The organism is Streptomyces sp. NPDC018019 (genome assembly GCF_044327805.1).
In the GTDB taxonomy this organism is placed as follows: domain Bacteria; phylum Actinomycetota; class Actinomycetes; order Streptomycetales; family Streptomycetaceae; genus Streptomyces.
On sequence record NZ_JBIRGD010000029.1, the window covers coordinates 1 to 57671 of the forward strand.

Sequence of the window (57671 nt, forward strand, 5' to 3'; positions counted from 1 at the left end):
ACCTTCCGGTCCTCCAGCACTGGCTTGCGGCCGGGTCTGCGACACCCGCCAGGCGGCACCGGCAACAGCGGCTCGACTCTCGACCACAGCTCATCGTCGACCAGCCACGGTCGAGCACTTCTCTTACTCACACCTCAGCAACCGGCACACTCCTCCAGAGGACACGGCTACTTCCGTTGCGTTAGGAGCTCTAAGCCCCCGCGCGGCGCAACCGCTCCTCGATCCCGCCGGCCAGCCTCGCGACGACGGGACCGCCGTCGGCACGCAGTGTCGCCTTCTTGGCGTTGAAGCAGTGCACCCAGGCACCGGCTGCCCACGCCGCCTCGCGGTCGGCAGCGGTCCAGGACAAGCCCCTGGCCGCTTGGTAGGCATCGATGAACCGGGCCGTCTGCGCGATCGTCGCCTCGCCGGGACCGCCGCCCACGACGGCGTGCACGGCGGCGGCCGCACCGGCGATGACGATTTCCGGCAGTGCCACGACGCTGTCCCAGTCGTGCACGGCATGCAGGGCGTCGCCCTTCCACATCACGTTCTGTGCCTCCCAGTCGCAGTGGCCGATGACGGGGGTGCCGAGGTCGTGTCCGGACAGCCGGTTCCGTACCCGGATCGCCGCGGCGTCCAGCCAGTCCGGCCCCGGGTGCTCGTTGAGGTCCTCCGGCTGGTCGTCGGGAAGCGGCCAGATCCTGCCCTGGTCGTGATCCCACCACACCCACGGCGGAGGCGGGTCCAGCCTGCCGATCTCGTGCGCGGCGGGCGCGACCGACACGAACCGGGCCAGTTCGGCGGCCGACCGGGCCGAGGAGCGGGAAGCGACGGCGACCGCCCCGCCGTCTTCGACCAGCGCTTCCATCGTCACGATCCGAGTGCCGACGCGGATCTGCTCACCCAGCGGTTCGGCGCAGGGCAGCCCTGCCCGCCACATCAGCCGGTGGGTCCGGCAGCACCCGGACAGCCGCTCGGCGAACGGACGGATCTTGACCACCACTCGGCGCCGGTCCGCCAGTTCCAGGGCGAGGACCGTGGACAGGTGCGACCAGCGCCACAACTCCGTCCTGGGGCGGCTGCCGAGGCGGCTTTCCACCAGTTCGAAGAGGGACGGGATATCGGGTGCGGCCGTCTCGCCGGACATTGCTTCGGCCCCTATCTTCGGTCGTACGCACTCGGACGGTGCGCGATGGGCGCGGTGTGGGGATGGGGATGAGAAATGCGGGCCGAATTCGCCAGCATCGCTGCCGACGGAGACCGACCCCTCAGAAACTGGGTGGGTGTGACCACCGGCGTCGCCGCCCTGCTCGACGGCGCCGGCTCCTGGGCGGAGCGGTGCACCGACCTTCTCGGGTCCGCGGTACTCGGCCGGCTCGCCGACCGTGCGCTCACCATCGAATCGTGCCTGCCGCGGGCCGCGGCAGACCTCCGTTGCACACGGGAAGGTGTTCCCGACATGTCCGACGGCGCTGCGCACCAGCCTGGTGCCGCAGCGGTCAGAGTCAATGACGACGCGCTGGAGTGGCTGGTCGCCGAGGGCGCGGTGGTGTTGCTGGACCTGCCGAGCGGCCTTGCGGTCTGCGCCCTCGGCAGCGCCGCGGACCACGGGCCGACGGCGGGCGTGCCGGTGTCCGGCCGGGTGGAACTGAGGACGGTACGGCAGGCCGCCATCCTGTCGAGCGGCGCCGCCCGGCTGGTGGCATTCGGCGTCGCGGTCTGGGAGCAGATGATGGACACACTGGCCAAGGACGGACCGCAGGTACTCGTCGACGAGGTGCGTGAGTTCGAGGCGATCGACCCTGAGTGCCGTCGGTGGCCCCGGTCCGGCGCCACCGCCGACGCCACCGCCGTGTACCTGCGCTTCTGATGTCAGTAATGGCCGAACTTGGACATGTCCTCCGACTCGATGTCGATTTCCGCCCAGTCGGCCACGAAGGCCGGCGCGTAGCCGAAGGCGAGCGGCAGCCTCTCGCGCTCTGTGCTCTGTGCTCTGTGCTCTGTGCTCTGTGCTCTTGGGCAGGGTGCCGTGGAAAAGGGCCTCGTTGAGCAGGATGGCGTCCCCCGCCCCGGCCGGCGTGCTGTCGAGCGATGGGAAGTTCTCCTTTGTCAGGGCGGGGCAGACGGAGAATGTTCCGGCGTCCGCACACCATTCGATGAGGCGCAGCGGCTGGTTGATCACCGGCCGCACACAGCCGAGCAGCGCCTCGCTCCGCGCCGGCGCGTCGAACCGCGTGCTGTGCCCGGTGAGGTCGTCGAACCGCTCCTTCAGGTAGAGCTCTTTCGGAAACAGGGGGTCGGTGCGGACGGGCGTGAACGACATGGTCCTCGTTTCCCTCCGGGCCGTGTTCAAAGGGTTTCCAAGGGGTGCTTGAGCCGGATGGCGCAGTCCCTGTGCCGGCTGACGCCGATCAGCGTGACGGTTTCGGCCCGGCCGAGGCGGACCGGGCACCGGAAGCGCAGGGCCTCGACCGGCACGCGTTCCACCAGACGGCCGTCGAGGTAGACGAACAGGACCGCGTCCACGGCGGCGGCCCCGGCCGGCATCCCGCCCCGCCCGGCCCGAACACCCCCCTCGACCAGCAACGAAACGGCGTGCGGCGGCACCCGCCAGGACAGGCTGAACGGCAATGCGAGGTCGAGGCCGGTGGTGCTCGGAGCGGGCGCCGACCCCGCGGCAGGAAGCCGGCCCCGTTGCCAGAGGCCGCGGACGGCCGTGGTGCGGCCCGAGCGGGAGGGGGGCCGCATGGTGCCCCACGGCGTCCGGCTGCTGTCGGTGTCCGGCGGGAACAGAAGGCCGGACTGGGCGAGAAGGAATTTCTTGGCCCGCCGCCCACCGAAGTGCGCCACGCACCCGAACACACCAGGGTCCTTCAGGGCACCACTGATGTAGTTCCACTCGTGGCCCAGGGCCAGGAGCCGTTGCCACAGCGGTCCCCGCTGGCCGAGCAGGGACGACACGACACCCATGTCATCGCTCGGTACGGCATCCAGCTGCCCCGCCCCGGCCGCCGCCACCGCGAACCGCCACAGGCGATCGTAGAGCCCGCCGTCGTCGGCGGGGTTGCTGAAGATCAGGCCGGCTTGCAGGAGCGGGCCGCCGGTGCCGGGGGCGCCGAGCATGGCGGCCACCGGCAGCGGGGCCACCGTGCCGAGTTCCGCGTAGTACTCCATGGTCGACTCGTCGACCACGGCCGCGATGCGCCCGCCCGCGAGCGGACGGTCCAGCGCACCGAGATCCATGGGGCGCAGGAACAGCAGGTCCGCGTCGGCGTGGACGTCGTATCCGTCCCATGGCGGCAGACGGTCCCGCAGTTCGGGTGAGTGGCGCCAGTAGAAGAGGTGGGCGGCGGTGCCCCGGCCGACCGCCCGCGCCACCGCGTCATCGCCGGGGGCCAGCCGTACGACGTCGACGTGCCCCGGACCGAAGTGCCCGCGGGCCAGTGCGGGATCGTCGTTGGCGTCCACCACGACCACGCGGGCGCCGGGGTGGCAGCACAGCAGTGATCGCACGGCCAGGACCACCAGTTCGTCGCTCTGCCGGCCGCGGCTGACGAACCTGAACCGGAACCGCGGTGAGGCCGGCCGCACGTCTGCCCGTGCCGCGGCCGTCATGACAAGGCGAGGGCCCGGCTCCCGGCCCGTCGACGGCCGCTGGACCGCTGGAGATCGAACGTGAGGGTGAGTTTGCGCAGCCACCGGTCGGTACCGTCGTAACGGGGTGCGAACGGATCCCGGCCGTGCACCGCCCGGTAGTTGTCGATGAGCACCAGGTCGCCGGGCCTCAGCCGGACGCGTACGAGTGCTTCTTCCAGCCGATGGCACAGCCGGGAGAACGCCTGCGCGGACGCGTCGTCCCCCGGTGCGGTCGTGGTGTACGCCGGGTCGATCCTCAGATACGTCCGCGAGCCGCCGAAGAGCACGGGCCGCCACACGGGAGCCGGACCGGCGGCCCGGCCCGTCCTCAGGTGCTCGGGGTCGGGGAGGATGGCGAAGCGCGGCCGGCGGAGCAGTTCGTGGTCCGCTGCGCCGAGCTCGGCGAGGGCGCCCGCGGTGGCGACGGTCGTCGCGGTCAGGTCCGGGTTCCGCAGGCAGAGCAGCGCCAGTACGTCACAGCGGTCGTCGTCGAAGGCGTCCTCGACGTGGAAGTCGAGGTGGTGCAGGCTGCTGTGGCCGGTCTGCGCGTGTTCCTGGCCCTCGATCGGCAGCACGTCGTTGAACAGCCTGCCCTCCTGGAGCGTCTGCCAGCAGACCGGATCACCGGCCTGTAGCGCCACCAACGCCAGCCAGAGGTCGTGCGCCGCTGTGGCGGCGCGTCCGCGCACTTTCCAGTGCGGCGGCGTCGGACCGACGTTCTCGTCCAGGCGGGGCCGGCGCACCACCGTGACCGGGCTGCCCAGCCGGGCCCGCAGGCCGGCCAGTGCGTCCACCAGTCGTCCGGGGAGGCTGTCCCGGTGCCCGGCGAGCTTCGCCAGCAGGCCGAGGTCGTCCGTCCTGCTGTACGCGCTCACGAGCCGGTGGACGAGGTCGTCCGCACGGCGTGTCTCCCGCGCGGTGAGCGCGATCTCCTGGATGCCGGGCACTGTGGCGGATCCACACATGTACGTACCCTTCTGCCATCTCGGTCCGTCCCGCCGAGCCGGTGCGGCACGGCCGACTACGCGGTGCCCTCCGCCAGCTCGGTCAGCAGCTTGGCCCACGGGCCGGTCGGGAACCGGCGGTCGACGATCCGCCGATTGCGCCGCAGCACGTCGGCCATGTGGGGCTCCCCGGCCCGGTTCGCCTGCATGGCTGTCACCAACTCGTCTCCCGAGCGGGCCATTCCGGCGGGTCGGGGGTCCACCGGGACGACGGAGAAGTCCTTGCCGTACGTCGGTGCGAAGGCGGCATAGCTCGTGCTCGCGCACGGCAGCCCGGCGACGGCGGCCAGCGCCGGCCCCAGTCCGACCGTCTCGACGTCGTCGGTGTTCGGCGTGAAGACGACCCCGCCACCACTCGCCGCGGCTGTCCGGAGAAGGTCGATCTCGTCCAACCGCCAGCTGCCGGCGCCGTCCCGGACGCTGCACAACGGAACACCGTCCAGGAACCGCACGTCGGGAAGCAGATCGAGGCGCCGTACGGTGCGCAGTACCTCGTCGGCGTAGGAGGGGTCCTCCGCCAGGCTGCCGAACACGAGCAGGTACGGGGCGGGCAGTCCGCGATCGGCGCAGGCCGCCCGGGCCGCCGCCAGCAGTTCGAGGGCGATCTCCACCCCCTTGACCCGGAAGACCCGCACCGGATTGAGCAGGATCGGCCTCCGGGGGTCGAGTTCCAGGCCGTCGAGGAACTGCTCGTGCCGCGGCTCCAGCGGCCCGACGGGCACACGGGGCAGGATGTTGGGCACCACCCGCGGGCGCTCCGGTACCGGGTAGCTCGCCGCCTCCTCCGCGAGCGCCTCGGACACCACCGCCCACCGCACTCCAGGACCGGTTTCGGGCAGCGGGGTGAACTCGTTGGGCCGGTCCGGATACATGCGTGCGCCCGCGTCGTACACCGCACAGCTGCCGAAGAGGTCGTGGTCCCAGAAGAGCACGCCGCCTGCCGGGTGCTCGCGGTGGCGGTCGCGTGCGGCGGCGTGCAGGGCCTTGGTGACGGGCACCGCGTCCGAGAGCGTCATGTTGACCGCGACGGTCCAGTCGACCCGGTTCCGGCGCATCCAGTCCGCGAAGTGGTTGCGGTAATGGGCGGCCAAGCGGTCGATGCGCTCGTGCAGCCGGGCACGCTCGGCGGGGCCCAGTGCCGCGGCATCTGCGACCGACGTCCGGATGGCGGTCCACTCGGCCGCCGCGCGATCGGGGTCCCCGAAGACGGATGGAGCCTGTGGGGTCGGCTCCATCAGCGCGGACGACTCCTGCTCGGCCGGCCCGTACGGGAAGAAGGCGGGTTTGTCGGGCCGCCACGAGTAGCCCAGGTCAGCGGCTACAGGCGTGTCGAGCAGTTGGAGGTCGACACCGAGACCGACCACGTTGCGGAAGATCGTCAGCAGCCCGCTGGCCGGCACTCCGTCCCCGCATACCAGTCCTATGCGCACCTCAACGTCACCGGCCCAGCTGAGTGTTCATGATGGCCTCCACCAACGTGGCCCCGGCTTCGGTGAGGGCCACGCTGCCGGCCCTCCGGTCGATCCGCACCAGGCCGCGGCCGGCGAGCGAGTCGAACAGCGCACCCCACCTGCCGGACAGCAGAGAGCCGGTGGGGAAACGGGAGCGATGGACCTCTTCGAAAAGCGGCTGGCAGGTGGACAGCGCCATCTGCACCGCCCGCACCTCGCGATGCTCCGGGCTCACCGTCGTGACGTTCTCCAGTGGAATCCCGCCCTTCTCGACCAGGCCGAGATACTGCGCCGGAGCAGCCACCGCATTCGCCTCCGCGCTCCCGCACCAGCTGTAGGCGCCCAGGCCGATACCCACCTGCGGAACCTGTTTGTCCTGGTCGAGGTTCAAGGAGCGCCACAGCTCCGGCCCTACGTCGCGCCGGGGGAAATAGGTGGTGGGGTGCTCGTAGTAACCGGCGGCGGCGAGCCGGTCGACGGCTCCCTCCCGCATTTGCAGCTGCTGTCCCAACGACGGCCACCGGTATCCGCGCCGCTCCAGTTGCTCGCGCACCCGCGGGTCCTCCCATGGGGCCGGGGAGACGTGGCCGATGGCCGATTCGACGTCGTGAAAGGACCGCAGGTGCAGCTTGATGGCGACGATGGTGCTGAACCGAGCTTCGATCAGGCGGTCGATGTCGTCGAGGAAACCGGCGACGGTCTGGCCGGGCAGGCCCCAGACGAGATCACCGTCGACCCTGGTGAAACCCAGCCGTTCTGCCGCGGCACGGACCTGGAGCGCCTGGTCGCCGGTGTGCCGGCGGTTGGCGACCCTCAGCAGCCGGTCGTCCAGGGACTGGATGCCGTAGGAGAGCGCGGTGAATTCCGAGCCGCGCAGAGTCGAGAGGATTTCCCCGGTGAGGGAGTCCGGGCTCCCCTCCGCCCGCATCGAGGTCCGCTCATCGAAGGCGAACGTCTCCCGGTAGAAGCTCACCAGCCGCTTGATTTCACCGGCGGGCAGAACGCTCGGCGTTCCGCCGAACAGACAGAACTCGCCGACCGGAGTGGTGCGCAGCGCCGGGACCGCCGCCACCCAGGACCGGGCTTCTTCGATGTTGGCGTCCACCCACCGACGTGCGGTCGCGTCGGCCGTCTCGGGCCGGCTGCTCGTCACGAGTGTCGGAAACTGGCAGAAATGACAGCGGTACCGGCAGAGCGGAATGTCCACCCACAGGTGAAAGGACGGCGCCTCGCGGAGCTCACGGTCCAGATCGCGGAAGAAGTGCTGCGGATCGCTCGCCACGTCCCCCGTGAAGACATGAGTGAAGGCTTCGGCTTGCAGATATCCGAGGAGTTCGTCGTTCCGCTCGTCGGAGAGCAACCGGGACACCCTCGGCGCCGGGTACTCAGGATCGATCGCAGAGAGGCTGTGGAGCGCTTTACTCCGGTCATATAAATGTGCCGTGCTGGTCCCCATGCGTGCGACACTCCGTATCCACTACGCCCGAGCGACAGGGTGAGCGCCAGTCCGGACGGCGCGCAGCCGTCAGAAGGGGCACAAGCAAGGATCGTTTTCTCTTCGGACACCGCCTGACCAGGCTAGGAGAGCTCCCCCGCACGGTCAATACAACATGTGAAGAGGCAATGGTATGGCGTATTCCTTGCGGTGCGGTACGGCGGGACCGGACACCGCTTCCCGGCCACCGGCGCACTCGCGGAATTCAGTGATCACATCACAAGAAGTGGCTCACGCGACGCACGGGACACCGGAAAAGAAATGACGACGCGATCGACGAACCACGATGGCCAAAAATTCTGCTTCAATACCTGGCATGGCATGGCCACCGCGACTCGTCATGACCGATGCGACCGCCGCCGCGCTGACCGACTTCAGTTCGGCCTGGCAGGCAGCAGAGCTGAAGGGCGGCGAGGCCCAGCAGGCGGCCCTTCGCCGCGCCCGCGAAGAAATCCCCGCACTGCACCGGCTGGTGGACGAGGCCGTCACCGCTCTCCGCGCATCGCTCGCCGTGGTCGTCGAGAACTTCCCGCTAGACGCCACTGCGCTGGTCGTCACCGCCGGCGCTCTCGGCAGGGTCGATCCGAGCTACAACGGCCCGGCCCCGGACACCCTCGTGCACGACGTGGTCGACAGCGAAGCCCGCCCCTACCGTGACCCGGACCCGTTCCACACCGACTCCCCCCTGCAGGCACGTCCACACGCCTACCTCGGGCTGCTGTGTGTCCGCCCGAGTCCCGCGGGCGACGGACAGACCGTTCTGGTGAGCGCGGCGGATGTTGCCGCCGAAATCGCCGACCCCGGCCACCTGCGCGCGCTCCAGGACCCCTGCTATCCGTTCGCAGTTCCCCAGGAGCCCGGGAACGCCGAGTCATCGATCACGACCCAGCCGATCCTCACGATGTCCGGCGAAGACGTCACCGTGCGGTACTGCCCCGTGCGGGTCGCCGCGGGCATGGAACTGGCCGGGCACGCCCTGGACGCCGAACACGTCGACGCACTCGGCGCGTTCGAGCGCGCGCTGGAAGCAGAGCACCTGCTCACAGTCTTCCTGCTGCGGGCGGGTGAGCTCCTGTTGCTGGACAACCGGCGCCTGCTGCACGGCCGCACCGACGTCGGGCCGACAGGCACCGGCCGGCACCTCATGCGCGTCAAGGTGCATACCGCGGACGCCTAGGCGCCGGCCGTCGCAAACCGTTGGGCAAAGCGGTGGAGCGCCGGGGCCGCAGGGCTCAGATCACCACACCGCCATCGAGTCCCCCGCCTCCTCCGCCGGCCGCGGGCCGAAGATGCGCCGCTCCGCAGCGCTGATCCGCACATCGTTGATGCCGGCCTCGCGACGCCGCATCAGCCCCTCGCCGGTGAACTCCCACAGTTCGTTGCCATAGCTGCGCCACCACTGGCCCACGGCGTCGTGGAACTCGTACTGGAACCGCACCGCGATCCGGTCGTCCTGGTAGGCCCACAGCTCCTTGCGCAGGGCGTAGTCGAGTTCCCGTGCCCACTTGTCACGGAGGAAGGCGGTGATCTGATCCCGGCCGGTGAGGTATGTGTCCCGGTTCCGCCAGACCGAGTCCTCGGTGTACGCGAGTGCGACATGTCCGGGGTTGCGGGTGTTCCAGGCGTCCTCGGCGGCCCGGACCTTCTTCAGCGCGGCCTGCCGGTCGAACGGCGGGAGCGGGGGGCGTGGTGCCATGGCGGACTCCTCACAGGGGGGACCACACGGAGAACGGGCGTTCTCCGCGCTGTCCGCTACTCTAGAGAACGATCGTTCTCAGTGGAAGCGGAGGCCCTTGTGGAGCTCGGAGAAGCCCGGGTACGGCTGCTGGACGCCGCCGGGGAGCTGTTCTACGCACGGGGCGTCCAGGCCGTCGGCATGGACGAGATCCGCGCCGCGTCCGGGGTGTCGCTGAAGCGGCTGTACCAGGCCTTCCCCTCCAAGCACGAGCTGGTGGAGGCGTACCTGCGGCACCGCGACGAACACTGGCGCGCGGCGCTCGCCGAGTACGTCGACGTGCACGCCGCCACGCCGGAGGACGCGCCGGCCGCCGTCTTCGACTGGCTGCACACCTGGTTCACCGGGCCCGGCTTCCGGGGCTGCGCGTTCATCAACGCGTTCGGCGAGCTGGGTGCCGTGTCCGAGAACGTGGCCCGCGCCGCCCGCGACCACAAGGAAGCCGTGCACGCGTACCTCACCGGTCTCGTACGGAAACTGCCCGCCGACGACCCGGTGACGCTGGCCGGCCAGTTGGCGCTGCTGCTCGACGGCGCGATCACCACGGCCACGATCGGCGGCGACCCGGACGCCGCGCTGCGCGCCCGTGAGGCCGCCGTGACGCTGGTGGCGGCGCAGCCGGGCGGACCCGGGCGCGCCTGAGCGGACCCGTGCGCGGACGGTCCCGACCGGGGCGGTTACGGCACCGTTCGTGGCCTTATGGGTGGCCGTTACACAACCGCCGGATTGCCGCAACAGAAAACAGCCAACATCATGTTCGCGTGGGTCCACCGGCCCATCTCTGCGAACCACCGACTGGAAACACTGTGCTCCTCCCCCGCCCACGGCCGCCGCTCCCCGGACCGGTACGGGCCTGGCTGCCGGCCCTCGCCGGGGCGACGGCGGCCTCGCTGGTGGGCGGCTGCGCCGGGACCGGGGAGGCACGCAGCACCGGGCCGACGCCGGCCGTCTCGGCCCCCGCGCAGTTGTGGCCGGAGCCCCCGCTGCCGCCGCGGCCCGCCGCCGGCAAGGCGAGCGCGGACACCCGGCCCGCGCCGCTGCACGGGGTGCCCGACGTGCCGTCCGGGGACATCCGCAGGGCATCGTGGCTGGAAATCGTCAAGGCGCAGACCGCCGCGGACAGCGCGCACCACGGCGGGCCGCAGTTCGGCCCGAGCACCCTGCGGAAGATCCGCCGGTGCACCGCCGACCAGCAGCGCGACAAGCAGTGCCCCGTACGGGCCCCCCGCTACCGGGACCTCAACGGCGACGGGAAGGACGAGCTGATCGTCGGCATCGAGGAGGGGGCGGACCACCTGCTGGCCGTGTGGGTCTTCACGGTCCGCGACGGCAAGGTGACCCGCATCATGGACGCCGGCGCCCGGCCGCTGTCGGTCCAGGTGTCGGGCCGGGACGTGATCCTGCGGGAACCCAGCGACTCGGCCGGGTACGAGATGCGCACGGTCTACTCCTGGGACGCGCACGAGCAGTCCATGGAGTTGCGGGCGATGGAATTCGACCCGCGGCGCTCCACCGTTCCGGGCCCCACCGTGCCCCCGCGCCCGGAGGCCACGCGATGAGCGCCGGTACGGACCGGCCCCGCGCGCGCCGGCGGCTGCGCCTGCCGTCCTGGACGGCGACACTGCGGTGGAAGGCCGCCCTGTTCATCATGGTCATGTGCTGTTTCCTGGCCACGGTGCTCGGCGTACTGGTCCACGTCCTGGTCAGCCGGCAGACCGAGGACCAGGCCAGGGGCGCGGCGCTGATGCAGCTGGACTCGACCGTCGAGGCGTACGTGGCCGGGGAGCCGCTCGGCCGCAACGCGCGGCTCGACCCGCCGGAACTGCCGCCCGCCCTGCGGGACATGGCACGCCGGGGCGAGCGCGGCACCCAGCTCGGGCAGCGGAACGGCCGCCCGACCATGTGGGCGGTGGCACCGGCCGACGGGAAGGCGCTGGCCGTCGGCCAGGACTACACCCAGCGGGCGGCCGTCATCAGCGGGCTGGACCAGGCCATCATCGGGTCCGCGGCCGTCGCGATCACCCTGACGCTCGTCGTCGGTCTGTACGCCACCAGGGGCGTCACCCGGCGGCTGCACCGCACCGCGCAGGTGGCCCGCCGTATCAGCACCGGTGACCTCGACGCCCGGGTGGACGATCCCCGCGCGCAGCGCCCCGAGTACGCCCGGGACGAGACCGCCGCCGTGGCCGCCGCGCTCGACGCGATGGCCGCGAGCCTCCAGAGCAAGCTGCACAGCGAGCAGCGTTTCACCGCCGACGTCGCCCACGAGCTGCGCACCCCGCTCACCGGTCTGCACGCGGCCGCCGAGCTGCTGCCGCCGGGGCGGCCCACCGAGCTGGTCCAGGAACGCGTCCAGGCCATGCGCCGGCTGACCGAGGACCTGCTGGAGATCTCCCGGCTGGACGCGGAGGTGGAGCGCGCCGACCTCGACGTGCACCGGCTCGGGCCGCTCGCCGAGCGCGCCGTACGGGCCACCGGCCTGGCGGCCGAGGTCCGGGTGGTGCGGGACTGCGAGGTGGAGACCGACCAGCGCCGGCTGGAACGGGTGCTGGGCAACCTCGTCGCCAACGCGCACAAGCACGGCCGCCCGCCGGTGGTGCTGACCGTGGACGGGCCGGCCGTCACGGTGCGCGACCACGGCGACGGGTACCCGAACGAGCTGCTCGCCGAAGGCCCGCAGCGCTTCCGCAGCCGCCCGGGGAACGGCAGGAAGGGCGGCGGGCACGGGCTCGGGCTGACGATCGCCGTCGGGCAGGCCCGCGTACTCGGTACGACCCTGCGCTTCTCGAACGCGCCGGACGGCGGCGCCGTCGCCGAACTCACCGTCGGTCCGCCGGCCACCGGCCGGCGCGGCGCACCCGACGGCACCTCGTCCGCGGACGACGTCTCCGGCGGCCCGGAGCGTCGCGACACCGGCACCTCGTAGAGCGTCCGGCGCACGGCCGACCGGCATGGCAAGCAGCCGGGCTGCCGCGCGGCACCGGGCCATTGTCCGGAGCACCGCGCCTTCCGCCCTCCTGAGCTGTGCGGTCAATACCCGGACAATGGCCGGTCAGCCACCTCCCTTGTCCGTCCCGGAGCAGCGGACCACCATCGGCGCGGATGACGTCTCGCCCCCGCCGGGACCGGGTGCCGCCGCTCGGCGGGCCGTCCCCGGCCGCCACCGCGCGGGGCCCGCACGCGTACGGGTGACGGATGTCGTGCCGCGTCCGACGCACCTCCCCACCCGTACTCCGCGACCAGGAGGTCTGCTCCGCCATGTCCGCATCCTCAGCGCCTTCGGCCCCGCCGCCCGCCTCTGCCACCGCGGCATCCGCGTCCCGGCGGCCCGCTGCCCCGGGCCGACGGCCGCGCCGCCGCCGGGAGTTCTGGCGTTCGCCCGAGGACCAGCCCCGCTGGGCGCGGCCCGCGCTGCTCGGCATCGCCGCGCTGGCGGGCCTGCTGTACGCCTGGAACATCACCAGCAGCGGCCTGGCCCCCTACTACTCGGTCGCCGCCCGCAGCATGACCGAGAGCTGGAAAGCCTTCCTGTTCACGGCCTACGACCCCGCCGCCACCATCACCCTCGACAAGATCGGCGGCTTCCTCTGGCCCCAGGCCCTCTCCGCCCGCCTCTTCGGCTTCCACCCCTGGGCACTGACCCTGCCGCAGTGCATCGAAGGCGTCATCTCCGTCCTCGTCATGTACCGCGTCGTACGACGCTGGCAGGGCCCGGCGGTGGGGCTCCTCGCCGCCGGACTGTTCGTCCTCACCCCGGTCGTCGCGTCCATGTTCGGCCACACGGTTCCGGACGCCGCCCTGATCATGTGCCTGGTGCTGGCGGTGGACCAGTACCAGCGGGCCGTGCAGGGCGGCCGGCTCGGGGCGCTGGTGCTCGCCGGAGTGTGGGTGGGGCTGGGCTTCCAGGCCAAGATGATGCAGGCGTGGATGATCGTGCCCGCACTCGCCGCGGGGTACCTGCTCGCGGCGCCGGTCACCCTCCGCAGGCGGCTCGGCCATCTGCTGACCGCGGGTGTGGCCCTGGGCGCGGTGTCCCTGTCGTGGGTGCTGCTCATGACGTTCACGCCCAAGGACGTCCGCCCGCACATGGGCGGCACCTCGGACGACAACGCCTTCTCCCTGGTCTTCGACTACAACGGTTTCGGCCGGTTCGGACAGTCGGGCCACACCACCGGGCAGGTGGGCGGTGCCGCGATCGGCGCGGCTCCGGGTGCCGGCGCACACCCGAAGCCCAGCGGCGGCGGTACCGGGCACGGCGGCATCACCACCGCGGACCCGGAGTACGACGCCCGGGACAAGCTGGTCGGCAACCGGCTGGTGGGACAGATCGGCTGGCTCTACCCGCTCGCCCTGTGCGGCCTCGCCTTCGGACTGGCCCGCAACCGCAAGCGGCCCCGCACGGACCGGACGCGCGCCGGTTACGTGATGTGGGGCGGGTGGCTGCTGACCTCGGCGGCGGTACTGAGCGTCTTCCCCGTGCCGCACACCGCGTACGTGGCGGGCCTGGCTCCCGCGCTCGCCGCCCTGGGCGCCGCCGGGACCGTCGCGATGTGGCGCGCCTTCCGCACGGACCGCGGCAGCCGTGCCGCCCGCGCCGCCCTCCCCGTCACCGTGGCCCTGCAAGCGGCCTGGTCCGGCTGCCTCGCGGCCGGGCACAGCGGCTTCGCGCCATGGCTCACACCGCTGATCGCCGTAGCGGGGACGGCCGGCTGCGCGGCGTTCGTCCTCCGGCTGCGGACGGGCCGTCGCGCCCTCGGGCTGTTCGGTCTCGCCGCCGGCTGCCTCGCCATGCTCGCCGGCCCGGCCACCTGGTCGCTGTCCGTCCTGGACACGCGGTACGCGGGCTCGTCGTTCGATGCCCATGCGGGGCCGGGCGCCGCCGAGACCCAGCGCCACCCGGCGCCGAGCCCGCGGCCGGCACCGCACGTGCCCTCTACCACCGCGCCCCACCGGTGAGTACGTGCCCTCTACCTCCGTGCCCCTTCGCCGAGTTGACCACCCTGACTCTCCACTACCGCTTCGTGATCAGCTCCCTGACGTACCGTCACCTTGTACGCTGAAGCCCTGTCCTACGGAGATCCCCGCGAGGGCCCACCAGGGGGCGATGTGAAGCACCTCGGACCGATCACCGGCCAGGAGCGGCTGCGCGACCGGGCCGCCCACGCCCTGCGCGCCGCCCTGATCGCCGGTGAACTCCGCCCCGGCACCGTGTACTCCGCCCCCGCCCTCGCCGCCGGGTTCGGGATCTCGGCGACTCCCGTGCGGGAAGCCATGCTCGACCTGGCGCGCGAGGGGCTGGTGGAGCCGGTGCGCAACAAGGGCTTCCGGGTCACCGAGGTGAGCGAGCGGGACCTGGACCAGTTCGCGGAGATCCGCGCCCTGATCGAAGTGCCGACCGTGGGCCGGGTGGCCCGGACGGCCTCCCGCGGCGAGCTGGCCGCGCTCCGGCCGCTCGCCGAGGAGATCGTCTCCGCCGCGCGGACCCACGACCTCATCGGCTACCTGGAGGCCGACCGCCGCTTCCACCTGGGCCTGCTCGCGCTCTCGGGCAACGCGCGGCTCGTCGAGACCGTCGGCGAGCTGCGCAAACGCTCCCGCCTGTACGGGCTGACCGGCCTCGACGAGCGCGGCGAGCTGCTGCCTTCGGCACAGGAACACCTGGAGTTGCTGGACCTGGCGCTGGCGGGCGACGCCGCGGGGGCACAGGCGTGCATGGCGCGCCACCTCGGGCACGTCAGGTCACTGTGGGCCCGGTCCGGTGAGGAGCCCGCCGCGCGGCGGACGGGATGAGCGGTCGTCGCGCCGAAAGGCCGGTCCGACGGGTTGTCAGTGCAATGTCACATTACTAGGTTACGGGGCGCACCGCGGCCTGATGGTCGGTCAACTGGCAGTCACAGCACGGGAGTTGCCAGTCATACGTCCGCACGCCCCACCCTCTCTCCCCAGGAGCAGCCGGTGTTTCCGTTACGCACTGTGCGCAAGGGTCTGCTGAGTGCCGTTCTGTCGGTGGGCCTCCTCCTCCCCGTGGCCCAGGCCGCCCAAGGCGCGGCGCCCGCCCGGCCGACGGCCGTCGCTCCGGCGGCCCCCCTCGCCGACGGCACGGCGGACGGCAGACTCGACACCGACCGGGCCGACCGGTTCGCCGACGCCCCGCGGCCGGCGGCCCGCGACCTGCCGCCCGGCAACGGCCGCGTCCCCCGGGGCCGTACCCCCGGTGACCTGTCGCGGAGCGGAACCGGCACCGGCACCGGCACCGACGGCCACCGCCCGGGCACCGCGGCCCCCTGCACCCTCGACGCCCTGACCCGCCTCGGCCCGGAGGCCCTCGCGGACTTCCTCACCGACCCCGCCGTCACCGTCGAGGGCTGTCTGCGCGGCCTGATCTGGGCCTGGGACGCGCGGCTCGCCCCGGTGATGTCGCGGGCCCATGTGCAGGCCGTCGCGCGCCGGGCCGGTTCGCTCGCGCCGGGCCACGACGGCACCGACGCCACCCACCTGTACGAGCTGTTCACCTACCTGCACGCGGTCGTCTACCACGACTTCTCGCGCGACGAGATCGATGTCACGGACGCCCCGACGGTCGAGGCGGTGCGGGCGGCGGTGGCCGCGTACGGGAACGCGGCCCGTACCTTCGAGCCCACCCGGCACAACGCCGAGACGCTGCGCGAAGCCCTCACCACGGCGAGCGCGCCGGGCCTGCGGCAGCACCAACTGCCGCTGGTGAAGCGGGTACTGGCCACCATGGGCCCCGGCAGGCCGACCGCCGCCGACGCGACCTGGGGCGGCGCCGCCCTCGCCGCCCTGACCGTCAACTACCTCGGCGTGTACCCGGGCAACAACGACACGGCCTTCCGGGCCGCCGTGACCGCCGACGCCGCGTACCGCGCCGGCTTCCGCGCCTTCTCCGGTCACACGCACCTGAAGGGCACGGTCAACGCCTGGGCGGTGCGCGACGCGCTCGGCGAGTACGGCCGCTTCGGCCAGATCGACGCCCTCCAGGCCGCCGTCGTCACCGACCTCGGCACCCTGCTCACCACCTCGGAGGCCAACTTCGGCCGTCGCAGTGCCCCGTGGGCGAGTGTGGCGGGCTGGCTCAACTACTACGGCGTCTGTGAGCGTCACGGTGTCTGCCGGTCACAGATCGAGCGCGAGATCTTCCCGCAGACGTACGCCTACGACCGCGGCGCCATGGAGGTGCGCACCGCGCTCGACCGGGCCACCGTCGACCAGCTCTACTACGCGAGCAAGCGGGTCAGGGCGCAGTTCTTCCGGGTGCTCGGCGCGGACACGCCACTGGCCGGCGACACCAACAGCACGCTGCACGTCCACCTGTACGCGTCGCGCGCCGAGTACGAGATCATGCACCCGCTGCTGACCGGCATGGGCACCGACAACGGCGGTGTCTACATCGAGAACGGCGCGACCTTCTACACCTACCAGCGGCGGGTGCCGCAGGACTCCTCGCTCACCCTCGAAGAGCTGTTCCGGCACGAGTACACCCACTATCTCAACGGCCGCTGGGCGGTGCCGGGCAGCTTCGGCGACGCGCCCTGGTACACCGGCGACCTGACCACCGCCATGGACGAGGGCACCGCCGAGTTCTTCGCCGGGGGCACCCGCGACGACGGGGTGCGGGTGCGCAGGGCGCTGGTGAAGGGCATCATCGCGGACACCGCGAGCGGCGGGCCGCGGATGAGCGTCGACCGGCTGCTGCACGCCACGTACTCCGGCGACGGGTTCCGCTTCTACGACTACGCCGGCACCTTCTTCGCGTTCCTGTGGCAGCAGCGCCCGTCGCTGATCCGGGAGATGTACGGCCACCAGCGCGCCGACGACCCGAAGGGGTTCGACGCCTGGCGGTCCCGGCTGGGCGCGGACGCCGCGCTGCAACGCGCGTACGACGCGTTCCTCGACGCCCAGATCGCCAAGGCCGACGACCTGTACGTCCCGCACACCACCTTCACCCCCAACGGGTCGCTGCGGTTCGCCGAGGCGTCCCAGGTGCGGGCGGCCTTCGCCGAGGCCACGTACACCGCGCCCGCCTGCACGGGCACCGGCGAGCCCGGCGGCCGGTCGCGCTTCACCTGCACCGGCCGGATCACCGCCGGCCTCGCGGACGCCCGCGATCCGGACCGGGTCTTCGCCGACATGTCCGAGACCGTCGACTACTACCTGCTGGACCGGGCCGGCGCCGCGGCCAACAACCTCGCCGACATGGACTGCTTCTTCGGCGCCGTGGACATCTGGTCCGACGGCCGGGCCGGGAGCGCGTCCTTCACGTGCGAGGGGCCGCTGCGCAGCTGACCGGCGGGCAGCCGGTCGGCAAGGCGGGGCGGGGCGCGGTGCCGGTGGCCGCGCCCCGCCGCGCGACGCCGTCCGGCGGCGGGTCACACCGTCCGCCGCAGATTTCACACAGCCGTCATCTTCTTCCTTCCTGGCAGGCGAGCCGACCAACAGTCGCCTGCCATCTCATGCCATGACTCCATATATCGGGCACCTACCCCTCGGACATAGCGGACATCCAGCGGTCCGAGCGCGCGTGGTGACGTGCACTTCGCCCGCCATGGAACGGCAGAATCCGCATGCGGACGGTGCATACCGTCGGCAAGGAACATCAGGAAGGAAGTTCGGTGTCGGAACGTCAGGTGACGGGTGAGGTCGACGGGGCCGGTGCGCCAGTGGTACTGGCGCAGGAGCGCCGATTGCGCCGGGACCTGGGGTTCTGGGGGCTGACCGCGATCGGCTTCTCCAACATCGTGGGGTCCGGCTGGCTCTTCGCCGCCCTCTACGCGGCGCAGACGGCGGGCCCCGCCTCGCTGCTGTCCTGGATCGGCGCGGGACTGCTGTGCGCCCTGGTCGCCCTGGTCATGATCGAGCTGGGCGCGTCGCGGCCCGAGGGCGGCGGTACGGTCCGCTGGCCGCTGTTCGCCAGCGGCCGGCTGGTCGGCACCCTGGTGGGCTGGTCGGTGCTGCTCTCGGTGGGCGGCACCGCGGCCGAGATCAGTGCGATCATGCAGTACGCCGCGCACTACGTGCCCGGCCTCTACAGCGGCCACACCCTGACCCTGACCGGTGTGGGCGTCGCCGCGGCGCTCAGCGTGGTCCTGACGGCGCTGAACTGGTTCGCGGTGCGGATGTTCGCGAAGCTGAACAACCTCATCTCGGTGTTCAAGATCGCCGTACCGGTCGTCACCGTCCTCGCGCTCATCGCCTCCGGCTGGCACGACGGCCGGCTGACGGATCACGGCGGGTTCGCGCCGTACGGGTACGCCGCCTGCCTGACCGCGCTGGCCGGCGGCGGCATCGTCTACTCCGTCAACGGCTTCCAGGCGCCGCTGGACTTCTCGGGCGAGGCCCGCAACCCCCGCAAGACCATCCCCGCCGCCGTCCTCACCGGCATCGCCCTGGCGGTCGCCATGTACCTGGCCCTCCAAGTCGCGTTCCTCTTCACCGTTCCCGAGAACCTGCTCGGCGGCGGCTGGAAGGGCGTGTCCTTCGACAGCCCGTTCGGGCAGCTGGCGCTGATCCTCAACCTGCACTGGCTGTCCAGCCTGCTGTACGCGGACGCGGTGATCTCCCCCGGCGGCTCCGCGTACGTGGGTGTGGCGATCAACGCCCGGCACACCTACGCGCTCGCCAAGAACCGCACCATCCCCCGGTTCTTCATGAAGGTGAACGAGCGGTACGGCGTGCCGCGCCGGGCGCTGGCGGCCAACCTCGCGGTGATCGTGATCTTCCTGCTGCCGTTCGGCGGCTGGCAGGACATCGTCAGCGTCATGGGCAACATGTACCTGCTGATCTACGGGGCCTCCGCGGTCGCCGCGGCGGTCTTCCTCGCCGACCCCGGCAGCCGCACGTCCGGCTGGGTGCCGGGGCTGCGCTGGATCGCGCCGGTGAGCTTCGTGGTGGCCAGCGAGTTCGTGTACTGGTCGGGCTGGCACAACCTGCGCCTGGCCCTGCCACTGGTCCTCGCCGGACTGCTGGTCTTCCTGGCCATGCGGCGCGCCGGCGACGGCGCCACGGACGCCGTCGGCGACCGGGACGGCGCCGGACGGCGGCTGCCGCTCCTGGCCGAACTGCGTACCGGCGCCTGGCTGGTGACGTACCTGGCGGTGCTGACCGTGCTGTCCTGGCTGGGCACCTTCGAGGGCTCCGCCCGGCTGCCCGCGCCGTACGACTCGCTGGCCGTGGCGGCCTTCGCGCTCGCGGTCTTCTTCTGGGCCGTACGATCCGGCGTCCGGCACCTGACGGAGTCCCGGACCGCCACGGTGTGAGGAGGCGTTCCGGCCGCCCGCCGCGGCCGGAACGCCCCGGCCGGTTCCGCGGATGAGGTGGCCTTCGGTCCGTACCGGGGGAAGTATCCCGTATGGACGTTCCCTTGTACCTGGAACCGCGGTTGGAGTCCCGACTGGCTTCCCTGCTGCGCGCAAGGACGTTTCTCCATACGCTCGCCGGCGGCCTCGGGTCGCCGCTGAACGTGGTGTTACCGGACCGGATCGCCGAGAACCTGGCCGCCTTCCGCACGGTCTACCGCCGCCACCACCTCAGCGGCGGCATCTACTTCGCCCACAAGGCGAACCGATCCAGCGCCCTGGTACGGCGGCTCGCCGCCACGGACGCGGCCATGGACGTCGCCTCCCTCGGTGAACTCCAGCACGCGCTGGGCTGCGGGTTCGCCCCGGACCGGATCATGGCGACCGGGCCGAAGAACCCGGAGTTCCTGTGGCTGGCGGCCCGCTGCGGCACCGCCGTCAACATCGACGGCCCGGGAGAACTGGACGCACTCGCCGCTCTGGTCCGCGGCCACGGCCTGCCCCGCGTCCGCATCCTGCTGCGGCTCTCCGGCTTCCGCGCCCCCGGCGTCCGGCTGCTCACCCGGCAGAGCCGCTTCGGTACGGCGGAGGGCGACCTGGACGCCCTCCTCAAATCGGTCGAGCGGCACACCGACGCGGTGGAGCTGACCGGGGTGGGCTACCACCTCGACACCACCAGCCCGGCCGAGAAAGCGGTCGCGCTCGAAGGGTGCGTCAAGGCCCTGGACACCTGCCGGGCCCGCGGCTTCACACCGCGCGCCGTGGACATCGGCGGCGGCTTCGGCACCGACTACCTCGCCGACGGAGCGCAGTGGCAGCGCTACACGACAGAGCTGACCAACGCCGCCCTGGGTACCCGCCCACCCATGACCTGGCGCCGGCACACCTACGGCCTCCGCAACGAGAACGGCACCCTGCGCGGCGCGCTGGCGCTGTACCCCGCCCACCGCCCGACCGCCGGCGCCCCGTACCTGGACGCGCTCCTGTCGCTCCCCGCTCCCTCGTTGGGCCGCCCGCTGGCCACTTTGCTGCTGGAAAACCTGTATGAACTGCACACGGAGCCGGGCCGCGCGCTGGTGGACCAGTGCGGGGTCACCCTGGCGCGGGTGCTGGAGGTGCGCCGTACGGAAGCCCCGGAGCGCACGGAGGCCGCAGGCCGTACGGAAGCGACGGACCGCACGGACACCGCGGACCGTACGGCCCCGGACCACCTCCTCGTGCGCCTGGACGCGAACGCCGACGACATCGGCCTGGAGGAACACGGCGTCCTGGTCGACCCCGTCCTGGTACCGCGGGCCGCGCGGACGGACACGGGCACCGGCCCGGTGGCGGTCTACCTCGCGGGCAATCTGTGTCTGGAAGCCGACATGATCACCCGGCGTGCGGTTCACCTGCCGGCCGCGCCGGAACCCGGGGACCTGTTGGCGTTCGCAAACACCGCCGGTTACTGCATGGACTTCAGCGCCGACGAGGCGCAGCAGCAGCCCGTCGCCCGCAAGGTCGCCGTATGGCAGGAAGAGGCAGCGGAGACGGCGGACGGGCCCGGCCCGGAGGACGCTCGCTGGCACTGGTGCCTGGACGAGCAGTACTGGCCGCACGTAACCCGCCGGACGAAAGGCCCTGCATGAGGTTCGAGCGCATCACCGACGTCATCGGCAACACCCCGCTCGTGCGCATCGATCCGTCCGTCCACGGCCTGCGCACCATCGACCTGTACGCGAAACTGGAGATGCTCAACCCGTTCGGTTCGGTCAAGGACCGGGCGGCCTGGAACATGGCACGGCCGGGGCTGTCCGCCGCCGCGGGCGAGGGCCGCACCGTCGTCGAACTGTCCAGCGGCAACACGGCCAAGGCGCTGGCCGTGCTGGCCGGGATGTACGGGGTGCCGTTCAAAACCGTCACGAACCGTATGCGCATTCCGGAGATCAAGGACCTTCTGCTGCTGCTGGGCGCGGAGGTCGAGGAACTGCCGGGGCAGACCGAGTGCCTCGACCCGACGAACACCGACGACCCGCTCACCCAGTTCCACCAGGCGCTCACCGAACCGGGCAGCGCCTATCTCTACACGGACCAGTACTACAACGACCGCAACACGCAGGCCCATGTCGAAGGCACCGGCCCGGAGATCATCAAGGACCTGGACGGCCGGGCCCCGGACGTCTTCATCGCCTGCGTGGGCACGGCCGGTTCGTCCACCGGGGTCGCCCGGGTGCTGCGCGAGCACGACCCGGCGGTGGACGTGGTCGGGCTGGTGTCGCACAAGTCGGACTTCGTGCCGGGCATCCGCACCATCGACGAGGTGCAGGAAGTCGGCCTGTTCGACCCGGACACCTACGACACCATCGCCTCCGTGACCGCGGACGAGGCGCTGGACGGCATGCTGGCCCTGGCCCGGCGGTGCGGCATCCTGGCCGGCCCGACCAGCGGGGCCGCGTACTTCGGTGCCGTACGGTACCTGCGCGAGCTGGACACCGGACCGGCGCCGGAGCCGGAACCGGACCGGCCGGCGGAGCGCCGGACCGCCGTGTTCATCGTGTGCGACCGCATCGAGAGCTACCTCGGGTACGTACGTCAGCGGCGCCCCGAGCTGCTGGGCCGGCCGCCGCAGCCGAACTCCCTCGCCGCGCTCACCGGCGCCGAGGTGAGCGCGGCCCCGGACATCGACGTCGAGGGCGCCGTGCGCTGGATCGAGAGCGACCGGCCGCTCGTCGTGGACCTGCGGAGCCCGTTCGCCTACGCCGCGCTGCACATCGCCGGTTCCGTCAACATCGTGGACGAACTGTTCGGCGAACTGGTCCGCGGCGGGCTGCCGTTCAGCAAGAGCCGCCCGGTCCTGCTGGCGTGCCCGGTCGGCGAGCAGTCCGCCCGGTACGCCGCGCTGCTGGCCCGCATGGGCCACCCCGACGTACGCAGCCTGCGTGGCGGGATCATCGCCTGGCGCGACGCGGGCGCCCCGCTGGTACGGGAGTGAGCACCGATGACCACGATGAACGTCCCCGTCACCGCGGCCCTGGAGGAGCTGCGCGACTGGCACACCGCCGTCCGCGCCCAGTTCCCGATCATCACCGGGGCCCCGCACCTGGCCTACCTGGACAGCGCCGCCACGACGCAGAAGCCGCAGGCGGTCCTGGACGCCGTGCAGCACTACCTCACCACCGGCAACGCCAACGCCGGGCGCGGCACCTACACCTGGGCCAACCGGACCACCGCGCTGGTCGAGGAGACCCGGCAGCGGATCAAGGAGTTCCTCGGCGACCCGGCGCCGGAGCGCTCCGGCGTGCACTTCGTCAGCGGGGCGACCGCCGGGCTGCGCGCCGTCGCCCGGGACTGGCTGGCGGACCGGCTGTCCGACGGGGACGAGATCGTGGTCCCGCTCGCCGACCACCAGGCGAACATCGTGCCGTGGCTGGAGGTGCGGGACCTGCTCGCGCGGCAGGGCGTACGGATCCGGGTCCGGCCGATGCCGTACCAGGCGGGGTCCGGCGACTACGACCCGGCGGCCCTGGCGGAGCTGGCCGGGCCGCGGACCAGCTTCGTGGCGGTCACGCACGTCCACCACGTCTACGGCGGCGACATGAACGTGCACCGCATCCGCCGGGCGGTGGGGCCCGACGTGCCGATCTGCCTGGACGCGGCCCAGAGCGTGGGCCACATCCCCGTGTCGCTGGCGGACCTGGACGTGGACTTCGCCGTCTTCTCCGGGCACAAGGCCCTGGCGCTGCCCGGCTCCGGCGCCGTGTGGGCCCGTAACGCGCGGGGCCCGGTGTTCGAGCCCGGTGGGTGGGACGGCAGCCCCAACACCACGGGCATCCGCAGTCTGCGGGCCGCGTTCGACTGGCTCGACGCCGCCGGGACCGACCGCGTCGAGCGGTGGACCACCGCGCTGGCCGCCCGGCTGACCGAGGGGCTGCGGCAGCTGCCGGCGTACGAGGTGCTGGGATGCCAGCGCAGTCTGGCGGCCGGCTCGGACGTGCAGCGGCGCCAGGGCATCGTGACGTTCCGGCACCGCGGCATCGCCTCGGGGGACCTCGGCTTCGCCCTGTTCGACCACGGCTTCATGGTCCGCTCGGACAGTCTGTGCCAGGGCAGCGGGGGTGAGCGGCAGCACTCGGTCCGGGTGAGCCTGCACGCGTACAACTCGCCGGAGGAGATCGACCGGCTGCTGGACGCCCTGGGAGCGTGCGCCTGACCCCTTTGGAGTGACACCACGCGATTGGAAACCGTTTTCACCTGTAGGTTGAGAACCACTCGGCGGACAGGTGCGAGACGGCGAAGGTGGCGCGACCGGGATGGGACTGAGCTTGGCTACGGCCGCGCGGTGGGTGCAGCGGTGGGAGCGGCAGCAGCAGCGGTACGCGATCGACCGCGAGGAACGCTTCACGGTCGTCGCGGACGCCGTCGAAAAGGTGACGGGCCATCAGGACCGGGCGCTGGTGCTCGATCTGGGGTGCGGCCCCGGTTCCCTGGCCGCGCGCCTCGCCCGGCGGCTGCCCGGCGCGGACATCGTGGCCGTGGACAAGGACCCCGTACTGCTCGCGCTCGGCGAGGCCCACTACGGCGACACGGTGCGGTTCGTCGAGGCGCCGGTCGGCGCGGCCGGCTGGACCCGCGCGCTGGACCTGGACCGCCAGCCGGACGCGGCCGTGTCCGCCACCGCGCTGCACTGCCTCGCGCCGGCCGCGCTGCGCCGCGCGTACCAGGACCTCGCCGGCCTGCTGCGGCCCGGCGGTGTGCTGGTCAACAGCGACCGGTTCCGCGGTCCGGCGGGCGACCGGGCCGCGGAGGTCGCCGTACAGGTCGGCCTGCGGCGGGCCGAGCGGCAGCGGACGGCCTGCCGCGAGGACTGGGCGTCCTGGTGGGCCGCTGCCGCCGCCGATCCGGAGCTGGCCGACCCCTTCACCGCCCGTCGCGCCCGGCACACGCCGCACAGCACCCACAACGGCCTCCCGCTGTCCCACCACGTACGGCTGCTGCGCCGGGCCGGCTTCCGGCACGCCGCGCCGGTCTGGCAGTTCGGCGAGGACGCGGTGCTGGTGGCGGTGCGGTAGCCCGTACACACCGCGAGCCGGGGGCCGCGGGCCGGGTCAGGGGTGGGCGCCGATGATGTGGAACAGAGTCCCGTCGGGGTCACGCAGCTCGGCCACCGGCCCCTGCGAGGTGCGCTCCGCCTTGGCCTCCACCTGGCCGCCGAGCCGCTGCGCGGTCTCGACGGCCTCCTCGACGCTGGGCACCTGGAAGTGGATGTTCCAGCGCGGCCGTACCTGCGGGTCGGCCGCCGCCTCGATCGCGCCGCCGTAGAGCCCCACCGCGTCCCGGCCCTCGACGCTGAGCACCACCCGCTCGTTCTCCCAGCGCACGTCGAAGGGGGTGCCGGTGTCCTCGCTGTACCAGTCGAAGAGGTCGCCGTAGAAACGCGCGGCGTCGAACGCGTCCCGGGTGCGCAGCTCCACCCAGGTCGGCGCGCCGGGGCCGACCGGCTGCCGGTTGGTCTGCGGTGTGCTCTCGCGGCACTCCCACAGGCCGAAGCGCGCGCCGGCGGGGTCGGCGGCCAGCGCCAGCCGGCCCGCGTCGAAGTCCAGCGGGCCGATGGCGACCGTGCCGCCGCGCTCGCGCACCCCGTTCGCCGCGTCGTCCGCGTTGCGGGTGCCGAAGTACGTGGTCCACGAGTTGGGCAGCTCGGTGTGACGGGCGGCCGCGCTCAGCCCCGCCACCGCCGTGTCCCCGGCCATCGCCCGTACGTACGGGCCCCACCGGTCCGGACCGGCCTCGAACCGCCAGCCCAGCAGCGGTCCGTAGAAACGCGTCGCGACGTCGAGGTCCCCCGTCAGGAGGGTGGCCCACGACGGCACCCCGGGAACGAACGTCATCTGGCAGTCGCCCATGAAAAGCCGGCCCTTCTCCACCATTGTGTCCAGAACTGCTACTGCGGTCCTACCAGGAAAGGCAGGACCGCATGTCATTTCACCGGCTCATGCCGCAACCGAACTGGCGGGCGCCTCGGGGCCGGTACCGTCGGCCTGCTCGCGAATGCGTGCGCAGGTCCGTTTGATGAGGCGGCACACATGCATCTGGGAGAGTCCCAGTTCCTCGCCGATACGGCTCTGGGTCATATCGCAGAAGAACCGCATGTAGAGGATGCGCCGCTCCCGCTCCGGCAGGCCGCGCAGCCCGTCCCGGACCGTTTCCCGGGCGAGGACCAGTTCGTACTGCGGCTCGGTGAAACCGATGCTGTCGCGCAGCGCGAAATCGTCGTCGGCACCCGGCCGCTCGGCATCCAGGGAGAGGGTCTTGTAGCTTTCGATGGCTTCCAGGCCCAGGATGACGTCGTCGGCGGAGAGCCGGGTGCGCTCGGCGATCTCCGAGACGGTCGGGAAACGACTGTCGGAGGCCGCCGCCAGTTCGCGTACGGCGAGGCGTACGGTATTGCGCAGTTCCTGGACGCGCCGGGGTACGTGCACGCCCCAGGTGCAGTCACGGAAATGCCGCTTGACCTCCCCGACGATGGTGGGGATGGCGTAACTCTCGAATGCGCTGCCACGCTCCGGCCGGTACCCGCCGATGGCCTTCACCAAGCCCAGTGCGGCGACCTGTTTCAGATCGTCCATGCTTTCGCCGCGGTCCCGGAAACGCAGGGCCAGGCGCACGGCCATGGGCAGCCAGGAACGAGTCAGTTCGTCGCGCAGCCGCCTTTTCTCCGGGCCCTCGGGCAGTTCTGCCATGCGGGCGAAAACGGCGTTCGTCTCCGCCGCGTCCGGCGTGTCCGGAAAGGCTCGTCGGCGGCGAGACGGAGCCGTGGCGGCTGTGCTCACGGGATCACTCTCCCAACGGACGCGGGGTCTGGGCGTCGTCACCGAGACGGACGGAAAGCACACCGGACGGACGGTGTACGACCACCCGCTCACCCGGCCTGACCAGGCATGCGGTGCACGCCCAACGTCTGCATCACGAGCATAGGACGATTCGGTCCGGCCCGCCCGCGGAGATGTCACGCGTCGCTGCATCCCGCTCACGGAACGGCGCGAATTACATGTTTGATGCACCGACCAACCGGTTACCCAGCGGGCGGAGTGCCGTCGCGGCGATACGGGACGCGGCGCGCGCGAAATCGCCGTGCGGGCGCCCGCACGTTTTCCGTACCGGGCAGACAAGGAGCAGTGACCCGATGGCCGACCCGAAACAGGAACAGCGGGACCGCTACCGCGCCGCAGATCCGGACTCCGGACCGATGACGACCGACCAGGGTGTGGCCGTCGACCACACCGATGATTCGCTCCGGGCGGGCGAGCGCGGGCCCACTCTGATGGAGGACTTCCACTTCCGGGAGAAGATCACCCGCTTCGACCACGAGCGGATCCCGGAGCGCGTGGTGCATGCGCGCGGAGCGGGTGCCTACGGTTACTTCCAGCCGTACCGGTCATGTGCGGAATTCACCCGGGCGGCGTTTCTCCAGGACCCGTCGGTGAAGACTCCGGTGTTCGTCCGGTTCTCCACCGTGCAGGGGCCGCGTGGTTCCGCGGACACGGTGCGTGACGTACGGGGATTCGCGACGAAGTTCTACACGTCGGAGGGCAATTACGACCTGGTGGGGAACAATTTCCCGGTCTTCTTCATCCAGGACGGCATCAAGTTCCCCGACTTCGTGCACGCGGTGAAACCGGAACCGCACAACGACATCCCGACGGGCGCCTCCGCGCACGACACGCTCTGGGATTTCGTCTCCCTCCAGCCCGAGACACTGCACACGATCATGTGGCTGATGTCCGACCGGGCCATCCCGCGCAGCTACCGGATGATGCAGGGCTTCGGCGTGCACACCTTCCGGTTCGTCAACGCGCAGGGTCAAGGCACGTTCGTGAAATTCCACTGGAAGCCGAAGCTGGGCGTGCACTCCCTGGTGTGGGACGAGGCGCAGGAGGCGCAGGGCCGGGACCCGGACTTCAACCGGCGGGACCTGTGGGACAGCATCGAGGCCGGCGCGTACCCCGAGTGGGAGCTGGGCGTGCAGCTCGTACCGGAGTCCGAGGAGCACGACTTCGACTTCGACCTGCTGGACCCCACCAAGATCATTCCGGAGGAGCAGGTCCCGGTCGAGCCGATCGGGCGGATGGTGCTCGACCGCAATCCCGACAACTTCTTCGCCGAGACCGAGCAGGTCGCCTTCCACACGGCGAACGTCGTGCCGGGCATCGACTTCACCAACGACCCGCTGCTCCAGGCCCGCAACTTCTCCTACCTGGACACCCAGCTGCTGCGCCTCGGCGGCCCGAACTTCGCGCAGATCCCGGTGAACCGACCGGTGGCCCCGGTCCGCAACAACCAGCGCGACGGCTTCCACCAGGACGAGATCCACCGAGGCACCAACTACTTCCCGAACTCGCTCGGCGGCGGCTGCCCCGCGCTGGCCGACCCGGACGACCCGGCGTTCCGGCATCACACCGAGCGCGTGGACGGCCACAAGATCCGCCGCCGCAGCCCCAGCTTCGCCGACCACTACACCCAGGCGGCGATGTTCTGGCACAGCATGGCCGGCTGGGAGCAGCGGCACATCGTCGACGCCTTCCGCTTCGAGCTGGGCAAGGTGGGGGCCAAGGAGGTCCGGGCCCGTACGGTCGAGCAGCTGTCGTACGTCGACCACGCGCTGGCCGTCGCGGTCGCCGAGGGCATCGGTGTCCCCACTCCGCCGGAGCGCCCGAACACGCCGCAGCCGACGCCCTCCCCCGCGCTGAGCTTCGAGAACAACCGCGGGGACGGCTCGATCAGCACCCGGCAGGTCGCGGTGCTGGTCTCCGACGGCGTGGACGCCGCCCAGACGATCGCGGTCCGCGACGCGCTGACCGAGGCCGGCGCGAACGTGGAGCTGCTCGCCCCGCAGGACGGCACCGTGCAGGACAAGGACGGCAGCACCCTCGCCGTGGACCGGGCGCTGCCCACCGTCGCCTCGGTGCTGTACGACGCGGTGCTGCTGCCCCCGGGCGGTCTGGACTCCGGCAACGCGGTGGCCGACGACGCGGCCCTGCGCTTCGTCCGCAGCGCCTACCGGCACGGCAAGCCGATCGGCGCCCTGGGCGCGAGCGTGGCCAAGCTCGCCGGACTGCTGCCGGGCGAACTGCGCACGGCGGCCGAAGGGGACTCGACGGTCTCCGAATCCGGCATCGTCACCGACCGGCTGCCGGACGGCACGACGGCCCAGGACTTCACCGCCGCCTTCACCGAAGCGGTGGCCGCCCACCGGCACTGGAACCGGCCGGCCCTGCCCGCCTGAGGCGGGGACCGGGATCGCGGTGGACCGCATCCGGTTCCTCACCCTGAACGCCCTGGCTCCCCGGTACGCCGACTGGAGCCGCCGGCGGGCGGTCATCGCCGGGGCCGTCCGCCGGCTGCGTCCGGGCGCCCCGCCCGCCCGGGCGCCCGGTCGTCGCGCGCCACAAGCCGAGCCGGCCGTACGGATACGAGCGGGAACGCGAGCTCCAGGTCGTGGCCTGCGCCCGCATCGTGGAGGAGTGCCTGGCTGACCGGGAACACGAGGACGGTCCTAGGGGCGCGTGCTCCCCCGAGGAGGCGCACGCCGTCGTGCTCGGCGACTTCGACGCGCCGCCGGACTCCGCGAGCATGCGGTTCTGGACCGGTCCGCAATCGCTGCACGGGCTGAGCATCTGCTACCGCGACGCCTGGGCCGACGCGCACCCCGGCGCCCCCGGCCACACGTTCCGACCGGACAATCCCTGGTGCGCCGCGGCGACATACCCGCCGACCCCGGACGCCGCATCGACCACATTCTCGTACGCTGCGGCAGCCACGGGCCCACGCTGACGGTGGCCGGCTGCGACCGTTTCCTGGTGGAACCGGTGGACGGGGCCCGGGCGAGCGACCACTACGGGATGACGGCCGACCTGGCCGTACCGGCGCGGCCACCCAGCGAGTGGGCCCCGTGACGCCGCACGCGGTCCCCGACGGGCCGGACGCCGCAGCTCCGGGCATGATCGTCACGCGCCGGGGCACCCGGAGGGGCGTGGGGCACCCGGTGCCCCCGGGAGCCCGGCGCCCGTAGCGAGCGCCCGCGGGTCCGCGCCCCGCGGGCCCGTACCCGTGGTCCGGCCGGGCCGCTCCCCCGCCCCCTGAACCACGAGGAGGGACCATTCCATGGCCAACGACCGCAAGTACACCGACTCCGTCGCCGACGAAGTGGTCAAGGAGTTCGAGGACGCGGAGCTGGACGTCACGGAGGAACCGGACGAGGACGAGCGGGTGGGGAAGGAGGGCGACACCTTCTCCACCAACCTGGAGGAGCAGCAGAACGCGGCGGGTCACCCCCGGGGCGAGCCGGACGACGAGCACCGGTAGGCCCGTCCCCGGTGCGCCTGGGTGATCCGGACCCGCTGCTCCGGGTCGGCGGCCAGGTCCGCGGCGGTGCGGGCCAGCGCGAGGGCGGCGTCCAGCACCGCGCGGTCGGCCTGCTCGCCGATCGTGGCCGCGGCGAACTCGGGGGTGTGCGGCAGGGCCGGGCGGCCCAGACCGATGGTGGGGTGGATGGCGGGCAGGAACTGGCTGACGTTGCCCATGTCGGTGGAGGCCCCGATGGAGACCGCGGGCTCGACGGTACGGCCGAGGGCCCGTGCGTGCCGTGCGTAGGTGTCGCCGAGCCAGGCGTCCTGGCGCAGGTCGGCGTAGGCGGCGGCCGGTTCGGTCAGCGTCAGTTCACACCCGGTGGCCACCGCACCCGCCTCGAAACAGGCCCGTACGCGGGGCCACAGCGCCTCCAGCTCGGCCAGGGTGTCGGCGCGCAGCTGCCAGCTGATGCGGGCCCGCGCCGGAATGATGTTGGTGCGGTCCCCGCCGTGCGTGACGATACCGTGCATCCGTACGCCGTCGGGCAGCTGCTGGCGCAGCAGGGCCAGCGCGGTCTGCGCGACCACGCAGGCGTCGGCGGCGTTCAGGCCGTCGTAGGGGGCTATGGCCGCGTGCGCGGCGCGCCCCTGGTACTCCGCCTGCACCGCGTTCGCGGCCCGGGAGGTGCCGCCGTAGTCGTCCACCGGGCCGGGGTGGACCATCATCGCGAACGACACATCGTCGAAGGCGCCCGCCCGCAGCATGTGGATCTTGCCGCCGCCGCTCTCCTCCGCGGGCGTGCCCAGCGCCTTCACCCGCAGGCCGAGGCCGTCGGCGGCCGCCGCCAGGGCGATGGCGGCGCCCGCGCCCGCGGCGGCGATCAGGTGGTGCCCGCAGGCGTGGCCGAGGTCCGGCAGCGCGTCGTACTCCAGGCACAACCCGACGGTCAGGTCCGCGTCGGCCGGCCCCGCGGTCGCCGTGAAGGCGGTCGGCAGCCCGGCCGTTCCGCGCTCCACCGCGAAGCCCTCGTCCGCCAGCAGCGCGGTCAGCGCGTCCGCCGCGTAGTGCTCGGCGAAGGCCGTCTCCGGGTGGGCGTGCACATCACGGGCGAGTTCGAGCAGTCGCCCGCCGACGGCGTCGAGCCGGGCGCGGATCACGTCGTCGGACGTGGGGACGGTACGGGCCACAGTGAGCCTCCCTGTCAGTAGTCGGCCCCCAGCTTCCCAGGTCGCCCGGCCCCCTCAGGAAGGCCACCGCCCCCATCGGTACGACGACCGCCTCCCCCGCTGATGCGCCACGCGCCTCGTGGGACGGACGCGCCACGCCGCCCGGCGTGCGCCCGATTTCCGCGACCGGGCGCGGAACGTGCGCCCTGTCCCGCCGGAACCCCCGCTCCTAGCCTGCGAGCGTGGGCCACAGGAGGATGAGCGAAAGGAAGGTCGAGTTGACGTGACGGTCATCGCCGAGGCCGAGCGCCAGCCGGTCCAGGTACCCCCAGCCGTTCCCAACGGCGCCACCTGACCAGCTCGGCCCTGCCTGCCGGGGCGGCCCGGGACCCGACGGCCTGCCCCGGCGGAAGGAGCGGGAATCCGGCGCGACGCCATACCGTCATTCCCGCCTGATCACTAGTCGTCAGCCGCGTCAGTCCTCCCTGCTCGCCGGTCGGCGTCCGGTCGGCAAGCAGCAACTGCCCTGTCGGATCGAGCGGTTGCCCCGCACACGAAAAACCGGTGTCCCGGGCAGCAGAGGAACTGCCCGGGACACCGGTCTCCGGCCGGTCGTGTGGTTACTCGTGTCGGGTCGGGGCGCTCCAGCGGAGGATGGCGCCGAGGCCGCCGGTGGGGGCTTCGGCGGGGTCGCGGACGACTACGGCGTCGGCTCCGTTGGCGGCGGCGGAGCGGAGCAGGGCGTCGTCGGCGCGGGCCGCGGACGGGTGGGTCTCGCCCAGGTACTGGAGTTCGGAGTTGCGGACCGCCAGCTGGTCGGCGCCGCGGCCCACCCAGACCTCGCGGCCGGCGTCGGCGCCGCCGGGGGTGAGGATGAGGGTGTCGATGCGGTGTTCGCGCGCCGCCTCGACAAGGGCCGGTACGCCGGACGCGGCGTACGCGGGGGCGGTGCCGCCGACGTCGGCGCCCGCCCGGAACCGGTTCAGGACGTCCGTGACGCGGTCGTGCTCGAACGCCGCGCGGACGTGGGCGATGTCGCGGTCCAGCTTGGTGCTGTCCGCGCCGGCGGCCCGGCCGCCGTGGTCGGTCTCGAAGGTCACCGGGCGCAGCTGCTCGGGGAGCTTGTCGTGCACCGAACGGCGTTCGCGCGGGTCGCCCGCCAGGAGCATGATCTGGGCGCCGCAGCTCTCGAAGACCCGCTGGGCGGCCTCGGCGATCTCACCGGCGTTCTGCTCCCAGGTGTTCTCGACCGCGGTCTGGAAGTGCCGCTCGGACCAGTCGGCCGTCGAGGTGCGGTGGATCGGCCAGTCCAGGCCGTCGACCGTACCGGCGTCCACGGCGCCCTGGTCGCTGTGCAGCGCGAAGTCGGCGCCCTCCCGGTCCACGTACACCACGAGGCAGGGGACGTCGTCCGCCGCGGCCTCGGCCCACGGGGTGATCCGGGGCAGCGGCGACCAGGACGCGAACGAGCGGGCGGGCCGGCCGGAGAGCGGCGCGTCCAGGACGACCTCGCCGTCGGTGGCGAAGACCACCCGGCCCGGCAGGGCCGCCGGTTCGCCGTCGGCGCGGGCGTTCGCCAGGGTCGCGCGGACGGCGTCGCACGTGGCCCGGTCCGCGCCCTGGCCCGCGAGCTGCCGGGCCGCCGCGTCCGCCGACAGTTCCCGCTGCTTGGCCGCGTCCTCGGTGCTGTGCGGCACCTCGGCGTACACGGATGCCCACGGGCCCGGCCGGTCGATGATCGGTTGAAGGAGCGAGAGGTGCATGGCGCTTCCTCCTCAGAATGCGCGGGTCACCGACTGACATGTCCTACAGCCTTGACGGTGATGTGCTGACGGTGTTCCGGGTGCCCGGTTCCCAGCGGTTTCCACGTGTACGGACGGTTCTCATGAGGTCCGTGTGCCGGGAGTGCGCCGCCCGGCCCCGTCCGCACGCGTGCCCGTTCACCGCGCCGTCATGCCACGCCGCCACGGGACCGGTCGCCCCTTCACCCTCTTCCTGCGGGCTTCCCCTCCACTGTCGGCCCTCGGGTGGCGGGGCGCACCCCGGAGCGCGCCCCGCCCCCGCTCAGCGGCTGCCGGCGGCGCGCTCCCGGACCGCCCGGCCGCCGTCCAGCTCCAGCACGCGCCCGCGGAACCCGCGGCGGAAGCGGCGGTCGTGGGAGACCACGACCACCGCGCCGCGATAGGCCGCCAGCGCCTCCTCCAGCTCCTCGACGAGGCCGAGGGAGACGTGGTTGGTCGGTTCGTCCAGGACGAGCAGGTCGGCGGGGCGGGTGACCAGGCGCGCCAGCTCCAGCCGGCGCCGCTGGCCCACGGAGAGGGCCGCGACCGGCACCGCCAGATCGTCCTCCCGGAACAGGCCGAGGGACAGCAGCGCGGGCGCGTGCTCGTCGGGCGGGCCGGGGAGGCCGGCGGCGAAGGCGGCCAGCAGGGACCGCCGGGGCGGTACGGCGGACAGCTCCTGCGCCAGGTAGCCCGTGCGGGCCGGCCGGCGCACGGTGCCCGTGTCCGGGCGCAGATCCCCGGCCAGCACGCGTAGCAGGGTGGTCTTGCCCGCACCGTTCGGGCCGGTCACCAGGAGGCGGTCGCCCGGTGCGACGGTCAGCCCGTCGAGGCGCAGGCGGTCGCCGACGGTGATGCCGGTCAGCTCGGCGAGGGGGTGCGGGAGCCGAGGGCACGGGATCCCGTTGCCGGTGGGCGGGTACGAGGGTGCGGAGACCGTGGGGGCGCCGGCGGCCGGTCCGCCGGGGCCCTGCGCCGGGGCGTCGTCGGCCCCGGTCCCGTACGTGGTCAGTTCCGCGCCGAACCGGAGCGGTACGGGAGGCGGCGGCACCGGGTGGCGCCGGAGCCGGGTCAGCCGCTGCCGGGCCGCTCTGACCTGGCCGGACAGCTTCGCCTCATGGGAGCGGCGATGCTTGCCGAAGCCCTCGTGGGGGTCCTTGCCGGTGCCGGCCAGCCGCCGGCCGGCCGACTCCGCCAGCTCGGCGGTGCGGGCGACCTCCGCGCGCCACTCCTCGTGGTCCTGTGCCCAGCGGCGGCGGGCCGCGGCCTTCGCCGTGCGGTAGCCCTGCCAGCCGTCGCCGTACCGCGTGACGGTCCGCAGGTCGCGGTCGACTTCGAGGATGTCCGAGGTGACCGCTTCGAGCAGCTCACGGTCGTGGGTGACGACGACCACCGTGCCGCGATGGGCCTTCAGGTGCGCCTCCAGCCAGTCGGTGGCCTGCTGGTCGAGGTGGTTGGTCGGTTCGTCCAGCAGGAGCAGTTCGGGGGCGGCGGCCAGGACGCAGGCCAGCGACAGCCGCGACCGCTCGCCGCCGGAGAGCGTGCCGAGCACCCGGTCGCGGGTGAGGTGCGCCAGGCCGAGGCCGTGCAGGGCGGCGTCCACGCGGGCGTCCGCCCGGTAGCCGCCGCGCTCCTCGTAGGTGGTCAACAGCTCGCCGTACGCGTCGAGTTCGTCCGGCGTGGCGTCGGCCAGGGCGGCTTCCGCCGCGCGCAACCGGGCTTCGAGGGCGCGCAGTTCGGCGAGGGCGGCGTCGACGGCGTCCTGGACGGTGCCGCTCGGGTCGAGGTCCGAGGTCTGGCCGAGGTGGCCTACGCCGCCGGGGAAGGACACGGTGATCTCGCCCGTGTCCGGTGGCTCGGCCCCGGCCAGCAGCCGGAGCAGCGTGGATTTGCCGGAGCCGTTCTCTCCGATGACGCCGGCCTTCTCGCCGGGACGCACGGTCAGTGACACCTGCTCCAGTACGGCGCGGTCGCCGTAGGCGAGGGAAACGTCCTTCATGGTCAATTGGGCGCGATGGCGCACGGGAAATCCCTGGGTACGTCATGGCCGCGCCGTGCGGTTGCGCGCACGGGGGCCGGATTCTGAAAGAGGCCGGAAAGCAGCACGGCGGTACGCGCGGCTGCGGGGAAGGCGACCGCGGAACCGGCCCGGCGGCTGTCACCGCGCGGACGGGCGCGGGCGCCACCGGTCGCAGGCGGGACGGCCGGGCATCAGCCGGCCGCGGTCACGCCCGGTCTCTCAGATGAAGTAGTACCAGGAAGCCATGGGTCCCACTGTAGCCGACGGGGGTGGCGCGGGACCGGGAATTTCCGTGCGGCGCCACGGCACCGGGCGGTGTCCGCCGATCCCGCGGAGGTCCGGGTATTCCGGGCGGCGGTCCCAGTATTTGAGACGCCGGAGCGTTACGTTGCGAGGACGCGGACGCCTGACGGACACTCCGACCGGGAACGCGTACGACCGTTCCCGTACCCCTGAGAGAGTTCGGAATATCCACCGTGAGTCTGCTGCGCAAAAAGCCTTTGGAGCGAGCCGTCAAGGAGGCTCGCGGCGAAGGCGAACAACGCCTTCGCCGGGACCTTTCCGCTCTGGATCTGACCATCCTCGGGGTCGGTGTCATTCTCGGCACCGGAATCTTCGTGCTCACCGGCACGGTGGCCCGGAACATGGCCGGACCCGCCGTGGCGCTCTCCTTCGTGGTGGCCGCGGCGGTCTGCGCCTGCGCTGCGCTGTGTTACGCGGAATTCGCCTCCTCGGTACCGGTCGCGGGCTCCGCGTACTCCTACTCGTACACGGCGCTCGGTGAATTGCCGGCCTGGATCATCGGCTGGGCGCTGAGCCTGGAACTGACCCTGGCGACGGCGGTGGTGGCGGTCGGCTGGTCCGGCTATCTGCAGTCGATGCTCAACGGCATCGGCCTGCATCTGCCGGCCGCGGTCAGCGGTGGCGACGACGCCGTGCTGAATCTGCCGGCGGCGCTTCTGGTACTCGTCCTGGGCGCGGTGCTCGTCGTCGGCGGAAAGCTGTCCAAGGGCGTCACCAATGTGCTGGTCGGCATCAAGTTCGCCATTGTGCTGCTGGTCATCGTCGCCGGGCTGTTCTTCATCGACACCGCGAATTACCACCCCTTCGTGCCGGAGGCCCAGCACACCGCGCGGGTTTCCGGGCTACAGGCCCCGGTGTTGCAGCTGTTGACCGGCATCACCCCGACGGCATTCGGCGTCGCGGGAATTCTGAGCGCCGCGGCGATGGTGTTCTTCGCCTACATCGGCTTCGACATGGTGGCGACCTCGGCGGAGGAGACCCGCCGGCCGCAGCGCGATCTGCCCATCGGCATCATCGCCTCGCTGGTGGTCGTGACCGTGCTCTACGTCGCGGTGTGCCTGGTGGTCACCGGAATGCAGCACTATTCGGAGCTGTCGGTGAAGGCGCCGCTGGCCGATGCCTTCACCGCCAAGGGCCACCCCTTCTTCGCCACGGTCATCAGCCTCGGCGCGGTGGTCGGCCTCGCCGCGGTGAGCCTGATCTGCTTCCGGTCGCAGAGCCGGGTGATCTTCGCGATGGCCCGCGACGGGCTGCTGCCGAAGGCGCTGTACAAGGTGGACCCGCGGCACGGCACCCCGAAGATCAACCTGATGGTGCTCTCGGTGATCATGGCGGCGCTGGCCGCGTTCCTGAAGTTCGACCTGCTCGCCGAGATGGTCAACATCGGCACGCTGTTCGCCTTCGCCGCAGTCTCGGCCAGCGTGCTGATCCTCCGGCGCACCGCCCCCGACCTGCCCCGCGCCTTCCGCACCCCGTGGGTGCCGGTCATTCCGATGATCTCGCTGCTGTGCTGCCTGTACCTGATGCTCAACCTCCAGCTGATCACCTGGGTCGGCTTCCTGGTCTGGCTCGCGGTCGGCCTCGCGCTGTACTTCGGGTACGGCCGGCGGCACAGCAGGCTGAACGAACGGGCGCGGGAGACGGCCGAGCCCGCCGACGCCACGGTGTCGTAGGCGCTCACCATGGGGCGCGGGCGTTCCCTCCGGGCCCGCCGCAGGCCGGTTCCGCACCGGCCCGCGACGGGCCCGTCCCGTCTCACTTGGCCGCGGGCAGCTCCGCCAGGAACTCCAGCAGCGCGGCGTTGACCTCGTCGGGCCGTTCCTGCTGCGTCCAGTGGCCGCAGCCGGGCAGCGCCGGGGCCTGGCGCACGGACGGCATCATCCGCTCCAGGGCGGACAGCAGGTCGCCCACGCCGGGGAAGGCCCTGACCAGGTCGCGGTCGCCCGCGAGGTACAGCCCCGGGACGTCGATGCCGCGGCCCTGGAACGGTGCCGTCAGCTCCCAGTTGCGGTCGATGTTGCGGTACCAGTTCAGGCCGCCGGTGAAGGCGCGGGCGCCGTGCCGGGCGTACTCGCCCACGAAGGTGTCCACGTCCTCCTGGCTCAGCCAGCCGGGCAGCTCCTCCGGGTCCGGCATGGTGTCCAGCAGCTTGGCGCCCTCCGGGACGACCCACGGGCGGGGCGGGTCGGTGAACGGGCTGTCGCCGGAGCCGTTGGTCAGTATGGCGCGGAAGGTGGTGTTCAGGTCCTGGGCCAGCTCGGCGTCGGCGACGCCCGGCTCCTGGAAATAGGCCTGGTAGAAGCCGTCCCCGAGCAGCTCGCGCAGGTGGGCCAGCGGCGCCACGGGCGAGCGCGGGGCCGGCGGCACGCTCAGCCCGACGACGCCGCGTACGACGTCCGGGCGCAGCTGCGCCGTCGTCCAGGCCACCGGGGCGCCCCAGTCGTGGCCGACGACGACCGCCTGCTCCTCCCCCAGCGCGTGGATCAGGGCGATCACGTCGCCCGTCAGGTGCAGCATCGTGTACGCGGCGATGTCGGCCGGCTGCTCGCTGCGTGCGTAGCCACGCTGGTCGGGGGCGACGACGCGGTAGCCGGCCGCGGCCAGCGGCGCGAACTGGTGCCGCCAGGAGTACCAGCACTCCGGGAAGCCGTGCAGCAGCAGAACCAGGGGGCCCCGCCCCTGTTCGGCGATGTGCAGCCGGACGCCGTTCACCTCTACGGAGCTGTGCTCGACTGCGCTGGTCACATGTCCTCCTGCGGTCGCTCGCGGACGGTGCGGGCACTGACGTTACGCACCGAACGGTACGGCCAACGGCCGCGGAGCGAAACGCCCTTGCCCGGGGCGCCGCCCGCCGCGGCCCCGGCCTCGCTGCGGGGCTATCCGGCTAGCGGCCCGCCACGGCGGGTGCGCCGACGACGACCTGGGTGGTGTGCCGGACGGTGGGCGTGCCGGGGCCGGTCACGGTGACGGTCATGGCTCCGGCCGGCCCCGGGACGGCCCCGGGCCGCGGTGCCAGGGCGAACGGAGTGAACGCCGCGCTCCGGTCCACGTCCACCGTGCAGGTCATGACCCGCCCCGTCATGCCGCACCTGTGCCCCTTGTCCACCCGGACGAGGTGCACCTCGTCCTTGAGGGCGGTCAGATCGATGCTCACCTGGACGTCGGTGACGACGGGGTGCGGCTCCCGGGCCGTCAAGCCGATCCGGTACTCCCCCGGGGCGTCGTCCCGGACCGGTGAGCCGGCCCGGGGGATCTCGTACGTGTCCCGCATGCCGGTGAGCGTCAGCGCCGGCCCCGTGACCGTGGCGGCCACCGGTGTCCCGCCGCCGGCCGTCACCGTCACGGCCAGCGTCACCAGCACCACGGCCGCCGTGGCCCCTGCCACGCGCTGCGACCGTGTCCCCGTTGTCGATCCGTTCATACGAGGCCAGACCGGCGCGGGTAACGGATGGTTGCACGCGAAACGAAAAATCGGGCGTCCCGGCGGCGGGCCCACGGCCTCACTGCCCTTCGGTCCCGTCCCGGGGCTGGGTGCCCGGCATGATCTGGATCAGGATCGAGTCGTCGTCCTCGACGACGAAGGTGGGGTCGACCCGGGCCCGCCAGCCGACCGGCAGGACGTAGTAGCGGCGCTCGCGTTCCAGGATCAGGCGCAGCCCGTGGTAGCGGTAGCGGTAGTGCATGCCCGGCAGGGTCTCGGACACCAGCCCGGGGCCGGTGAGGCTGAGGCGTTCGGTGCTCAGGACCACGACGGCGGGACGGCGCACCAGGTGGGCGGCGACCGCGCGGGCGTCCTGCCGGCCGAGTTGGCCGGCGATCAGGGCGATGACCCACACCAGGAACAGTCCGGCCGCGGCGACCGGGAGGCCCCGGCGCCACAGGCCGCGTGCCGGGCGGGCGGGGTTCGCCGCGGCGCTCTGGCCCAGGACGAGGCCGGCGGCCACCAGCAGGGGCGCGGCCCAGCCGTACGGCTGGATGCGCTGCCACAGCAGCATCAGGCCGACGCCGGCCGCCACGAGCAGCGCGTGGTGCCGGGCGACGGCCCGGCCCGCCCGGCGCACCGCGAGCGTGACGCGGCTCGGTACGCGGAGCGAGACGAGGAGGTCCGGCAGCCGCGGCCCCAGGGCCAGGAGGGCCAGGCAGACGAGGACCGGCAGGGTCACCAGCCGCAGGCTCCAGATGATCATCTGCGGGAAGCCGAAGCCGAGGACCGACGCGCGGACGTTGAAGTAGGCGAAGTAGGCGCTGCTGTGCATGACGCCCGCGTAGAACATCAGGCCGCCGACGAGCGACCCTGCGCCCAGGACGAGGTTGGCGAACTCGAACCGCTGGCCGGGCGGCGGCGTGCCCGCGTCGGAGGTGCGCGGCGGCGGAGCGGTCCGGCGCAGCTGCCGGCGGCGCCGGGCACGGGCGCGGGCGGCGGCCGGATCGCCCGGTTCGGCCGGCGGCGCGCCCATCGCGGGTCAGCGGGTGCCGGAGGCGGCCGGGGTGAGACCGGGGGCGGCGTCCGAGCGACCGGACCGCTGCGACGGCCCGGACTGCCCGGCCCCCTCGGGCTCGTCCGGCGACGGGCTGGGCGAGCTCTCCGGCGTCGGCGTGGTGGAGGCCGAGGTCGGGCACGCGGTCATTTCGCCCGAGGGTCCGGTGCAGCTGGGCACGAGGGTGGGGAAATCGTCGCTGGGTGTGCTGCCGACGCCGGTCGTCTCCGGGTCGCCGGTGTCCACCGGCGGCTCCGGCACCTGCCCGACCGGGTCACCGCCCTGGCTGTACGAGGCGGAGCCGCCGCGGTCCCCCTGCGAGGCTGCGTCGGCGGCCGGTGACGGCTCGGCCGAGGCCGTACCCGCCGGTGTCGCCCCGGACGGTACGTCGCCGGGCCCCGGACCGCCGGGCCGTCCGCACGCCGTGGTGCCGACGAGAAGCAACAGGACCACCGTCGCGGTGGCCCGGCCGGCCTTCGCTGCTGCGGACCTCATCTCGGACCCCCGTCCCCCGCGAGCCGCTGCTGCGAGGCTAGCAGCGGCCCGGCAGCCGGTCACCGGGTCGCGACAGGCCATGGCCAAAGGAGACCGAGGTCAGGGCGGGGGCAGAAGGTCTAGTAGGCCGTGTCTTTTGGATCAGCCTGGAGCAGCCCGCGGCGCCTGGTGCGGTGCATCGCAAAGCGGAGCATTGCCCTCGGACCGGGTGTCCGTGGGTGATGCGACAACGCCGCGAGGTGCCGTGCCAGGCGCCGCGGGCCCAGGACGATCCGAAAGACACGGCCTAGTCGAGGTAGTCGCGCAGCAGCTGCGAGCGGGACGGGTGGCGCAGCTTCGACATGGTCTTGTTCTCGATCTGGCGGATCCGCTCCCGCGTGACGCCGTAGACCTTGCCGATCTCGTCGAGCGTCTTGGGCTGCCCGTCCTTGAGGCCGTAGCGCATGGACACCACACCGGCCTCCCGGTCGGCGAGGGTCTCCAGGATGGAGCGCAGCTGCTGCTGGAGGAACGAGAAGCCGACCGCGTCGGCGGGGACGACGGCCTCGGTGTCCTCGATCAGGTCGCCGAACTCGCTGTCGCCCTCGTCGCCCAGCGGGGTGTGCAGGGATATCGGCTCACGGCCGTATTTCTGTACCTCGATGACCTTTTCCGGGGTCATGTCGAGTTCCTTGGCCAGTTCTTCCGGAGTGGGTTCGCGGCCGGTGTCCTGGAGCAGCTGGCGCTGAATCCGGGCCACCTTGTTGATGATCTCGACCATGTGGACGGGAATGCGGATGGTCCGCGCCTGGTCGGCCATCGCGCGGGTGATGGCCTGGCGAATCCACCAGGTGGCGTACGTCGAGAATTTGAATCCCTTGACGTAGTCGAACTTCTCGACGGCGCGGATGAGGCCGAGGTTGCCCTCCTGGATCAGGTCCAGGAAGAGCATGCCGCGTCCGGTGTAGCGCTTGGCGAGCGAGACGACGAGCCGCAGGTTGGCCTCGACGAGGTGCTCCTTGGCCCGGGCGCCGTCCGCGACCAGGATCTCCAGCTCCCGCCGGAGCTTCCCGGTGGGCTCGCCGGTGTCCAGCTTCTCCTGGGCGAACAGCCCGGCCTCGACGCGCTTGGCCAGCTCCACCTCCTGCTCGGCGTTGAGCAGCGGGACCTTGCCGATCAGCTTGAGGTAGTCCTTGACCGGGTCGGCGGAGGCCCCGGCGCCGGCGACCTGCTGCGCCGGCGCGTCCCCCTCGTCACCGTGGGACAGGGTGAATCCGCCGGCCGCCTCGATCGCCGTACCGTCGGCGGGTACGTCTTCCGGGGCCGGGGATCCGGTTATTTCCTGCGGTCGCGTGATGGACGAGGTGAGTGACACGAGGAACCTCTCGATACACATAGGCGAGGTGCATGGCGAGCACCTCCTTATTCATCGCGCGCTTACCCGTGGTTTGTTACAGCGCAATTCCCGTGATCTGAATCACGTTATTCGGGTGCAGGGCCGGCGGGCGGGCGCAGCGTGATCACGTGGGTGGTGACCCGCTCGACCGCCGCGCGGCTGTACGGCAGCGGAAAGGCCCGGTCGGCGGCCCAGTCCGCGAACAGGTCGCGGTAGTGCGGGCTGCCGGGGTCGCCGGACTGGCCGGGCGCGTTCATGGCCACCGAGGCATCCCAGTCGCCGACGTCGATCACCAGCCGGAAGGTCGCCCCGCCGGTCTGCCGGAAGTCCGCGCCGTAGGAGGTGGCGTTGACCGTGTCGCCGCTGCCGCCGCGCGGGGCGGGCCCGACCCGGGTCCACCGCGGGGCCCGCTCGCCCAGCCACGCGGCGAGCGGATGCCGGGGTTCCGCCCGGTGCAGCGCTCCCCAGGTCCAGCGGTCGCGGTCCGGGCCGAGCAGCCGGCCGAGTTCGGCGAGCGCGCCGGGGAGGGTGCCGAGGACGGCCTCGCGCAGGGCGCGGTCCGGGGCCGGGCCGAGCCGTTCGCCCGGGGTGAGCAGCAGGTCGAGGTCCACCCGCGGGTCGGTGGTGGCCGCTTCGTCGGCGGGCAGGACGCGGGTCAGCGCCGCGGCCCGCCGCTCCGGGGGCAGCAGGCGGGTCAGGGCCCGTTCCAGTACGGCCGGCCGCAGGTGCCGCCGGTACCAGACCTCGAAGAGCGCGGCGGGTACGGAGTCGGGCGTCAGCCGTGCGTCCCAGGTGCGGAGCCGGTCCAGCGCCCACGCCACGGCCGGGTCGTCGCTGGTGGCCCCGCTCAGCAGCGGCAGGATGCGGCGGGCGGCCGGGCTGGTGCAGTCGGTTTGCAGACGGACGCAGTCCGCGACGGTCCAGCCGGTGCGGGCGTCCAGTTCGGCGGCGATGCGGTCGTGGCGGGTGGGCGCGTACCAGTCGTAGGTGACGGTCCGCTCGGCGTTCGGGTAGCCGGGCGGGAGGTTCATCTGGTTGGCCGTGGCGAACCAGCCCTGGGCGGGGTCGCGTACGGACGGCAGTGTCCCGGCGGGGTGGCTGCCCGCCCACTCGTAACGGCCGTCACCGGGCACGGGCAGGGTGCCGTCCCAGTTCGGCCGTGCGGGGACGCGGCCGGCGGGCTGCCAGCCGATGGTCCCGTCGGGGGCGGCGTACACCTGGTTCTCGCCGGGCGCGCCCCAGCGGCGCAGCGCGGCGACGAAGGCGTCCGGGCCGTCCGCCGTCATGTACCCCGTGCTGCCGAGGTACGGGGCCATCCCCGGGCCGAGCCAGGCGGCCCGTACCGCGAACGCGGTGCCGCGCTCCGGATCCCGGTGGATCACCGGGCCGTGCCGGGTGAACCACAGCTCGACGGCGGCCGGCTGCCCGGCGCCGCGCACCGGGACCGTCTCGGTCACCCGGGTCATCGGCTCCCAGCGGCCGTCGTACCGGTACTGGTGGGGCGCTTCGGGGTGGGTGCGGTAGACGTACAGGTCCTCCTGGTCGATGGGGAAGATGGTCAGTCCGAAGGCGATCCGGCCGTTGTGGCCGATGGAGATGCCGGGCAGCGCGGGCTCCCCGGCGCCGATGACGTCGATGCCGGGGGCCGAGAGGTGCGCGAGGTAGCGCAGCGCGGGCAGGGTGACGGCACGGTGCGGGTCGTTGGCGAGCAGTGGCCGGCCGGTGGCGGTGCGGAACGGGGCGATCACCCAGTTGTTGCTGCCGTCCGGGCCCTGGCGCGGCCCGCCGTCCTCCCACGGCGGGGTGGTGGCCAGCCGGTAGACCCGCAGCACGTCGTCGGGAATGACGGACAGATCCAGGCCCTCCGGCACGCGCAGGGTGTGCGCGGGCTCCCGGGCCCGGCGCAGGTCCTCGACAGCCGGACCGTGGTCGCGCAGGGTCAGCGCGCGGGCGACCTCCTGCTCCAGGTTGTAGTACAGGCCGTGGCTGCGGATGCGGGCCACGTCGGCGGGGTCCCAGTAGGCGGGCTGGTGGCCGAGCAGCCCGAACTCGGGCGGCAGGTGCGCCGGGTCGGTCCGGCAAAGCGCTACGTACGCGTTGATGCCGCGCACGAAAGCGCTGGTGATGCGCTCCGTGTCCGGTCCGTAGGCGGCCCATTCGGCAGCCATGTCACCGCGGTAGAGGAAGAGCCGGGCCGCCCGGTCGTGTTCCAGGCAGCTCTCGCCGAACACCTCGGAGAGCAGGCCGAGGCCGCGCCGCCGCCACAGGTCGATCTGGAAGAGGCGGTCCCGGGCGGCGTTGAAGCCCTGGGCGAGGAACAGGTCGTCCTGGGAGGCGGCGTACAGGTGCGGGACGCCCCAGCGGTCGACGCGGATCTCGACGGGCGCGGCCAGACCGGGGACGTCGTAGGCCGTGGTGTGCGGTGACATGTGACTCCGTGGTCCGTGGGGTGCGGTACGCCGGTTCGCCGGCCGGTCTCAGAGCGGCGGCTCGAACCGGCCGTCGACCGCCGTCCAGCCGCCGTCGACCGCCAGCACGCTCCCGGTGACGAACGTGGACGCGTCCGAGACGAGGTAGGCGACGGCGCCCGCGATCTCGTCGGCGCGGGCCCACCGCCGCAGCGCGGACGCCTGGGCGTATGCGTCGTACCACTGCGGGTCGGCGGCGATCTGGTCGGTGAGCGGGGTACGGACCACGCCGGGCGCCACCGCGTTGAACCGGACGCCGCGCGGCCCCCACTCCGCCGCGGCCGTCCGCAGGAACTGCACCAGCCCGGCCTTCGAGGCGGCGTACACGCTCTGCCCCGGCTCGACCTGGAAGGCGCGCATCGAGGCCAGGCCGACCACGCTGCCCCGGCCGCGCTCGGCCATGGCCGGGGCGACGGCCCGGACGAGGGTGAAGACGGCCCGCAGGTTGAGCGCCACGACCCGGTCGAAGTCGGCGGCGGTGTAGTCGGTGATCCGCTTGCGCACGTTGACGCCGACGGTGACGACCAGGCCGTCCAGGGCCCCCCACCGGTCCACCGCGGCCCGTACCGCGTCCTCGTCCAGGACGTCGAGGGGGCAGGCCGTCGCGGTGCCGGTGCGGCTGCCGGGGGCCGGCGGCTCGGCCGCAGCGGCCTCCGCCGCCGCGGCGGCACCGGCCGCGTCCAGATCGGCGACGATCACCTCGGCGCCGTGCGCGGCCAGGGCGCGCACGGCCTCCCGGCCGATGCCCCCGGCACCGCCCACGACCGCGACGCGCCGCCCGTCCAGGCGGAACAGCTTCGCGTACTCGACCGTCCGGCCGGCCGCGTCCTCCATGGTCCACCCCTTCACTCGGTATGCCTCATGGCCCGGCTCCCCTGGACCCGCCGACCGCTTCCCGTCGCCCTCGCTTCCCCGCTCCCCCGCTCCCCCGCTCCCCGTCACGGGCGGATCACGGCCATCCGCGTGACCGTCAGTTCCTCGATCGCGAAGCGCGGTCCCTCCCGGCCGATCCCCGAGTCCTTGACGCCGCCGTACGGGGCCACGTCACTCCGGTAGCCGGGAACCTCGTTGATCACCACGCCGCCGACGTCGAGCGCGTCCAGCGCCCGGAACGCGGCGTCCAGGCCGCGGGTGAACACGGCCGCGTGCAGCCCGTACCGCCCGGCGTTCACCAGGTCGTACGCCGCCTCCAGATCCGGCACCGTACGCAGCGCGACGACCGGCCCGAAGATCTCCTCGTCCCACGCGGGCTGACCGTCCGGCACGTCCGCCAGCAGGGTCGGCGTCAGGCAGCGGCCGGTGCGGGTGCCGCCCGCCACCAGCCGGGCGCCCGCCGCGCGGGCCCGGTCGATCCAGGACAGCACCCGTTCGGTGGCAGCCTCGTCGATCAGGGCGGCGACCCGGGTCTCCTCCGCGCGCGGATCGCCGACGACGATGCCGGGCAGCCGCTCGGCGATCCGGCGCTCCAGTTCCGCGGCGATCTCCGCGACGGCGATCACGCGCTGTACGGCGATGCACGCCTGGCCGGAGGCGTAGTAGCCGCCGCGGGCCACCGCGTCGGCGGCGGCGTCGAGGTCGGCGTCCGCGGCGACCACGAGCGCCGCGTTGGAGCCGAGTTCCAGCACCACCTTGCGGGGCGCGGCGTCCCGGGCGATGCGGTGGCCGACGGCCGCAGAGCCGGTGAAGGAGACCGCCGCGACCTCGGGGTGCGTGGTCAGGGTGCGGCCCACCGCCGCGTCGCCGGTGACCAGCTGGACGGCCCCGGCGGGCGCGCAGGCCGCGGCGAGCCGTTCCCGTACGAGGTGGACCAGCCACCGGGTGGCCAGCGGTGTGGCCGGGGCCGGCTTGACGATCACCGGGCAGCCGGCCGCGAGCGCCGGGGCGATCTTGTGGGAGGCCAGCATCATCGGATAGTTGAAGCCCGCGATGGCGGCCACCACGCCGATCGGGCGCCGGGTCCAGAAGCCGACCATGCCGTCGCCGGAGGGCAGCAGGTCCAGGGGCACCGTCTCGCCGTGGATGTGCAGCACTGCATCGGCGGCGGCCTGCCAAGTGGCCACCGCCCGCCGTACCTCGGTACGGCAGTCGGTACGCGGCTTGCCGGTCTCCCGTACGAGCAGGTCCTCCATCGGGCCGGCGATCCCCTCCAGGTCCGCCGCCACGCCGCCGAGCACCTGGCGCCGTACGCGCGAGGCCAGTTCCGCGACGCGGGGGCGGACGGCCGCCGCGTGTTCGACGGCCCGGCGGGCGAGGGCCGCGTCGCCGAGCGGTGCCGTGGCGAACTCGGTGCCGTCGTACGGGAAGACCACCGGGGCGGTCCGGGCGGTGGGCACCCAGCCGTCGCCCACCGGGAGGCCCGGGGGCACCGTGTCGCGGCCGTCCGGAAGGGTCATGCGGCGTCACCGCCTACGGGGTGGGTCCCGCCCCCGGTGAGGAAGTGGCGCGCCGCCGCGGCGTAGACCCGGGCGTACTCGCCGATCTCGCGCACCTCGACGTACTCGTCCTTCTGGTGGGCGATCCATTTGCCGCCCGGCCCGTAGACGACGGTCGCCAGGCCCGCGTCGCGGGTCAGGATCGTCCCGTCGGTCGTACCGGGGACCGCGCCGAAGGGCGGGGCGCTGCCGTGCACCTGCCGGTGACCGGCCACCAGCGCCCTGACGACCGGGTGGTCGGCGGCCGTCTCGATGGCCGGCCGGTCGTCGACGACGGTCAGCCCGACGGTGACGCCCGCGCCCGCCGCGGCGGCCTCGGCCGCCTGCCGGATGTGCTCGGTCAGCTCGGCGTGGTCGGTGCCGGGGACCGTCCGGACGTCGATGCCGAGCAGGCCGTGGGCGGGGATGACGTTGAGCTGGTCGGGGTCGCCGGCGTGCAGCACGGTCGGGGTGACGGTCACCGTTCCGGCGTGCGGGTGGGTCCCGTACCGCCGTACGGCCCACTCCTCGGCCCCGGCGAGGGCGGCGATGATCCGCGCGGCGGCGACGAGCGGGTTACGGCCCTCCTGGGGCATCGCGCCGTGCGCCATCACCCCGTGCAGCGAGAGCCGGAGGCGGATGCCGCCGCGGGCCGAGGTGCACACCTCGTGGCCCTCCGGCTCGCAGACGATGACGCCGTCCACCCCGGCGGCCGTCGGGGAGGCGGCGAACGCCTTGGCGCCGAGCATCAGTCCCTCCTCGTCGCACAGCACGCCGACGACGATCCGGCCGGGGAAGGGGCCGGCCTGCTGGACCGCCCGCGCCCCGTAGATCATGGCCGCCACCCCGGACTTCATGTCGGCGGCGCCCCGGCCCCACAGTCTGCCGTCGCGGATGTGGGCACCGTACGGATCGACGGACCAGGTGTCCGGGTCGCCCTCGGTGACGACGTCGGTGTGCCCCTCGAACATCAGGGTGCGGCCGGGTCCGCCGCCGCCCTCGACGACCGCGACGACGTTGGGGCGCCCGGGAGCCACCTCGGTCACCTCGTGCGGCCAGCCGAAGGCGGTGAAGAGCCGGGAGACCAGCTCGGCGGCGGACTGTTCGACGGCGGTGGCGCCGGTGGCGTTGACGGTCCGCAGCCGGACGAGGTCCTGCGTGAGGGCCACGGCGGCCGCCGCGTCGACTTCCGGCACTTCCGGCGGGCCGGTACGGGCGGCGCCGGTGTCCGGCTCCGGCGACACGGCACTCGGGCTGCTGTGCACGGCACCCTCCAACGCCCCCGCACACGAGGCCGGGAGATCGGTCCGACCAGACGGTCCCCCCGTACTGTGCTGGCATGCTCGCGCACGGGTCAAGAGGGGCACGACGGGGCAAGCGGGACGGAATTCCGGCAGCGCTTCACGGAGCGACCGGGCTCCGAGGCCCGGGGTGGTGCGGGCGTCGGCCTCTGCCGCCGCGCCCGCACCTGGTGACGGGTGGTCAGCCCGGCACGTCTTCAGGAGCACAGCGGTAGAGGCTCTGCCCCGCACCGGCCCCGGGGTGCTGTCCGGTCCCGGCCTGCTGCCGGGCCCCGCTCCCCTTCCCCGATCCGGCCTCCGCCTTCCCGCCGTACGCCGCCGGATCGACCTTCTCGCACGCCGAGCGCACCCACCGGTTGATCCGTGCCGTCTCCGACCCGCCCGTGTCGCTCCGGTTGCCGACGAGCGCGAAGCGCAGCTTCCCGGACGCGACCAGCCGCTGGTACGCGTCGAGGGTGACCGGCTCGGTCCCCGCCGCGAACCCGCCGAGCGGCAGGACGGCGGCCCCGCCGAGGCGGATGTACGGCTCGGCGGAGAGCAGCGCGGCGGAGAAGGTGTACTCGGCGCTCCCCTTGCGCCGTTCCACGTAGTCGAGGATCTTGCGCTGGGCGTCCGTCAGCTGGGCGGGGGTGCCGAGGGTGACGTCCTGCGGGCCCGCGGAGGCCGAGTGGGCCGAGCCGGTGTACCGCGGGTCCAGTACGGACAGCGACCAGGTGGCGGGGGCCGCCGCCATCGTGACGCAGCCCGCGATCAGCCCGGCGGCCCCGACGCGGCGCAACCGGGCCCGGGGCCGGGCACCTGGCGGGGCGTCACCTGCCTCCGGCCCGTCCTTCTCCATGCGCCGTGCGCGGAAGCCGCCGTACGCCAGCAGTCCGAGCGTGGCGAGTGCGGACACGACGATCAAGGGGATCAGCCACGGCACCCAGTCGGCGTGCCCGGAGACGAGGTGGACGGCCCAGGCCGCCTGGGCGGCGACGGTGAGGGGCAGCGCCCACGGCCGGAGCCGCCCGGCCCCGGTTCCGGTCCCCTTGCGGTAGGCGCGCCACAACGTGACGACCCCGGCGGCGGACAGTGCGGCCAGGCCGGGCGCCAGGGCGGCCATGTACGTGGCGTGCGGGACGTTGATGGCGCTCATGACCGCCGCCGCCGTCAGCAGCCAGCCGCCCCACAGGAGGTAGCCGCCGCGTACCGGGTCCGTACGGGGCTGTTTGCGGCGGGTGACGAAGCCGAGGACGAGCGCGCACAGCGCGAGCGGGAAGAGCCAGCCGATCTGCTGCGCGAGCGGCGCGCGGAAGAGCTTGAGCCAGCCGCTGGTGGGGGCGCCCACCGCGAGCTGCGACCCGTCACCGGCCGGTGCCTGCCGGATGCCCTGCGCCTGCCCGGAGCCGGACGCGGCGCTCCCGGACCTGTCCTGGCCGGATGCGCTCGCCGGGGGGCGTGCGGCGGTGCCCGTACCGGCGCGGGCGCCGGACTGCGCACCGCCTTGGGCGCCGGCGCCTCCTCCCGTCCCGGACTTCGCGGTGGACGCGCCCGCCTGCACACTGTTGGCGGCGTCCATGTTCCAGCCGGAGTCGAGCCGGTCGAAGCCGTTGTAGCCGAACACCATCGACAGGGCGCTGTTGTCGCGCGACCCGTCCACATACGGCCGCGAGTCCCGCGGTACGACGGTCATCAGCAGGACCCAGGAGAACGAGACGGCGCACAGCACGGCACCCGCGGTCAGCAGGTGGCCCAGCCGTTTGCGCAGTGCCGCCGGCGAGACCGCGAAGTAGGCGACGGCCAGCGCCGGCACGATGATCCACGCCTGCATCATCGCCGCCTGGAAGGCCAGCCCCACCCAGACCGCCGCCAGCAGCAGCGGCCGCAGCCGGCCGCTGGACATCGCCCGCGCGCACTGGTCGGCGGCCAGCACCAGGCACATGGTCAGCGGCGCCTCCAGCAGCGCGTGCCCGAACATCGACGCCACCACCGGGGTGAGCGTCAGCACGCCGGCCGCGAGCAGTCCGGCCGCCGGGCCGCGCCAGCACCGTACGGTCCGGTGGATGACCAGGACGGAGACGACGCCCTCGACGCACTGCGGGAGCGTCAGCGCCCAGTTGCTGAAGCCGAAGATCCGCGCGGACAGCGCCTGCGGCCACAGGAATCCGCCGATCTTGTCCAGCGTGACCGTGGAACCGGGGTCGAAGGCGGTGAACAGGAACGCCTTCCAGCTCTCCGACATGCTGCGGACGGCGGCGGCGTAGTAGCCGGCGTAGTCGCTGCCGGTGATGTTCCAGGCGTACAGCAGGGCCGCGAGGGCGGCGATGCCCAGGAGTGCGGGCCGGTCCCAGCGCGGCCGGTCCGCGGGCGGGTGCCAGAACTGCCAGCGGGGGCGCTGTGGTCGGAGCGCGCAGGGCCGGTCCACGAACGTTGTGGCGGACATGGGGTCACTCCCGTGAACGGTGGGTGGTCGGGGCACCGCAGGGCGACGGCGGGTGCCCGGCGCGGGCGCGACCGGGCGGGTGCCGCCGTGGGCGGCACCTTCGGTCCGGCAGCCGCGCGCCGGAGCCGGTATTCGGGGGATCAGTGCCTCACCGGTGACGACGGCAACGGAACAGCGGGACTTCCCGCCGGGAAACGGGTGCGGACGTACGCGATCCCGATGTCACCGCGAGCACGTCACTCCACCGTGTCACGCGAACATGAGAGAAACATGAGCCCAGGAAGCGGAATGTCGAATCCTGCTGCGTCCAGCACCTTTTTGGACAATTCCTCAGGTGGCAATCGGGTGCGTGACGGGGCGGGAATTCCCGCCTTGCCGAAACGCTTCCTCCCGCCTGCCGGAGCGTGTGGCCACCCGCCCCGGCCTGCGCTTCCGTTCACCGGCCGGCTTCGGGCCGACCCGACTCCCCTGCCCGGCCCGCCCACCACCTGCCGGTATCCGGTAGCCGTTCGACGGGCCCGTCCGCGAAAGGCCGGACAAAGGATGGCCGATATCGTCTCCTCACAGCGGGGGAATAACACTCGCACAGGAATTTCACAGCCGAGTTAATCCGCACGTCGTACGCGGCCGGCCGGACCGGCCGAAGGGAAGGCCGTCCGCGACCGTACCGCCGGCCGTCGGACGGAATACCGGGGGCACGCCGCGCGGGTGCGGGAACGTATCTTCTGCTCGTCATCAGCGCGGGGGCTTCTCGGGACGGACGGGCGGCGGACCGCAACCCGGGCGGGCGCCCGCGGGTTGGATCCGGTCATGGACGCTGCTGCACAGAGCCACGGACATCCGCGACCTCCTGCGCACGGTACGCACCGGACGTACCGGCCCGGCCCGGCGCACCCCCGCGGGCGGGCGCCGGACGGCAGCACCCCGATCTACGACCAGCTGCTCAGGGAATGGGGCACCGGCGCGCTCCGGCCCGCCCCCGCCTGGCCGTCGGAGGAGTGGCGGACCGGGAAGAACACGCACGCGGACGATGTTGTGCCCGGTGAAGTCCGTCCGCGACCGCGGTCCCGTAACGAGGAGCCCGAACGTGAGCCTGTACGACATCCCCCTGCGCACCCTGAACGGTGAGCCCGCCTCGCTGGCCGACCACCGGGGCAAGGCCCTCCTGGTCGTCAACGTGGCGTCCAAGTGCGGTCTGACGCCGCAGTACACCGGCCTGGAGCGGCTCCAGCAGCGGTACGCCGACCGCGGCTTCAGCGTCCTGGGCTTCCCCAGCAACCAGTTCGCGGGCCAGGAACCGGGCAGCGCCGAGGAGATCGCCACGTTCTGCTCGGCCACGTACGGGGTCAGCTTCCCCCTGTTCGAGAAGACGGACGTCAACGGCCCGGACCGGCATCCCCTGTACGCGGAGCTCACCCGCACCGCCGACGGCGCGGGCGAGGCCGGGGACGTGCAGTGGAACTTCGAGAAGTTCCTCATCGATCCCGAAGGCGCGGTCGTGGGACGCTTCCGGCCCCGGACCGAGCCCGAGGCGGCGGAGCTGACGGAGGCGATCGAGGCGGCGCTGCCCGCCTGACGGAGGTGACCGGGGCGGCGCCGGGCGTCTGACGGCGGGTCAGGCGACGGTGCTGTCCGCGGAGGCGCCCGGAGCGGCCCGGCGCCCGGCTTCCTCGGGGTGCGGGCGCGTACAGGGGCAGCCGTCGTCCGTCGGGTTCCCGGCGCCGGGCTCCCCGGTGGGCCCGAAATACGCGTCCGCGCCCAGGCCGAGGCAGAGGTCGAAGGCGGACAGCAGGCCGGTCAGCCGCAGCAGGCGCAGCACGCTCGGGCTCTCGGCGACACCGGCCAGGCGCAGCCGGCCCGCCTTGGCCTCCGTACGCCGCCTGGTGCGGCACAGCATCGAGAGGCCGCAGCAGTCGATGAACGTCACATGCCGCAGGTCGAGCACGAGGTCGGGCCGGTGCGCACCGGTGATCTCGTCGAGCCGCGTGCGCAACCCGGTCGCCGCGAGAATGTCCACTTCTCCGCTCAGCTCCACCACCGTGGTCGCGCCCACCACACGCTCCCGGCTCGCGAAACTCCACCCCTGGTTCACCATGGCCGTCCCCACCTTCGTACCCGGGCGCGGGACGCCGTCGTGCGCCGTCGGCGGAGACGTACGGAAGTTGGGGGACTCGCCCGGTCACGGCCCGGGCGGCGACGACCACCGTCGGCGTGCGGCATCCGCGCGTGCCAGCCTCCGGCGGGGTCCGGGTCGTCGGCTGTGCCCTCACGTGTCTACGGCTTACCCGCTGGCAGCGGCCTCAGTCCGGACGGCACATACGTAGAGAAGTTGTCTCGAACTCATGCCCCGCGGCCGGTCGGTGGACGCTTCTTCCTCTGCGTCCCGCGCATGTGACGGCGGACCCGGCACCCGGCATGTGCCCGCTGAACCGGTCATCGGGCGGAAAGGGCCGCGGCGCGGCGGCGGCCGGGGCATGAAGGACCGGTTTCGCGCGGCCTCCACTCCTGAGTGTCGGCCGAACGGCCGGGCGATTTCCGGACACTACTGGTCCGGCGTCGTCCGGCCCTACACACCGATGAGCTGCAACGCCCCCCACAGCGCCAGCGTCGACAGAACCAGCCCCGCCGGGACGGTCAGCAGGCCGAGCCGGGTGAAGGTGCCCAGGTCCGGCGCGTTGCCGCGGCCCTGGAGGATGCGCCGCCACAGGAGCGTGGCCAGCGAGCCGACGTAGGTCAGGTTCGGGCCGAGGTTCACGCCGATCAGCACCGCGAGCACGGGACCGGCGCCGCCGTGCGCCGCGACCGGCAGCAGCGCCAGGACCGCGGGCAGATTGTTGATGACGTTGGCGAGGAGCGCGGCGAACGCGGCCACGCCGAGCAGCGCGGGCAGCGAGGCGCCCGCGGGCAGCAGCCGGTCGACGGCGTGGCCGAGGCCGTTGTCCACGACCGCCTCCACCACGATGCCCAGGGCCAGCACGAAGAGGCAGAAGTACGGTTTGGCCGCTCCCACGATGCCGGTCACGGTGGTCTCCCGGCGCGCGAGCGCGCGTATCCCGAGGACCAGTATGCCGGCCAGCGCCGCCCAGGCGGGATTCAGCCCGGCGAACGAGGTCACCACGAATCCCGCGAGGGTGAGCGAGAGGACCACGAGCGCGAAGACGGGCAGCGGCGGGGCGGGGGCCGGAGCCGGGTCCGGGACCGGGTTCGGCGACGCCGCGCGGCCGTCCACGCGCGGCTCCTGCGCGGCTCCTCCCCCGCTTGCGGCCCCGCGCGGCTCCCCCGCGGCTCCTCCCCCGTCACCGCCTCCGGCGTCCGCCGCCAGTTCCGCCCCGAAGAACCGCCGGAACACCAGGTACTCGAAGAGCACCGCCACCACCCACGGCAGCGCCATCAGGGCCGCGAACCGCGTGAAGGACAGCCCCGCCGCGCCGAGCGCCAGCAGGTTGGTGAGGTTGGAGACGGGCAACAGCAGCGAGGCGGAGTTCGCCAGGTGGGCGCAGGCGTACAGGTGCGGCCGGGCGCGGGCACCGGCGTGCGCGGCGGTGGCCATGATCACTGGCGTCAGCAGCACCACCGTCGCGTCCAGACTGAGCACGGCGGTGACCGCCGCGGCGAGCACGAAGACGCCGGCCAGCAGGAGCCGGGGCCGCCCCGCGCAGCGCCGTGCCAGGGCCGCGCCGGCCGCCTCGAAGAGCCCTTCCCGTGCGCACAGGTGGGCCAGCACCAGGACGGCGGCCAGGAAGCCGACGACCGGCAGCAGGGTGTGCACCTGACGCCAGGCGGCGGCCGGCGACACCGCGCCGGCCAGCACGAGCAGGCCCGCCGCCGGTACGGCCACCACCGCCTCGGGGGCGCCTCCCGGCCTCCGTACGGCGAAGACGAGGACGCAGACCAGCAGCAGGAGGGAGAGGATCTCGGCAACGGCGGTACTCACCCCCGCAAACTACAAGGGGCCGTTCCGCAACCCGATATCGCCCCACTTAGGGTGGATTCGTACCACCCTGCATGCGTACCGCCCCGCACTCATCCCACCCCGCCTTAGCGTCACCCCGCATGTGCCGCTCGGCATGCGGCCCCGGCACCCCGCCGACCCTTCGCCCCCTCGCAGCCCGCCCCCTCCCAACAGCCGCCCCTCCTCCGAAAGGAGCCCCGGCCATGCCGACACCGGCCGAGCACGATTCCGGGATCACCCTGCACCCGCTGCGGCCCGCGCACCTTCCGGCCGTGCTGGAGCTGGGCGACCGGGTGTACGACACCGACGCGATGCCGTACACCGCCTGGTCGCTGACCGCCGTCGCCACCCACCTCGACGCATCCGTACCCGCCTGCCGGGTGGCCATGGCCGGTGACCGGCTCGCCGGGTTCGTGCTCGGCTCGATGACCTTCGAACAGCGCGAGGACTGGGGTTACCTGGAGTGGATCGCGGTGGACCCGGACTTCCAGGGGCGCGGGGTGGCCGGCCGGCTGGTCCAGGACTGCTGCGCCGTGCTGACCGGGGCGGGCGCCTCGTCCGTGGTCACCGACGTGGAGGTGACCAACACGGCGTCGGCCGCGCTGATGCGCCGCAACGGTTTCACCGAAGGCGTCACCGTCACCCTGTTCGTACGGCCCGGCACCGGCTCGGCCCCGCACCGCGGCGGCATCTCCCTCCCCCACTTCGCCCGCACCGGCCGCCCCCGCCCCACCCACCGCGCCACCGACGGGCCGGGACGGCACGCCTAGGCGGCGCTCCGCGGGCGGCGGCCGCGCCGGCCCCTCGGAGGTTCCTGCCCGGCCGACCGGCCCCGCCCCGGTTTCACCCGGTCGCAGGAAGCACCCGGCGGGCGCGGTGGCGGGCCGCGCCGCCGCGTGCCAGCGTGGCCGGGAGCCGACACAGCTGCCGACAGAGGCGAGGACGCGTCATGGAACGACCCAGAGTCCTGATCGTGGGCGGCGGCTTCGCCGGAGTGGAGTGCGCGCGGGGCCTGGAGCACGGCCTGTCCGCCGAGACGGCCGAGATCGTGCTGGTCACGCCCAACAACTACGAGCTGTACCTGCCGCTGCTGCCGCACGTCGCCGCCGGCGTGGTCACCCCGCAGTCGATCGCCCCCTCCCTGCGCCGCATCCTGCGCCGGACGCGCCTGGTGCCCGGCGGGGTCATCGGCATCGACACCGCGGCGAAGGTCTGCGTCGTACGGCTGATCACGGGTGAGATCACCGACGTCCGCTACGACCGCCTGGTGCTGACGCCGGGCAGCATCACCCGTACGTTCGACATCCCCGGGCTGACGGAGCACGCCCGGGGCATGAAGACGCTGGCCGAGGCGGCGTACATCCGGGACCACGTCATCGCCCAGCTCGACATCGCCGCCGCCTCCACGGACCCGGACGAGCGGGCGGCGCGGCTCCAGTTCGTCGTCGTGGGCGGCGGGTACGCGGGCACGGAGACCGTCGCGTACCTCCAGCGGCTGACCAACGCGGCCGTCCGGCGCTACCCGCGCCTGGACCCGACACAGATCAAGTGGCACCTCATCGACATCGCGCCGAAGCTGATGCCCGAACTGGGCGAGCGGCTCGGGCAGAAGGCGCTGGAGCTGATGCGGCGGCGCGGCACGGAGGTGTCGCTCGGCGTCTCGGTCGCCGAGGTCACCGAGGACACCGTGGAGTTCACGGACGGGCGGGTGCTGCCGTGCCGGACGCTGATCTGGACCGCGGGCGTGGCGGCCAGTCCGCTCATCGGCACCCTCGGGGCGGAGACCGTACGGGGCCGGCTCGTCGTCGATGCCGATCTGACCGTACCGGGCATGCCGGACGTGCTGGCCTGCGGTGACGCCGCGGCCGTACCGGACCTGACGAAGGGCGCGGGCGCGGTCTGCCCGCCCACCGCGCAGCACGCCCAGCGGCAGGGCAAGCAGGCCGCCCGCAACATCATCGCCGGGCTGCGCGGGGCGCCGCTGACGCCGTACCGGCACAAGGACCTCGGTCTGGTCGTGGACCTCGGCGGCATCGACGCGGTGTCCAAGCCGCTGGGGTACGAGCTGACCGGGCTGCCCGCCCAGGTGGCGGCGCGCGGCTACCACCTGCTGGCGCTGCGCACCGGCGTCGCCAGGTTCCGTACCGTCGCGAACTGGCTGATCAACGCCACCGCCGGGGACGACTTCGTACGGACCGGCTTCCAGGCCGAGAAGCCCGCGACGCTGCGCGACTTCGAGCGCACGGATGTGTATCTGTCGCCGGAGGACGTACGGGAGCGGCTGGCGGCGCACGGAACCGGCTGAGCGCGGGAGCGCACGCCGGGCAGATCGGTGGCGAGGGGGCGGGTCAGCGGCTGACGCGCCCCTCCCCGGCCCCGGTTCCGGAGCCGTCCGCCTCCTCGGCCTCCGCCGCGTCCGGCAGGTCGCGCGCGCCGAGCCGCAGGTGCTCGATGTGGTAGACGGCCTCGTCGAGGAGCTGGGCGACGTGGTTGTCGTAGAGGCTGTAGACGATCCGGCGGCCCCGGCGGGATCCGGTGACCAGGCCGAGCGCCCGCAGCAGCCGCAGCTGGTGGGAGACCGCGGACTGCTCCATGCCGACCGCGTCGGCCAGCTCGCCCACCGGGCAGGGCCCCTGCCGCAGCCGGGTGAGGATCATCAGCCGCGACGGCGTGGCCAGCGCCTGGAGGGTGGCGGCGATGGTCGCGGCGGCGTCCGCGTCCAGATGCGCTGCCGGTGTGGTCCTGCCGTCGACTCCGTGTCCCATGCGCCTCATCGTATCTTCGGCAATACTTGAAGACGTCTTCATGTGTTCGGTTATGGTGTGCGGGTCCCGCCCCCTCCCCGCCCCGAGGTACCGATGACGTCCACGTCCAGTCACGGCCGTACCCACCTGCCACCGGCCGCCCCGGCCGACGCCCCCGTCCCCGCCCCCGGTCCGGTCTCCCCGCCTCCCCCGCCCCGCCCGCGCCGCGGCCGGCTCCTCGCCCTGCCCGAGGTGCGCTGGGCCGCCCTCGCCGCGCTCACCTTCCTCCTGGCCTTCCCCCTCGACCTGATGGGCGCCCCGGCCTGGACATGGGGGCCGCTGTACGCGGTGTGTTACGCGGCGGGCGGCTGGGAGCCCGGCCTCGCGGGCCTCCAGGCGCTGCGCGAACGGACCCTGGACGTCGATCTGCTGATGGTCGTGGCGGCGGTCGGCGCGGCGGCGATCGGGCAGTACCTGGACGGCGGCCTGCTGATCGTGATCTTCGCGGTCTCCGGCGCGCTGGAAGCCCTGGCCACCCGGCGCACCGAGGACTCCGTGCGCGGCCTGCTCGACCTCGCGCCGTCCACCGCCGTACGGCTGACGACGGACGGCCGGGAGGAGACCGTCGAGGCCGCCGCGCTGCGGGTGGGCGAGACCGTGTTCGTCCGCCCCGGGGAGCGGCTGCCCGCCGACGGCACGGTGCTGGCCGGCGCGAGCGAAGTGGACCAGGCAACCATCACCGGTGAGCCGCTGCCGGTGGACAAGGCCGCGGGCGACGAGGTGTTCGCCGGGACACTGAACGGCACCGGCGCG

44 protein-coding genes and 1 pseudogene (1 of these 45 running past the window's edge) are annotated in these 57671 nt (G+C 73.0%); 21 read left to right on the forward strand and 24 right to left on the reverse strand.

Features of this window, described 5'->3' with window-relative positions; genetic code table 11:
• Positions 1-190: 190 nt before the first annotated feature.
• On the reverse strand, positions 191-1129 hold the full coding sequence (locus tag ACH4FX_RS34595; RefSeq protein ID WP_398485413.1) for a hypothetical protein: 939 nt from the start codon (positions 1127-1129) through the stop codon (positions 191-193).
• 312 nt (positions 1130-1441) lie between these two features.
• On the opposite strand from ACH4FX_RS34595, the gene ACH4FX_RS34600 reads away from it, so the two are divergent.
• Positions 1442-1852, forward strand: coding sequence for a hypothetical protein (locus ACH4FX_RS34600; RefSeq protein WP_398485414.1), 411 nt, complete (start codon positions 1442-1444; stop codon positions 1850-1852).
• Positions 1853-2331: 479 nt separating this feature from the next.
• On the opposite strand, the gene ACH4FX_RS34605 is transcribed toward ACH4FX_RS34600, so the two are convergent.
• From ACH4FX_RS34605 to ACH4FX_RS34620, 4 genes are all read right to left on the reverse strand, one after another.
• On the reverse strand, positions 2332-3495 hold the full coding sequence (locus tag ACH4FX_RS34605) for a hypothetical protein (RefSeq protein ID WP_398485415.1): 1164 nt from the start codon (positions 3493-3495) through the stop codon (positions 2332-2334).
• 98 nt (positions 3496-3593) lie between these two features.
• Positions 3594-4583 (reverse strand): TauD/TfdA family dioxygenase, encoded by a 990-nt coding sequence (locus tag ACH4FX_RS34610; protein ID WP_398485416.1) that lies wholly within the window; start codon positions 4581-4583, stop codon positions 3594-3596.
• A 56-nt stretch (positions 4584-4639) separates the two neighbouring features.
• Complete coding sequence (locus ACH4FX_RS34615) at positions 4640-6022, reverse strand: hypothetical protein (protein ID WP_398485417.1); 1383 nt, start codon at positions 6020-6022, stop codon at positions 4640-4642.
• A gap of 37 nt (positions 6023-6059) precedes the next feature.
• Positions 6060-7433, reverse strand: coding sequence for a radical SAM protein (locus tag ACH4FX_RS34620; protein ID WP_398485418.1), 1374 nt, complete (start codon positions 7431-7433; stop codon positions 6060-6062).
• Positions 7434-7884: 451 nt separating this feature from the next.
• Between ACH4FX_RS34620 and ACH4FX_RS34625 the strand changes: the two genes are divergently transcribed.
• Positions 7885-8745 carry a TauD/TfdA family dioxygenase gene (locus ACH4FX_RS34625; protein ID WP_398485419.1) on the forward strand — a complete coding sequence of 287 codons (861 nt, stop codon included), beginning with the start codon at positions 7885-7887 and terminating at the stop codon, positions 8743-8745.
• A 60-nt stretch (positions 8746-8805) separates the two neighbouring features.
• On the opposite strand, the gene ACH4FX_RS34630 is transcribed toward ACH4FX_RS34625, so the two are convergent.
• Positions 8806-9264: a DUF1348 family protein gene (locus ACH4FX_RS34630; protein WP_398485420.1), complete on the reverse strand. Its 459-nt coding sequence runs from the start codon at positions 9262-9264 to the stop codon at positions 8806-8808.
• 99 nt (positions 9265-9363) lie between these two features.
• Here ACH4FX_RS34630 and ACH4FX_RS34635 point away from each other — a divergent pair, with 99 nt between their 5' ends.
• The 11 genes from ACH4FX_RS34635 to ACH4FX_RS34685 all read left to right on the forward strand — a co-directional run bounded on the left by ACH4FX_RS34635 (position 9364) and on the right by ACH4FX_RS34685 (position 24664).
• On the forward strand, positions 9364-9945 hold the full coding sequence (locus ACH4FX_RS34635; protein WP_398485421.1) for a TetR/AcrR family transcriptional regulator: 582 nt from the start codon (positions 9364-9366) through the stop codon (positions 9943-9945).
• 164 nt (positions 9946-10109) lie between these two features.
• Positions 10110-10862: a hypothetical protein gene (locus ACH4FX_RS34640; protein WP_398485422.1), complete on the forward strand. Its 753-nt coding sequence runs from the start codon at positions 10110-10112 to the stop codon at positions 10860-10862.
• A complete protein-coding gene (locus ACH4FX_RS34645) occupies positions 10859-12229 on the forward strand; it encodes an ATP-binding protein (RefSeq protein ID WP_398485423.1) in 1371 nt (456 codons plus the stop codon). Before ACH4FX_RS34640 ends, ACH4FX_RS34645 begins: the two co-directional genes overlap by 4 nt.
• 332 nt (positions 12230-12561) lie before the next feature.
• Positions 12562-14259, forward strand: a complete 1698-nt coding sequence (locus tag ACH4FX_RS34650) for an ArnT family glycosyltransferase (protein ID WP_398485424.1) — start codon at positions 12562-12564, stop codon at positions 14257-14259.
• 150 nt (positions 14260-14409) lie between these two features.
• Positions 14410-15093 (forward strand): GntR family transcriptional regulator, encoded by a 684-nt coding sequence (locus ACH4FX_RS34655; protein WP_398485425.1) that lies wholly within the window; start codon positions 14410-14412, stop codon positions 15091-15093.
• Between the two features lie 165 nt (positions 15094-15258).
• Positions 15259-17607 carry a collagenase gene (locus ACH4FX_RS34660; protein WP_398485426.1) on the forward strand — a complete coding sequence of 783 codons (2349 nt, stop codon included), beginning with the start codon at positions 15259-15261 and terminating at the stop codon, positions 17605-17607.
• A 326-nt stretch (positions 17608-17933) separates the two neighbouring features.
• A complete protein-coding gene (locus tag ACH4FX_RS34665; RefSeq protein ID WP_398485427.1) occupies positions 17934-19577 on the forward strand; it encodes an APC family permease in 1644 nt (547 codons plus the stop codon).
• A 92-nt stretch (positions 19578-19669) separates the two neighbouring features.
• Complete coding sequence (locus ACH4FX_RS34670) at positions 19670-21244, forward strand: Y4yA family PLP-dependent enzyme (RefSeq protein WP_398485428.1); 1575 nt, start codon at positions 19670-19672, stop codon at positions 21242-21244.
• Complete coding sequence (locus tag ACH4FX_RS34675; protein ID WP_398485429.1) at positions 21241-22587, forward strand: pyridoxal-phosphate dependent enzyme; 1347 nt, start codon at positions 21241-21243, stop codon at positions 22585-22587. The genes ACH4FX_RS34670 and ACH4FX_RS34675 overlap by 4 nt, the downstream gene beginning before the upstream one ends.
• Positions 22588-22593: 6 nt before the next feature.
• Positions 22594-23805: an aminotransferase class V-fold PLP-dependent enzyme gene (locus ACH4FX_RS34680; protein WP_398485430.1), complete on the forward strand. Its 1212-nt coding sequence runs from the start codon at positions 22594-22596 to the stop codon at positions 23803-23805.
• Between the two features lie 100 nt (positions 23806-23905).
• Entirely contained in the window at positions 23906-24664 is a 759-nt protein-coding gene (locus ACH4FX_RS34685; RefSeq protein ID WP_398485431.1) for a class I SAM-dependent methyltransferase, read from the forward strand.
• Between the two features lie 36 nt (positions 24665-24700).
• Here the strand turns inward: ACH4FX_RS34685 and ACH4FX_RS34690 are convergent, their stop codons facing one another.
• Positions 24701-25498, reverse strand: a complete 798-nt coding sequence (locus ACH4FX_RS34690) for a VOC family protein (RefSeq protein WP_398485432.1) — start codon at positions 25496-25498, stop codon at positions 24701-24703.
• An 87-nt stretch (positions 25499-25585) separates the two neighbouring features.
• Positions 25586-26335: a SigB/SigF/SigG family RNA polymerase sigma factor gene (locus tag ACH4FX_RS34695; RefSeq protein WP_398485433.1), complete on the reverse strand. Its 750-nt coding sequence runs from the start codon at positions 26333-26335 to the stop codon at positions 25586-25588.
• A 443-nt stretch (positions 26336-26778) separates the two neighbouring features.
• On the opposite strand from ACH4FX_RS34695, the gene ACH4FX_RS34700 reads away from it, so the two are divergent.
• The 3 genes from ACH4FX_RS34700 to ACH4FX_RS34710 all read left to right on the forward strand — a co-directional run bounded on the left by ACH4FX_RS34700 (position 26779) and on the right by ACH4FX_RS34710 (position 29957).
• Complete coding sequence (locus tag ACH4FX_RS34700; protein WP_398485434.1) at positions 26779-28878, forward strand: catalase; 2100 nt, start codon at positions 26779-26781, stop codon at positions 28876-28878.
• Positions 28879-29341: 463 nt separating this feature from the next.
• Complete coding sequence (locus ACH4FX_RS34705) at positions 29342-29548, forward strand: hypothetical protein (protein ID WP_398485435.1); 207 nt, start codon at positions 29342-29344, stop codon at positions 29546-29548.
• Between the two features lie 208 nt (positions 29549-29756).
• The gene (locus tag ACH4FX_RS34710; RefSeq protein WP_398485436.1) at positions 29757-29957 is read left to right on the forward strand and encodes a hypothetical protein; all 201 of its coding nucleotides are present in this window, start codon (positions 29757-29759) and stop codon (positions 29955-29957) included.
• Here the strand turns inward: ACH4FX_RS34710 and ACH4FX_RS34715 are convergent.
• The 3 genes from ACH4FX_RS34715 to ACH4FX_RS34725 all read right to left on the reverse strand — a co-directional run bounded on the left by ACH4FX_RS34715 (position 29921) and on the right by ACH4FX_RS34725 (position 34888).
• Positions 29921-31129: an amidohydrolase gene (locus ACH4FX_RS34715; protein ID WP_398485437.1), complete on the reverse strand. Its 1209-nt coding sequence runs from the start codon at positions 31127-31129 to the stop codon at positions 29921-29923. The two genes, ACH4FX_RS34710 and ACH4FX_RS34715, sit on opposite strands and share 37 nt — an antisense overlap.
• 599 nt (positions 31130-31728) lie before the next feature.
• On the reverse strand, positions 31729-32871 hold the full coding sequence (locus ACH4FX_RS34720) for a Vms1/Ankzf1 family peptidyl-tRNA hydrolase (RefSeq protein WP_398485438.1): 1143 nt from the start codon (positions 32869-32871) through the stop codon (positions 31729-31731).
• Positions 32872-33172: 301 nt separating this feature from the next.
• Positions 33173-34888: an ABC-F family ATP-binding cassette domain-containing protein gene (locus tag ACH4FX_RS34725; RefSeq protein WP_398485439.1), complete on the reverse strand. Its 1716-nt coding sequence runs from the start codon at positions 34886-34888 to the stop codon at positions 33173-33175.
• A 497-nt stretch (positions 34889-35385) separates the two neighbouring features.
• On the opposite strand from ACH4FX_RS34725, the gene ACH4FX_RS34730 reads away from it, so the two are divergent.
• Complete coding sequence (locus ACH4FX_RS34730) at positions 35386-36885, forward strand: amino acid permease (RefSeq protein ID WP_398485440.1); 1500 nt, start codon at positions 35386-35388, stop codon at positions 36883-36885.
• 82 nt (positions 36886-36967) lie between these two features.
• Here the strand turns inward: ACH4FX_RS34730 and ACH4FX_RS34735 are convergent, their stop codons facing one another.
• The 10 genes and pseudogenes from ACH4FX_RS34735 to ACH4FX_RS34780 all read right to left on the reverse strand — a co-directional run bounded on the left by ACH4FX_RS34735 (position 36968) and on the right by ACH4FX_RS34780 (position 50162).
• Entirely contained in the window at positions 36968-37957 is a 990-nt protein-coding gene (locus tag ACH4FX_RS34735) for an alpha/beta fold hydrolase (protein ID WP_398485441.1), read from the reverse strand.
• 139 nt (positions 37958-38096) lie between these two features.
• On the reverse strand, positions 38097-38597 hold the full coding sequence (locus ACH4FX_RS34740) for a hypothetical protein (protein WP_398485442.1): 501 nt from the start codon (positions 38595-38597) through the stop codon (positions 38097-38099).
• A gap of 115 nt (positions 38598-38712) precedes the next feature.
• The gene (locus ACH4FX_RS34745; protein ID WP_398485443.1) at positions 38713-39669 is read right to left on the reverse strand and encodes a hypothetical protein; all 957 of its coding nucleotides are present in this window, start codon (positions 39667-39669) and stop codon (positions 38713-38715) included.
• Positions 39670-39675: 6 nt separating this feature from the next.
• On the reverse strand, positions 39676-40185 hold the full coding sequence (locus ACH4FX_RS34750) for a hypothetical protein (RefSeq protein WP_398485444.1): 510 nt from the start codon (positions 40183-40185) through the stop codon (positions 39676-39678).
• Between the two features lie 286 nt (positions 40186-40471).
• Positions 40472-41491, reverse strand: a pseudogene (locus tag ACH4FX_RS34755) (RNA polymerase sigma factor); the annotation flags it as partial.
• 155 nt (positions 41492-41646) lie between these two features.
• Positions 41647-43989, reverse strand: a complete 2343-nt coding sequence (locus ACH4FX_RS34760) for a penicillin acylase family protein (protein ID WP_398485445.1) — start codon at positions 43987-43989, stop codon at positions 41647-41649.
• A gap of 48 nt (positions 43990-44037) precedes the next feature.
• Entirely contained in the window at positions 44038-44862 is an 825-nt protein-coding gene (locus tag ACH4FX_RS34765) for an SDR family NAD(P)-dependent oxidoreductase (protein ID WP_398485446.1), read from the reverse strand.
• Between the two features lie 104 nt (positions 44863-44966).
• Positions 44967-46421, reverse strand: a complete 1455-nt coding sequence (locus ACH4FX_RS34770; RefSeq protein WP_398485447.1) for an aldehyde dehydrogenase family protein — start codon at positions 46419-46421, stop codon at positions 44967-44969.
• Positions 46418-47704, reverse strand: coding sequence for a M20 family metallopeptidase (locus ACH4FX_RS34775; RefSeq protein ID WP_398485448.1), 1287 nt, complete (start codon positions 47702-47704; stop codon positions 46418-46420). The genes ACH4FX_RS34770 and ACH4FX_RS34775 overlap by 4 nt, the downstream gene beginning before the upstream one ends.
• A gap of 217 nt (positions 47705-47921) precedes the next feature.
• Positions 47922-50162, reverse strand: a complete 2241-nt coding sequence (locus ACH4FX_RS34780; RefSeq protein WP_398485449.1) for an ArnT family glycosyltransferase — start codon at positions 50160-50162, stop codon at positions 47922-47924.
• Between the two features lie 1087 nt (positions 50163-51249).
• On the opposite strand from ACH4FX_RS34780, the gene ACH4FX_RS34785 reads away from it, so the two are divergent.
• Positions 51250-51738, forward strand: a complete 489-nt coding sequence (locus ACH4FX_RS34785; RefSeq protein ID WP_398485450.1) for a glutathione peroxidase — start codon at positions 51250-51252, stop codon at positions 51736-51738.
• A 39-nt stretch (positions 51739-51777) separates the two neighbouring features.
• Here the strand turns inward: ACH4FX_RS34785 and ACH4FX_RS34790 are convergent, their stop codons facing one another.
• Together ACH4FX_RS34790 and ACH4FX_RS34795 are read right to left on the reverse strand one after the other, a co-directional pair.
• Positions 51778-52257 (reverse strand): STAS domain-containing protein, encoded by a 480-nt coding sequence (locus tag ACH4FX_RS34790; protein ID WP_398485451.1) that lies wholly within the window; start codon positions 52255-52257, stop codon positions 51778-51780.
• 471 nt (positions 52258-52728) lie between these two features.
• A complete protein-coding gene (locus tag ACH4FX_RS34795) occupies positions 52729-54096 on the reverse strand; it encodes an SLC13 family permease (RefSeq protein ID WP_398485452.1) in 1368 nt (455 codons plus the stop codon).
• 221 nt (positions 54097-54317) lie between these two features.
• Here ACH4FX_RS34795 and ACH4FX_RS34800 point away from each other — a divergent pair, with 221 nt between their 5' ends.
• Both ACH4FX_RS34800 and ACH4FX_RS34805 read left to right on the forward strand, forming a co-directional pair.
• Positions 54318-54884 (forward strand): GNAT family N-acetyltransferase, encoded by a 567-nt coding sequence (locus ACH4FX_RS34800; RefSeq protein WP_398485453.1) that lies wholly within the window; start codon positions 54318-54320, stop codon positions 54882-54884.
• 179 nt (positions 54885-55063) lie between these two features.
• Positions 55064-56419 carry an NAD(P)/FAD-dependent oxidoreductase gene (locus ACH4FX_RS34805; protein ID WP_398485454.1) on the forward strand — a complete coding sequence of 452 codons (1356 nt, stop codon included), beginning with the start codon at positions 55064-55066 and terminating at the stop codon, positions 56417-56419.
• Positions 56420-56462: 43 nt separating this feature from the next.
• On the opposite strand, the gene ACH4FX_RS34810 is transcribed toward ACH4FX_RS34805, so the two are convergent.
• Positions 56463-56879, reverse strand: a complete 417-nt coding sequence (locus tag ACH4FX_RS34810; protein WP_398485455.1) for an ArsR/SmtB family transcription factor — start codon at positions 56877-56879, stop codon at positions 56463-56465.
• Between the two features lie 93 nt (positions 56880-56972).
• On the opposite strand from ACH4FX_RS34810, the gene ACH4FX_RS34815 reads away from it, so the two are divergent.
• Positions 56973-57671: the 5' end (the start) of a heavy metal translocating P-type ATPase gene (locus ACH4FX_RS34815; RefSeq protein ID WP_398485456.1), read on the forward strand. The gene runs 1341 nt beyond the window's last position; the window shows 699 of its 2040 coding nt (coding positions 1-699); its start codon is at positions 56973-56975; its stop codon lies beyond the right edge, outside the window.

What these genes read in the sequence shown, in the direction of transcription:
- ACH4FX_RS34595 (WP_398485413.1), bottom strand. Translation starts at nt 1,129, where the DNA reads ATGTCCGGCGAGACGGCCGCACCCGATATCCCGTCCCTCTTCGAACTG.
- ACH4FX_RS34600 (WP_398485414.1), top strand. Translation starts at nt 1,442, where the DNA reads ATGTCCGACGGCGCTGCGCACCAGCCTGGTGCCGCAGCGGTCAGAGTC.
- ACH4FX_RS34610 (WP_398485416.1), bottom strand. Translation starts at nt 4,583, where the DNA reads ATGTGTGGATCCGCCACAGTGCCCGGCATCCAGGAGATCGCGCTCACC.
- ACH4FX_RS34625 (WP_398485419.1), top strand. Translation starts at nt 7,885, where the DNA reads ATGGCATGGCCACCGCGACTCGTCATGACCGATGCGACCGCCGCCGCG.
- ACH4FX_RS34630 (WP_398485420.1), bottom strand. Translation starts at nt 9,264, where the DNA reads ATGGCACCACGCCCCCCGCTCCCGCCGTTCGACCGGCAGGCCGCGCTG.
- ACH4FX_RS34645 (WP_398485423.1), top strand. Translation starts at nt 10,859, where the DNA reads ATGAGCGCCGGTACGGACCGGCCCCGCGCGCGCCGGCGGCTGCGCCTG.
- ACH4FX_RS34650 (WP_398485424.1), top strand. Translation starts at nt 12,562, where the DNA reads ATGTCCGCATCCTCAGCGCCTTCGGCCCCGCCGCCCGCCTCTGCCACC.
- ACH4FX_RS34670 (WP_398485428.1), top strand. Translation starts at nt 19,670, where the DNA reads ATGGACGTTCCCTTGTACCTGGAACCGCGGTTGGAGTCCCGACTGGCT.
- ACH4FX_RS34675 (WP_398485429.1), top strand. Translation starts at nt 21,241, where the DNA reads ATGAGGTTCGAGCGCATCACCGACGTCATCGGCAACACCCCGCTCGTG.
- ACH4FX_RS34680 (WP_398485430.1), top strand. Translation starts at nt 22,594, where the DNA reads ATGACCACGATGAACGTCCCCGTCACCGCGGCCCTGGAGGAGCTGCGC.
- ACH4FX_RS34685 (WP_398485431.1), top strand. Translation starts at nt 23,906, where the DNA reads ATGGGACTGAGCTTGGCTACGGCCGCGCGGTGGGTGCAGCGGTGGGAG.
- ACH4FX_RS34690 (WP_398485432.1), bottom strand. Translation starts at nt 25,498, where the DNA reads ATGGGCGACTGCCAGATGACGTTCGTTCCCGGGGTGCCGTCGTGGGCC.
- ACH4FX_RS34695 (WP_398485433.1), bottom strand. Translation starts at nt 26,335, where the DNA reads ATGGCAGAACTGCCCGAGGGCCCGGAGAAAAGGCGGCTGCGCGACGAA.
- ACH4FX_RS34700 (WP_398485434.1), top strand. Translation starts at nt 26,779, where the DNA reads ATGGCCGACCCGAAACAGGAACAGCGGGACCGCTACCGCGCCGCAGAT.
- ACH4FX_RS34710 (WP_398485436.1), top strand. Translation starts at nt 29,757, where the DNA reads ATGGCCAACGACCGCAAGTACACCGACTCCGTCGCCGACGAAGTGGTC.
- ACH4FX_RS34720 (WP_398485438.1), bottom strand. Translation starts at nt 32,871, where the DNA reads ATGCACCTCTCGCTCCTTCAACCGATCATCGACCGGCCGGGCCCGTGG.
- ACH4FX_RS34725 (WP_398485439.1), bottom strand. Translation starts at nt 34,888, where the DNA reads ATGAAGGACGTTTCCCTCGCCTACGGCGACCGCGCCGTACTGGAGCAG.
- ACH4FX_RS34745 (WP_398485443.1), bottom strand. Translation starts at nt 39,669, where the DNA reads ATGGGCGCGCCGCCGGCCGAACCGGGCGATCCGGCCGCCGCCCGCGCC.
- ACH4FX_RS34750 (WP_398485444.1), bottom strand. Translation starts at nt 40,185, where the DNA reads ATGAGGTCCGCAGCAGCGAAGGCCGGCCGGGCCACCGCGACGGTGGTC.
- ACH4FX_RS34760 (WP_398485445.1), bottom strand. Translation starts at nt 43,989, where the DNA reads ATGTCACCGCACACCACGGCCTACGACGTCCCCGGTCTGGCCGCGCCC.
- ACH4FX_RS34765 (WP_398485446.1), bottom strand. Translation starts at nt 44,862, where the DNA reads ATGGAGGACGCGGCCGGCCGGACGGTCGAGTACGCGAAGCTGTTCCGC.
- ACH4FX_RS34770 (WP_398485447.1), bottom strand. Translation starts at nt 46,421, where the DNA reads ATGACCCTTCCGGACGGCCGCGACACGGTGCCCCCGGGCCTCCCGGTG.
- ACH4FX_RS34780 (WP_398485449.1), bottom strand. Translation starts at nt 50,162, where the DNA reads ATGTCCGCCACAACGTTCGTGGACCGGCCCTGCGCGCTCCGACCACAG.
- ACH4FX_RS34790 (WP_398485451.1), bottom strand. Translation starts at nt 52,257, where the DNA reads ATGGTGAACCAGGGGTGGAGTTTCGCGAGCCGGGAGCGTGTGGTGGGC.
- ACH4FX_RS34800 (WP_398485453.1), top strand. Translation starts at nt 54,318, where the DNA reads ATGCCGACACCGGCCGAGCACGATTCCGGGATCACCCTGCACCCGCTG.
- ACH4FX_RS34805 (WP_398485454.1), top strand. Translation starts at nt 55,064, where the DNA reads ATGGAACGACCCAGAGTCCTGATCGTGGGCGGCGGCTTCGCCGGAGTG.
- ACH4FX_RS34810 (WP_398485455.1), bottom strand. Translation starts at nt 56,879, where the DNA reads ATGGGACACGGAGTCGACGGCAGGACCACACCGGCAGCGCATCTGGAC.